General features: G+C 54.1%; 59 protein-coding genes and 1 riboswitch (2 of these 60 only partly in view). Of the genes, 38 read left to right on the top strand and 21 right to left on the bottom strand.

Features of this window, described 5'->3' with window-relative positions; translation table 11 throughout:
- Nucleotides 1-289, bottom strand: the 5' portion of a protein-coding gene (locus tag HMPREF1207_RS07640; RefSeq protein WP_009673178.1) for a response regulator transcription factor. 407 nt of this gene lie to the left of the window's left edge; only the first 289 of its 696 coding nucleotides appear in the window; the start codon lies at nt 287-289; its stop codon lies off the left edge, out of view.
- A gap of 305 nt (nt 290-594) precedes the next feature.
- On the opposite strand from HMPREF1207_RS07640, the gene cyoE reads away from it, so the two are divergent.
- Both cyoE and HMPREF1207_RS07630 read left to right on the top strand, forming a co-directional pair.
- Nucleotides 595-1,584, top strand: a complete 990-nt coding sequence (gene cyoE / locus HMPREF1207_RS07635) for a heme o synthase (RefSeq protein ID WP_009673163.1) — start codon at nt 595-597, stop codon at nt 1,582-1,584.
- Nucleotides 1,585-1,668: 84 nt separating this feature from the next.
- A complete protein-coding gene (locus HMPREF1207_RS07630) occupies nt 1,669-2,301 on the top strand; it encodes an SCO family protein (protein ID WP_009673130.1) in 633 nt (210 codons plus the stop codon).
- Between the two features lie 7 nt (nt 2,302-2,308).
- On the opposite strand, the gene HMPREF1207_RS07625 is transcribed toward HMPREF1207_RS07630, so the two are convergent.
- The 3 genes from HMPREF1207_RS07625 to HMPREF1207_RS07615 all read right to left on the bottom strand — a co-directional run bounded on the left by HMPREF1207_RS07625 (nt 2,309) and on the right by HMPREF1207_RS07615 (nt 4,350).
- Complete coding sequence (locus HMPREF1207_RS07625; RefSeq protein ID WP_009673128.1) at nt 2,309-2,656, bottom strand: toprim domain-containing protein; 348 nt, start codon at nt 2,654-2,656, stop codon at nt 2,309-2,311.
- 206 nt (nt 2,657-2,862) lie between these two features.
- Nucleotides 2,863-2,958: a hypothetical protein gene (locus HMPREF1207_RS07620; RefSeq protein ID WP_016423559.1), complete on the bottom strand. Its 96-nt coding sequence runs from the start codon at nt 2,956-2,958 to the stop codon at nt 2,863-2,865.
- Nucleotides 2,959-3,069: 111 nt separating this feature from the next.
- Nucleotides 3,070-4,350, bottom strand: a complete 1,281-nt coding sequence (locus HMPREF1207_RS07615) for an MFS transporter (RefSeq protein ID WP_009673124.1) — start codon at nt 4,348-4,350, stop codon at nt 3,070-3,072.
- Between the two features lie 141 nt (nt 4,351-4,491).
- On the opposite strand from HMPREF1207_RS07615, the gene HMPREF1207_RS29715 reads away from it, so the two are divergent.
- The 9 genes from HMPREF1207_RS29715 to HMPREF1207_RS07575 all read left to right on the top strand — a co-directional run bounded on the left by HMPREF1207_RS29715 (nt 4,492) and on the right by HMPREF1207_RS07575 (nt 14,769).
- Nucleotides 4,492-4,647: a hypothetical protein gene (locus HMPREF1207_RS29715; protein WP_009673122.1), complete on the top strand. Its 156-nt coding sequence runs from the start codon at nt 4,492-4,494 to the stop codon at nt 4,645-4,647.
- 57 nt (nt 4,648-4,704) lie between these two features.
- Nucleotides 4,705-5,127, top strand: coding sequence for a hypothetical protein (locus tag HMPREF1207_RS07610; protein ID WP_009673150.1), 423 nt, complete (start codon nt 4,705-4,707; stop codon nt 5,125-5,127).
- Between the two features lie 44 nt (nt 5,128-5,171).
- Nucleotides 5,172-6,317, top strand: a complete 1,146-nt coding sequence (locus HMPREF1207_RS07605) for a transglutaminase-like domain-containing protein (protein ID WP_009673069.1) — start codon at nt 5,172-5,174, stop codon at nt 6,315-6,317.
- 148 nt (nt 6,318-6,465) lie between these two features.
- On the top strand, nt 6,466-8,511 hold the full coding sequence (locus HMPREF1207_RS07600) for a peptidoglycan D,D-transpeptidase FtsI family protein (protein ID WP_009673167.1): 2,046 nt from the start codon (nt 6,466-6,468) through the stop codon (nt 8,509-8,511).
- Nucleotides 8,512-8,979: 468 nt separating this feature from the next.
- The gene (gene asnB / locus HMPREF1207_RS07595; protein WP_009673098.1) at nt 8,980-10,854 is read left to right on the top strand and encodes an asparagine synthase (glutamine-hydrolyzing); all 1,875 of its coding nucleotides are present in this window, start codon (nt 8,980-8,982) and stop codon (nt 10,852-10,854) included.
- Nucleotides 10,855-10,953: 99 nt separating this feature from the next.
- Entirely contained in the window at nt 10,954-11,706 is a 753-nt protein-coding gene (locus HMPREF1207_RS07590) for a Cof-type HAD-IIB family hydrolase (protein WP_009673175.1), read from the top strand.
- Nucleotides 11,707-11,747: 41 nt separating this feature from the next.
- Nucleotides 11,748-12,224, top strand: a complete 477-nt coding sequence (locus HMPREF1207_RS07585; RefSeq protein WP_009673119.1) for a DUF456 domain-containing protein — start codon at nt 11,748-11,750, stop codon at nt 12,222-12,224.
- An 85-nt stretch (nt 12,225-12,309) separates the two neighbouring features.
- Nucleotides 12,310-13,032 (top strand): ThuA domain-containing protein, encoded by a 723-nt coding sequence (locus HMPREF1207_RS07580; RefSeq protein WP_009673152.1) that lies wholly within the window; start codon nt 12,310-12,312, stop codon nt 13,030-13,032.
- Nucleotides 13,033-13,107: 75 nt separating this feature from the next.
- Nucleotides 13,108-14,769, top strand: a complete 1,662-nt coding sequence (locus tag HMPREF1207_RS07575; RefSeq protein WP_009673143.1) for a putative polysaccharide biosynthesis protein — start codon at nt 13,108-13,110, stop codon at nt 14,767-14,769.
- 154 nt (nt 14,770-14,923) lie between these two features.
- Here the strand turns inward: HMPREF1207_RS07575 and HMPREF1207_RS07570 are convergent, their stop codons facing one another.
- Nucleotides 14,924-16,231, bottom strand: coding sequence for a DUF2515 family protein (locus HMPREF1207_RS07570; protein WP_009673145.1), 1,308 nt, complete (start codon nt 16,229-16,231; stop codon nt 14,924-14,926).
- Between the two features lie 221 nt (nt 16,232-16,452).
- On the opposite strand from HMPREF1207_RS07570, the gene HMPREF1207_RS07565 reads away from it, so the two are divergent.
- Entirely contained in the window at nt 16,453-18,027 is a 1,575-nt protein-coding gene (locus tag HMPREF1207_RS07565) for a copper amine oxidase N-terminal domain-containing protein (protein ID WP_009673092.1), read from the top strand.
- 140 nt (nt 18,028-18,167) lie between these two features.
- The gene (locus HMPREF1207_RS07560; RefSeq protein WP_009673164.1) at nt 18,168-18,650 is read left to right on the top strand and encodes a GNAT family N-acetyltransferase; all 483 of its coding nucleotides are present in this window, start codon (nt 18,168-18,170) and stop codon (nt 18,648-18,650) included.
- A 115-nt stretch (nt 18,651-18,765) separates the two neighbouring features.
- Here HMPREF1207_RS07560 and HMPREF1207_RS07555 read toward each other — a convergent pair whose 3' ends face one another.
- Nucleotides 18,766-18,963, bottom strand: a complete 198-nt coding sequence (locus tag HMPREF1207_RS07555) for a toxin-antitoxin system HicB family antitoxin (RefSeq protein ID WP_009673157.1) — start codon at nt 18,961-18,963, stop codon at nt 18,766-18,768.
- Nucleotides 18,964-18,971: 8 nt separating this feature from the next.
- Nucleotides 18,972-19,814 (bottom strand): SPFH domain-containing protein, encoded by an 843-nt coding sequence (locus HMPREF1207_RS07550; RefSeq protein ID WP_009673087.1) that lies wholly within the window; start codon nt 19,812-19,814, stop codon nt 18,972-18,974.
- 218 nt (nt 19,815-20,032) lie between these two features.
- On the opposite strand from HMPREF1207_RS07550, the gene HMPREF1207_RS07545 reads away from it, so the two are divergent.
- The 4 genes from HMPREF1207_RS07545 (at nt 20,033) to HMPREF1207_RS07530 (ending at nt 23,641) form a co-directional block, all read left to right on the top strand.
- Nucleotides 20,033-20,377, top strand: a complete 345-nt coding sequence (locus HMPREF1207_RS07545; protein ID WP_170318640.1) for a thioredoxin family protein — start codon at nt 20,033-20,035, stop codon at nt 20,375-20,377.
- Between the two features lie 296 nt (nt 20,378-20,673).
- The gene (locus tag HMPREF1207_RS07540; RefSeq protein ID WP_009673118.1) at nt 20,674-21,705 is read left to right on the top strand and encodes a COX15/CtaA family protein; all 1,032 of its coding nucleotides are present in this window, start codon (nt 20,674-20,676) and stop codon (nt 21,703-21,705) included.
- A 417-nt stretch (nt 21,706-22,122) separates the two neighbouring features.
- Nucleotides 22,123-22,944: a Cthe_2314 family HEPN domain-containing protein gene (locus HMPREF1207_RS07535; protein WP_051167894.1), complete on the top strand. Its 822-nt coding sequence runs from the start codon at nt 22,123-22,125 to the stop codon at nt 22,942-22,944.
- Nucleotides 22,853-23,641 carry an SDR family oxidoreductase gene (locus HMPREF1207_RS07530; protein WP_009673113.1) on the top strand — a complete coding sequence of 263 codons (789 nt, stop codon included), beginning with the start codon at nt 22,853-22,855 and terminating at the stop codon, nt 23,639-23,641. Before HMPREF1207_RS07535 ends, HMPREF1207_RS07530 begins: the two co-directional genes overlap by 92 nt.
- Nucleotides 23,642-23,705: 64 nt before the next feature.
- Here HMPREF1207_RS07530 and HMPREF1207_RS07525 read toward each other — a convergent pair whose 3' ends face one another.
- Complete coding sequence (locus HMPREF1207_RS07525; RefSeq protein WP_009673094.1) at nt 23,706-23,954, bottom strand: NifU family protein; 249 nt, start codon at nt 23,952-23,954, stop codon at nt 23,706-23,708.
- A gap of 207 nt (nt 23,955-24,161) precedes the next feature.
- On the opposite strand from HMPREF1207_RS07525, the gene HMPREF1207_RS07520 reads away from it, so the two are divergent.
- Together HMPREF1207_RS07520 and HMPREF1207_RS07515 are read left to right on the top strand one after the other, a co-directional pair.
- A complete protein-coding gene (locus HMPREF1207_RS07520) occupies nt 24,162-24,404 on the top strand; it encodes a hypothetical protein (RefSeq protein ID WP_009673149.1) in 243 nt (80 codons plus the stop codon).
- Nucleotides 24,405-24,492: 88 nt separating this feature from the next.
- A complete protein-coding gene (locus HMPREF1207_RS07515) occupies nt 24,493-24,747 on the top strand; it encodes a YuzB family protein (RefSeq protein ID WP_009673160.1) in 255 nt (84 codons plus the stop codon).
- A gap of 54 nt (nt 24,748-24,801) precedes the next feature.
- Here HMPREF1207_RS07515 and HMPREF1207_RS07510 read toward each other — a convergent pair whose 3' ends face one another.
- A complete protein-coding gene (locus HMPREF1207_RS07510; protein WP_009673186.1) occupies nt 24,802-25,866 on the bottom strand; it encodes an NAD(P)/FAD-dependent oxidoreductase in 1,065 nt (354 codons plus the stop codon).
- 80 nt (nt 25,867-25,946) lie between these two features.
- On the bottom strand, nt 25,947-27,050 hold the full coding sequence (mqnE, locus tag HMPREF1207_RS07505; RefSeq protein ID WP_009673165.1) for an aminofutalosine synthase MqnE: 1,104 nt from the start codon (nt 27,048-27,050) through the stop codon (nt 25,947-25,949).
- Between the two features lie 372 nt (nt 27,051-27,422).
- Here mqnE and HMPREF1207_RS07500 point away from each other — a divergent pair, with 372 nt between their 5' ends.
- Nucleotides 27,423-27,626, top strand: a complete 204-nt coding sequence (locus HMPREF1207_RS07500) for an aspartyl-phosphate phosphatase Spo0E family protein (protein WP_016423556.1) — start codon at nt 27,423-27,425, stop codon at nt 27,624-27,626.
- Between the two features lie 101 nt (nt 27,627-27,727).
- Nucleotides 27,728-28,087, top strand: a complete 360-nt coding sequence (erpA, locus tag HMPREF1207_RS07495) for an iron-sulfur cluster insertion protein ErpA (protein WP_170318715.1) — start codon at nt 27,728-27,730, stop codon at nt 28,085-28,087.
- Between the two features lie 185 nt (nt 28,088-28,272).
- Here erpA and mscL read toward each other — a convergent pair whose 3' ends face one another.
- Both mscL and HMPREF1207_RS07485 read right to left on the bottom strand, forming a co-directional pair.
- The gene (gene mscL, locus HMPREF1207_RS07490; protein ID WP_085981308.1) at nt 28,273-28,698 is read right to left on the bottom strand and encodes a large-conductance mechanosensitive channel protein MscL; all 426 of its coding nucleotides are present in this window, start codon (nt 28,696-28,698) and stop codon (nt 28,273-28,275) included.
- 93 nt (nt 28,699-28,791) lie between these two features.
- A complete protein-coding gene (locus HMPREF1207_RS07485; protein WP_009676280.1) occupies nt 28,792-28,953 on the bottom strand; it encodes a hypothetical protein in 162 nt (53 codons plus the stop codon).
- Between the two features lie 442 nt (nt 28,954-29,395).
- Between HMPREF1207_RS07485 and sda the strand changes: the two genes are divergently transcribed.
- Nucleotides 29,396-29,551 carry a sporulation histidine kinase inhibitor Sda gene (sda, locus tag HMPREF1207_RS07480; RefSeq protein WP_009676266.1) on the top strand — a complete coding sequence of 52 codons (156 nt, stop codon included), beginning with the start codon at nt 29,396-29,398 and terminating at the stop codon, nt 29,549-29,551.
- A 40-nt stretch (nt 29,552-29,591) separates the two neighbouring features.
- On the opposite strand, the gene HMPREF1207_RS07475 is transcribed toward sda, so the two are convergent.
- Nucleotides 29,592-29,846, bottom strand: coding sequence for a hypothetical protein (locus HMPREF1207_RS07475; RefSeq protein ID WP_009676284.1), 255 nt, complete (start codon nt 29,844-29,846; stop codon nt 29,592-29,594).
- A 101-nt stretch (nt 29,847-29,947) separates the two neighbouring features.
- Entirely contained in the window at nt 29,948-30,952 is a 1,005-nt protein-coding gene (locus HMPREF1207_RS07470; protein WP_009676261.1) for an NAD(P)/FAD-dependent oxidoreductase, read from the bottom strand.
- Between the two features lie 397 nt (nt 30,953-31,349).
- Between HMPREF1207_RS07470 and HMPREF1207_RS07465 the strand changes: the two genes are divergently transcribed.
- Nucleotides 31,350-32,543, top strand: a complete 1,194-nt coding sequence (locus tag HMPREF1207_RS07465; RefSeq protein ID WP_009676269.1) for an NAD(P)/FAD-dependent oxidoreductase — start codon at nt 31,350-31,352, stop codon at nt 32,541-32,543.
- A gap of 120 nt (nt 32,544-32,663) precedes the next feature.
- A complete protein-coding gene (locus tag HMPREF1207_RS07460; protein ID WP_009676256.1) occupies nt 32,664-32,942 on the top strand; it encodes a hypothetical protein in 279 nt (92 codons plus the stop codon).
- 380 nt (nt 32,943-33,322) lie between these two features.
- On the opposite strand, the gene hemQ is transcribed toward HMPREF1207_RS07460, so the two are convergent.
- Complete coding sequence (gene hemQ / locus HMPREF1207_RS07455) at nt 33,323-34,069, bottom strand: hydrogen peroxide-dependent heme synthase (RefSeq protein WP_009676262.1); 747 nt, start codon at nt 34,067-34,069, stop codon at nt 33,323-33,325.
- Nucleotides 34,070-34,262: 193 nt separating this feature from the next.
- Between hemQ and HMPREF1207_RS07450 the strand changes: the two genes are divergently transcribed.
- Complete coding sequence (locus HMPREF1207_RS07450; protein ID WP_009676274.1) at nt 34,263-34,526, top strand: YuiB family protein; 264 nt, start codon at nt 34,263-34,265, stop codon at nt 34,524-34,526.
- Between the two features lie 93 nt (nt 34,527-34,619).
- On the opposite strand, the gene HMPREF1207_RS07445 is transcribed toward HMPREF1207_RS07450, so the two are convergent.
- Nucleotides 34,620-34,844, bottom strand: coding sequence for a PspC domain-containing protein (locus HMPREF1207_RS07445; protein WP_009676275.1), 225 nt, complete (start codon nt 34,842-34,844; stop codon nt 34,620-34,622).
- Nucleotides 34,845-35,109: 265 nt separating this feature from the next.
- Between HMPREF1207_RS07445 and HMPREF1207_RS07440 the strand changes: the two genes are divergently transcribed.
- Nucleotides 35,110-36,618 carry a DnaD domain protein gene (locus HMPREF1207_RS07440; protein WP_009676249.1) on the top strand — a complete coding sequence of 503 codons (1,509 nt, stop codon included), beginning with the start codon at nt 35,110-35,112 and terminating at the stop codon, nt 36,616-36,618.
- Between the two features lie 33 nt (nt 36,619-36,651).
- Nucleotides 36,652-37,602, top strand: coding sequence for a primosomal protein DnaI (gene dnaI / locus HMPREF1207_RS07435; protein WP_009676271.1), 951 nt, complete (start codon nt 36,652-36,654; stop codon nt 37,600-37,602).
- A 141-nt stretch (nt 37,603-37,743) separates the two neighbouring features.
- Here the strand turns inward: dnaI and HMPREF1207_RS07430 are convergent, their stop codons facing one another.
- Together HMPREF1207_RS07430 and HMPREF1207_RS28640 are read right to left on the bottom strand one after the other, a co-directional pair.
- Nucleotides 37,744-38,751: a globin-coupled sensor protein gene (locus HMPREF1207_RS07430; protein WP_009676281.1), complete on the bottom strand. Its 1,008-nt coding sequence runs from the start codon at nt 38,749-38,751 to the stop codon at nt 37,744-37,746.
- A 193-nt stretch (nt 38,752-38,944) separates the two neighbouring features.
- Nucleotides 38,945-39,091 carry a YqzM family protein gene (locus HMPREF1207_RS28640; protein ID WP_009676287.1) on the bottom strand — a complete coding sequence of 49 codons (147 nt, stop codon included), beginning with the start codon at nt 39,089-39,091 and terminating at the stop codon, nt 38,945-38,947.
- Between the two features lie 259 nt (nt 39,092-39,350).
- On the opposite strand from HMPREF1207_RS28640, the gene trxA reads away from it, so the two are divergent.
- Complete coding sequence (gene trxA, locus HMPREF1207_RS07425) at nt 39,351-39,665, top strand: thioredoxin (RefSeq protein ID WP_009676258.1); 315 nt, start codon at nt 39,351-39,353, stop codon at nt 39,663-39,665.
- 162 nt (nt 39,666-39,827) lie between these two features.
- Complete coding sequence (gene uvrC, locus HMPREF1207_RS07420; protein WP_170318714.1) at nt 39,828-41,849, top strand: excinuclease ABC subunit UvrC; 2,022 nt, start codon at nt 39,828-39,830, stop codon at nt 41,847-41,849.
- Nucleotides 41,850-42,060: 211 nt separating this feature from the next.
- Here uvrC and HMPREF1207_RS07415 read toward each other — a convergent pair whose 3' ends face one another.
- On the bottom strand, nt 42,061-43,719 hold the full coding sequence (locus HMPREF1207_RS07415) for a CPBP family intramembrane glutamic endopeptidase (RefSeq protein ID WP_009676283.1): 1,659 nt from the start codon (nt 43,717-43,719) through the stop codon (nt 42,061-42,063).
- Between the two features lie 179 nt (nt 43,720-43,898).
- Nucleotides 43,899-44,048: riboswitch (cyclic di-AMP (ydaO/yuaA leader) on the top strand.
- A 57-nt stretch (nt 44,049-44,105) separates the two neighbouring features.
- Here HMPREF1207_RS07415 and HMPREF1207_RS07410 point away from each other — a divergent pair.
- The 3 genes from HMPREF1207_RS07410 to HMPREF1207_RS07400 are packed head-to-tail and all read left to right on the top strand — an operon-like array spanning nt 44,106 to nt 47,428.
- A complete protein-coding gene (locus tag HMPREF1207_RS07410; protein WP_009676240.1) occupies nt 44,106-45,449 on the top strand; it encodes a TrkH family potassium uptake protein in 1,344 nt (447 codons plus the stop codon).
- A gap of 14 nt (nt 45,450-45,463) precedes the next feature.
- Entirely contained in the window at nt 45,464-46,126 is a 663-nt protein-coding gene (locus HMPREF1207_RS07405; RefSeq protein ID WP_009676247.1) for a potassium channel family protein, read from the top strand.
- Between the two features lie 24 nt (nt 46,127-46,150).
- A complete protein-coding gene (locus tag HMPREF1207_RS07400; RefSeq protein ID WP_009676286.1) occupies nt 46,151-47,428 on the top strand; it encodes a cation:proton antiporter in 1,278 nt (425 codons plus the stop codon).
- Between the two features lie 133 nt (nt 47,429-47,561).
- Here the strand turns inward: HMPREF1207_RS07400 and HMPREF1207_RS07395 are convergent, their stop codons facing one another.
- Complete coding sequence (locus HMPREF1207_RS07395) at nt 47,562-47,783, bottom strand: hypothetical protein (RefSeq protein ID WP_009676252.1); 222 nt, start codon at nt 47,781-47,783, stop codon at nt 47,562-47,564.
- Between the two features lie 351 nt (nt 47,784-48,134).
- Nucleotides 48,135-49,034 (bottom strand): LysR family transcriptional regulator, encoded by a 900-nt coding sequence (locus tag HMPREF1207_RS07385; protein WP_009676276.1) that lies wholly within the window; start codon nt 49,032-49,034, stop codon nt 48,135-48,137.
- Nucleotides 49,035-49,326: 292 nt separating this feature from the next.
- On the opposite strand from HMPREF1207_RS07385, the gene HMPREF1207_RS07380 reads away from it, so the two are divergent.
- The 6 genes from HMPREF1207_RS07380 to HMPREF1207_RS07355 all read left to right on the top strand — a co-directional run.
- Entirely contained in the window at nt 49,327-50,004 is a 678-nt protein-coding gene (locus HMPREF1207_RS07380; RefSeq protein WP_009676260.1) for a succinate dehydrogenase cytochrome b558 subunit, read from the top strand.
- The gene (gene sdhA / locus HMPREF1207_RS07375) at nt 49,997-51,769 is read left to right on the top strand and encodes a succinate dehydrogenase flavoprotein subunit (protein WP_009676259.1); all 1,773 of its coding nucleotides are present in this window, start codon (nt 49,997-49,999) and stop codon (nt 51,767-51,769) included. The genes HMPREF1207_RS07380 and sdhA overlap by 8 nt, the downstream gene beginning before the upstream one ends.
- Nucleotides 51,770-51,771: 2 nt before the next feature.
- On the top strand, nt 51,772-52,542 hold the full coding sequence (gene sdhB / locus HMPREF1207_RS07370) for a succinate dehydrogenase iron-sulfur subunit (RefSeq protein ID WP_009676242.1): 771 nt from the start codon (nt 51,772-51,774) through the stop codon (nt 52,540-52,542).
- A 154-nt stretch (nt 52,543-52,696) separates the two neighbouring features.
- Nucleotides 52,697-53,581 carry an EamA family transporter gene (locus HMPREF1207_RS07365; protein WP_009676272.1) on the top strand — a complete coding sequence of 295 codons (885 nt, stop codon included), beginning with the start codon at nt 52,697-52,699 and terminating at the stop codon, nt 53,579-53,581.
- Nucleotides 53,582-53,828: 247 nt separating this feature from the next.
- Entirely contained in the window at nt 53,829-55,124 is a 1,296-nt protein-coding gene (locus HMPREF1207_RS07360) for an ABC transporter substrate-binding protein (protein ID WP_009676278.1), read from the top strand.
- On the top strand, nt 55,108-55,477 hold the 5' portion of the coding sequence (locus tag HMPREF1207_RS07355; RefSeq protein WP_009676244.1) for a carbohydrate ABC transporter permease. The gene runs 548 nt beyond the window's last position; the window shows 370 of its 918 coding nt (coding positions 1-370); the start codon lies at nt 55,108-55,110; its stop codon lies beyond the right edge, outside the window. Before HMPREF1207_RS07360 ends, HMPREF1207_RS07355 begins: the two co-directional genes overlap by 17 nt.

Below are 55,477 nucleotides of genomic sequence, written 5' to 3'. Positions count from 1 at the left end.
CGTCGGCGCCGATCAGCAGGGCCTTCACGCGGTCGGACACATCGTTCTTCGCAGAAACCATGAGGATAGGCAAGGAAGACAGACTGCGGATATCCGCGCACAGCTTCATCCCGTCGGAATCGGGGAGCATGATATCCAGGACGATCAGGTCGGGCTCGAATTCTTTGAAAAGCCGGAGCCCCGATTGACCGTCCGAAGCGCGTTTTACCGTGTAGCCGTCTTCCGCCAGGTAAATCGACATCATATCCCCAATGCTGTTATCGTCCTCAATGATCAGAATGCTCGACATTAAGGGGGACCCTCCTTGCATGAGGTTGATGAAAATTGTTAGGAAAATGTTTAGGAATCTAAATCTTTTCTAACTGCTTTCTTTAATTTTCCTAAAACGATTAATTTAACTATACTAAATCCGTTTTGTGACGTCTAGGAAAGAATTCGTCGGGAACGTGGCGGGACCGTCTGTCCGAATTCGACAATATGATGACAACTCATGCCATTACATTGTCAAACGTGGTCCTGCTTGATATGATGAGTGGGTACGAAAGACAGATGACTCGTTATGGTTTTGATGAATTTCTATGGAGGTTGAGATCCTTGGATAAACAATTAGGATACAAGGCTGCTCCCGATACGGTGCTTCACGCGGATCATCAAGCGGAAGCCGAATCGGCGGCGCAGACTGATGTTCCTTCGGAGCCGGCTACATGGAAAGATTATTTTGCCCTGACCAAGCCGGGGATTATATTTTCTAATCTGATTACCGCTTTCGGCGGATTTTGGATCGCATCGGCGGGAAACTTTACGATAGACTGGTTTTTCCTGATGATTTTCACCCTGGTCGGCACGGCGCTTGTCATGGCTTCGGGAACGGTGCTTAACAACTACTTGGACCGCGATATGGACGCCAAAATGGAACGGACGAAGAAGCGGGCTACCGTAAGCGGCAAAATCAAGCCGTCCGTGGTGCTCGGCTACGGAATTATTCTCGGCATCGCAGGTATCGCCCTGTTGTTTGTCGCCGTGAACCCGTTAAGTTCTCTTCTCGGTTTGACCGGTCTTTTCCTGTATGTGTGGGTTTACACGGCTATTTTCAAACGTACTTCCGTATGGAGCACGTTCGCGGGAAGCTTTTCCGGAGCGGTTCCGCCCGTGATCGGTTACTGCGCCGTTTCAGGCAAGCTCGATATGACCGCGCTCATCCTGTTCCTCATCATGTTCCTGTGGCAGCCGCCGCACTTCTGGGCGCTTGGAATCCGCAGGAAGGAAGAATACCGTGCAGCCGGTTATCCGCTGCTGCCTGTCGTGAAAGGCAACTACGTCACCAAAGTAAGCATGATGCGTTACATCGTCCTGCTGGTGCCGGTTTCCCAGCTTCTCTTCTTCTACAGCGGAGACGCTCACGTTGGACCGCTGTATTTCTTCGCGGCGACGATTATGGGGCTGATCTGGGCCTTTATGGGTTACAAAGGATTTAAGGCGAAAGATGACGACAAATGGGCCAAAGGCATGTTCATCTATTCCGTGAATTACCTGACACTGCTGTTTTTGATCATGGTGGTCGATTCGACCATTATGAATTTATAAAGTAGATTACCCAAACTTGAATCCAGATGAACAAGACATCCCATGGCGACATGGGATGTTTATTTAGAGGGGAGAAGTGTATTTATGGCGGGTGGATTTTGGGCAAAAAACTGGTTTAAGGTAGGTATTACCGTCGTTCTGCTTGCGATCATCGCATCGTTTGCCTACAAATTATACGGTCAGGAGCAGGCCAGCGCTTATTTGAAGGATAAGCCGGTCGGCACCGCGGCGCCTTTTGAACTGACGGATACGGAAGGCAAGAAGGTTTCTTCTTCCGATTTCGACAACAAGGTTAAACTGGTGTATTTCTTTTTCGCAAGTTGTCCGGACGTATGTCCGATAACGACCAATTTTTTATCTAAAGTCCAGGATGAGATGAAAGCCCAGAAAGTATTTGCGGACAAAGCGGACATCGTATCGATCTCGTTCGATCCGGCCAGAGACACGCCTGCCGCCCTTAAGGAGTATGCGATCCGCAACCGCGCCGATTTCACGGGATGGAAATTTCTGACCGGCACGGACGAACAGGCAATGGCACAGCTGGCCAAGAAGTACTCCATCGGAGTCACGAAGGACAACACGGGAAATTTCACCCATTCCAACGTCATCCTGCTGGTGGACAAAAAAGGCCAGATTCGTACGTATTACAATCCGGGCAGACCCGATCTCGATTACAAAACCATGGTAAAAGATATCAAGACGTTAAGCAAGGAATAGGCGGAACCTACAAGGCAGGAGCCGGGGGATACACAATGTATTCTTCGAGCCCTGCCTTTTCCAATTGCTGAATCAAGTATTCCTCGGGTGTGCCTTCCACGCCTGCGTATCCGCGTCTCGTGTAGATTTGCTCGCCGTCCGGGAACAGGTCCCGGAGGCGGCCGCGGATTTTTTTGCCGGAAGAATCGTTGTCGGTAAACACATATACTTCACTCGTCCCGACTTTTTTCTTCAGCTGTTCCAGAGCTTCGGTGCCAGGGGTCCCGTATGTACAGTATATATCCACTTCACTGCTGAGCAGACGCCTAAGCCTGCTGCGGTCGTTTTTTCCCTCTACAATAATGGCGATAGACATATTCCCGGTTCCTCCGTTCAAGCTCATTCCGCTTGTCTGTTCAAGGTGCAGATAAGTGTCGATATTTATTATAATGGACAGAATTCCGGCTCACAAATAGTCCGATCGGCAAAGAACGATGTGCATTTCCTGGGAAATGTCGAAACGACAAAAAGACGGCTTGAACGCTCAAGCCGTCTTTCGCGCCTTTTGCAGGCGCTTTAGGGTTAGATGAAGGTGCGCGAAACGATAACCAGCAAAATGAACAGAACGAGAATCGTTCCCGTCGAAGTCCAACCGCCGTATCCGCCGACTGCTCCCATTCGTCTTCACTCCTTTATTTAGAAGATCACCTGCTCCTGTATCTTATGGCGCCGCGAGAAGGAATTCCTGTGCTTTTGCCCAAATCGGACGTGAAGTGAGACGGACGGCTCTCAGACAGCCGCGGGCTTCTGTCTCAAAACCCGGAACGGAAGCAGTGTCAGGGCGGCCATGAGGATAACGAAGGCAATGAAGTAAGGCGAGATGGAGTCGCGGAGCTTGCCCGCCACCATCGGACCGATAAAAGCGCCGATGGAGTACGCGATGGAGAGGAGCGAGAACACTCTCCCGTAACGGTTGCTGCTCGTTATTCCGGCGAGCAGGGTTGCGAGCGACGGGAAAATAAGGCCTTTGGCCATCCCGATCATAAACAGGGTGACCGTCAAAGGAAGCGGCCAGTCCACTGCGAGACCGAAGAAAAGCACCGCGAGGGCAAGAGCGCCGGAAACGGTCCGGTGGGCGGGCGGTATACGGTTCAGGAACAGCATGCTTAGCGTAACGAGAGCGCCGAGACTGATCAAAGAGAAGAAAAGGCCGGAAGTAAGCAGCGAAGACTGGGCTGTTTTCATCAGGGGAAGCTCGAAGAACAAAATTCCCTGCGAACAAGAAATCGCCAGCGGAACGAAATAAAACATCCACGGGATTTTGTCCGCGCCTCCGGCAAGACCTCCGGAGTTGTCCGCTACCGGCGCATGAAGTTGTGCAGCCTTCCGTCGGGTGCCCTGGGAACCGGGTGACGGCGCGGCGGCTTCCGTGCCGCCGCTTCCCGGCTTGCGGGACATGGCGGCGGATACGCTTATCCCTGCGGAACCGGCCCCCGTGTGAAGCGGGGGAGCCGCGGCTTCCGGGCGCGTTTCTTTCAGCCACGGAATGGAGAGAAGCCCCGTCACGATAAGGAGCCAGCCGAGGAGGGTGAAGGAGGCCGTGAAGCCGAACTGGGCGACGAGATAGGCGCCGGCCGCGGGCGAGACGACGGAAGCGAGCGTGTGGATCAGCCCGTTTCCGGCCATAAGCTTGCTTTGGTGCACGCTGTCTTTGGCGATTTTGGCCAGCATCGACAAGCAGGCGGGAGACAGGAAGGCGAGAACGAAACCGCTGATGGAACGGATCATCAGAAGCTGCCAAGGGTCTTTAACCTGCGATTGAAAGATAAGTACGATACCTGCTACAATCAGGCTGAACACGATGAAGAGCTTGCTTCCGTATTTATCGACCCCGTATCCGGCAAGAAGATTGCCGGGGAGATGGGTAAGGGAATACATGCCCATGATCAGACCGATAAAGGAAGGCGCCGCGCCCAGGGACAGGGCGAAGGGTGTCAGAATGGGGTATTGGGCATGTAAGTCGAAGAATGCGACAAACATGAAGAAATAGAGCCATATTGCCGTTTTCATACGTAGCACACCGCCTCGTTATTTTTGCTGGCGAAACAACTTCTCGGTTCCGTTCGTCTTTTCTAGATGTACGCCCCTTGTCCCGTACTTATGCTACCGTTAGCGTTCAGGCACGTAATAGGAAAGGAAGAAGGTGGCCGTATGGACCGGTTCATCGTCGCTCTGCTGGCTGCGCTCGGCGCTTTGGCCGTTATCCGGTTTCTGAAAACGAGACGGAGCGTGCAGCAGGAAACCGACCGCGAAGAACAGATTCGGCAGGAATTGAAGGAGCTCCGCAAAAAACGGGAAGAGGAATAAAAGCTTTCCGCAGGGCGGAGCCGGTATTTTATTTTACAAAGGGGGATATACAAGGAAATGGATGCCTGGATAGCGTTTTTTCAGGAGCGCTGGCTGCTGATTCTCGTGGCTGTCATCGTTCTGCTCGTTGTCGTCAGTCTCGTCAAAACCGTGGTCAAGTGGCTGCTGGTTATCGCCATTGTGGGGGCGCTGGTGGTTTACGGAGCCAACTATAAGGAAACGCTGCAAAGTATCGGAAACGCCGCGTTAACCGAACTCAGCAGTCAAGCGGTTAAAGCCGTGCAGAACGAGGCGAAGGATGCCACCTACACGGCCAACCCGGACGGTACTTATACAGCCGCGACCAAAAATGTTAAAATTGAAGGAACACCCGGTTCATCCGAAGTGTCCGTCACGTTTATGAACCAGACTTTTAAGGTTAAAGCAGAAGAAGCGGTCCGCGCATTCGTCGAGCAGGCGAAGAAGAACGCCGGCCAATAATACAAAGCGAAGTTATATGTATGTAAAAGGAGGCCCGCCTGCCTATGTTTACCTCGTTGTTTTCCGGGGACACGACGATCAATTTCATCTCGGTTGCACTTATCCTCATCGTGATCGTTTCAGCCATTCAAGGCATCATACGCGGAGCCTCCGGTTCTGCCAAGCATCTGCTGCATATGGTCTGCGGAATTCTGATCACGGTAGTGGCCATCTATCTGGCCTGGCAGACGGCGACCCTGGTTTCGGACCCCGTCCGCATTTGGCTGAGCAGCCTTGCCATTCAAATACCCGCCCAGGAAATGCCCGTCTGGAAGCAGACGTATTACACGGCGGTTACGGCTATCCGCGACTTTGAACTGTTTCGCTTCGGCGTCCTGTTCCTGCTGGCTTATCTGATCATCCGTCAGGCTCTTTACTGGTTCGTCGATCCCGTTCTGCTCAGATGGGCGCAAAGCCGCTGGGACCGGGAGAACAGCCCTTCCGTCATCAGCGCGGCGACAGGCGGACTGATCGGGTCCGTAACGGGCGTTTGGCGGGCCCTGCTTGTCGTAGCCGTGCTGTTTGTTTTTGTGACGCTGTTCCCGCAGGCGAAACCCGCAGGGTATATCCAGGCTTCGTCCCTGTACCAGAAAGGCGCGCAGGAAGTCATCCAGCCGTTTACGGGCGATTTTCTGCAAAACCAGGTGCCGGTCTTCACCAGGGCCGTGGAGCAGGAATTCAGTCAGATTCTGCAGCGTAAATACGAGGTTCTGGACGCGAACATCCCGAACAATATTTCCGCGGCCGCCCAGGAAGTCACGAAGGCCGGCAAGACGGACGAGGAGAAAGCGGAGCTGCTCTATAAATGGGTCGGCAGCCGGGTCGAATACGACTGGAACAAAGTCGAGCTTTACGAGCAGCAGCGTATCTGGAAGGAACAGACGCCGGAGGATACGTTTGCGACGCGCAAAGGAGTATGCATCGACTATTCCCGTCTCTACGCCGTTATGGCCCGTTCCGTCGGTCTCGACGTGAAAGTGGTGACCGGCCTCGGGTACGACGGCCGGGGCGGATACGGTCCGCATGCCTGGAACGAGGTATACTTGGCGGATTCCAAGAAATGGATACCGCTCGATTCCACCTGGTTTTCCAGCGGAGGCGACTGGTTTAACCCGTCCAACTTTAATCAGACGCATATCCGTGAAGCTTAGAGGACCGCTCCCTTACGGGGGCGGTTTTCTTTTGCGGGAATCATAAGAAATTAATTCTCCCATTCTCTTACATTTTTCTAGCGGTACATGTCTATGGTAAACTGGTAGATAGAGCAAGGATAGAAAAGGACACAAGGAAGGAAGCAAGATGCACAACGAAGATTTAGAAAAACCGGATTCCTCTAAACGCACGCGTTTCTCTGTTCGCATTAATTTGTTCTTTTTCACGACGTTTATTTTGTTTTCCGTTCTGATCGTCCGTCTGGCCATCCTCCAGTTTGTCGAAGGAGACAGGCTCGCGGAAGAGGAGAACTCGGCCACCAACCGGGAAACTCCCATCCCGCCGATCCGGGGCAATATTTATGATTCCAACAGCTACCCCATTGCCTATACGATTCCGGTCCAGTCCGTCTTTTTCCGGATTGAATCGGGGCAGAACAATAAGGAAGAGGTCATCGGTCTCGCCCGTAAGCTTGCGGACGTTTTCCAGCAGTACGGGTCCAAGACGGCCAAACCTTTGACGCCCGAGGAAATCGTAGAGCTGATGGACGTAGGCTACGATATCAACCAGCAGCAGACGAAGGCGCCGAGTTATTACTCCATTCCGAGAAGGCTCAAAGCCGATCTGACGAAGGAAGAGGTCTCCTATCTGCTGGAGCACCGGGATGAATTCAAATGGATCGAAGTGATGGAAGAGAGCATCCGGACCTACGACCAGGATAAAATCGCGGTTCAACTGACCGGATACATGCGGCAGTTTTCGACCGCGAGGGAATCCAAATACGGGCTCAGCTTTTATAAAAACAAAGAAAACACGGCCGAATATCTCGATACGGAAGACGTCGGCTATGACGGGCTCGAGCTGATGTATCAGGAAGAACTGCGCGGCAAGAACGGCTATAAGAAATATCCCGTGAACTCCTCGCAGAAAATTATCGGGCCCGTGTCCATCACGAAGCCCGAAAAAGGCAACAACCTGTACTTGACGATTCACAAGGACATCCAGAACCGCACGGAACAGAAAATTATGGATCATCTGGCTTACCTGCGTCAGCCGAAATCGAGCTCCTACGGCTATTCGCCCAATGCCCGTTCGGGTTACGCCGTCGCCATGGAAGTCGATACGGGACGTGTCGTCGCTATGGCCAGCATGCCGGATTACGATCCTAACCTATGGACCGGCGGGATTAAGACGACGGAGTACAAAAAAATCCAGCCGTTCGTCAACAACGGGACGATTACGACGGCCTATCCGGATTATCCGGAGAACGAGCTGAAAAAGCACGCCAATTCCATCGTGTACATGGGCTCGACGATTAAACCTATGACCGTGCTTGTCGGGCTCAAAGAAGGCTTTTTCGGCGTGAACGATTATTATAACGACCGGGGCTCTTATTCGTTCGGTAAAAAGGGATCGCAAAGCACGATCTGGAACTCCGGCCGCAAAGCGTTCGGTCCGATCAATGCCGCCGATGCGCTCAAGCATTCCTCCAATACGTTTATGTCCGCATTGATCGGGGAACGGCTGTATTTCGACCGGGAGGACGGGCTCAAGGTGTGGGACGATTACTTGAAGCGGTTCGGCCTCGTCGTTTCTACGGAAAGCGGCCTTCCGAACGAGTATGCGGGCTCCAACGAGTCGCTTGCCAATGCGAAGCTCGACAGCAAGCAGTCCGCGCTCGTATACGCGTCTTGGGGGCAGAACGAGAAGTCGACCACGCTGCAGCTCGCCCAGCACACCGCCATGCTCGCCAGCCGGGGCAAACGGATGAAGCCGCTGTTCGTGGACCGCATCACGACCTACGAAGGCGAAACCATCAAGAAGTTCGATCCCGTTGTGCTCAGCGAGGAAACTTCGTTCAAGCCCCAGTACTGGGACACGATTTTCAAAGGCATGAAGGAAGTCAGCAAGCAGGGCTTCGACGGCGTCAACTACACCGTAGCCGCCAAAACGGGTACGTCCACGCAGCAAATCGGCTCCAAAGAGGTGGACAACGCCGTATTTATCGCGTTTGCTCCGGCCGATAAGCCGAAGCTTGCCGTTGCGGTCGTCGTCCCGGAAGGGGGCTACGGCTCCTACGGCGCCGCTCCGATCGCGAGGGAAATGTTCGACGCGTACGACGAATATATCGGCCTGAACGGCACCCCGCGCGGACCGGCCAACGGCAAGACGGACGACACAGCCAAGCATTAGGCCGGGACACCGTGTACAGCCTCCTCACCTGGGGCTCCGCGTGACGGTGACCGGCCGCCAGACAATATCGCCAAACCGGGCACCTGCTCATGTTTGTCACTTCTAACGGGAAGGGACATAGACTGAGAGCAGGGAACCTGGTTTTTTTTGCTTCAAAAGTTGCCTGATGCCAACAATTGTGTATAAAGGAAAAGGGGTGGTGGATATGAAAAAACGGAGGCTGGCTTCATCTGTTAAACGCCTTATGTGGGTTATTGCCTTTTTGTAAACGAGGGCTGCCCGCGGTCCCCGGAAAAAGGCGGAGACGCTTCTATTCCAACGAATTTGAAGCGTCTCCGGCGAGCTTAAAAAGCCGCGGTTAAAGGGGGCCGCGAGTTTTCATTTTCAGAAAGGCGACCGGGTGTGCTATACTAGTTTATCGAATAACAACAAGACTAGTTGTAGCTTTAGTGGAGGTGTGAATCACTCGTGTGTGGTATCACCGGTATTATGTATTTTGAAGATAGAGAGCCATCCGTATCCATGCTTCAGCAGATGACGGACGTGATTCATCACCGCGGCCCGAACGACTCGGGCTTCTGGACAGAGAATCGGATCGGGCTCGGGTTCCGCCGACTGTCGATTATCGATATTGCGGAGGGCCATCAGCCGCTTTGCAACGAAGACGAATCCGTTTGGATCATTTTTAACGGGGAAATTTACAATTATAAATCTTTGCGGAGCATGCTGCAGGACCGCGGCCATGTGTTCCGGACGAACAGCGATACCGAAGTCATCGTCCATCTGTACGAAGAATTCGGTGAAGAGTGCGTGAAGCATCTTCGAGGCATGTTCGGCTTTGCCATCTGGGACCGCCGCAAGAAGCAGCTTTTCGCCGCCCGTGATCATTTCGGCATCAAACCTTTTTATTATCAGTACAACGACCGGCAGCTGCTGTTCGGTTCCGAGATCAAAAGCCTTGTCGCATCGGGAAGCGTAAGTCCGTCCATCCGGACCGAGAGCCTGATGAACTACTTGACGTTCCAGTACGTCCCTGAACCGAACACGATGTTCGAGGGGATTCAGAAACTGCCGCCGGCGCACTACATAAAAGCGTCCTTCGACGGCGAAATGTCGATTCACCGCTACTGGGATCCGATGTTTGATCCGGTGGACCGCCCCTTCGGGGAGTATGTGGAGCAAATCCGCGAAACGCTCAAAGATTCCGTCGTCCATCACATGGTCAGCGACGTGGAGCGCGGCTGCTTCCTGTCCAGCGGAATCGACTCGACCGCGATTGCGGCTCATATGCGCCAGATCGAGCCTATCCGGACGTTCTCCGTCGGTTTCGAAGGTCCGAACAACGAGACCCTGATCGCGGCCGAAACGGCCAAAGCGCTCGGTACGGAGCACTATTCCAAGATCATCACGCGCGAAGATTTCTTCAACACGCTGCCGAAAGCCGTCTGGCATCAGGACGAGCCTGTTGCCGACCCTTCGGCCATCGCGCTCTACCACGTGGCTCAGCTTGCCCGTGAGCACGTTACCGTGACGCTGTCGGGCGAAGGCGCGGACGAGCTGTTCGGCGGCTACCGGATCTACCGGGAGCCTCTGTCGCTGGCTCCGCTGGAGAGCCTGCCGCTTTCCGTACGCCGCATGCTTCACCGGCTGGTGAAAATGCTGCCCGCCGGCATGAAGGGCCGCAATTACCTGCTTCGCGGAACGACTCCGCTGGAGGAGCGCTTCCTCGGCAACGCGAAAATTTTCACCGAGGATATGAAGGCGGAAGTGCTGCGCGTGGACAGCGAGATGTTCAAGCGGTATCAGAATCCGTTCCAGATTGCCGCCCAATATTACGACAAGACGAAGCATCAGGATCCCGTGACGCGGATGCAGTACATCGACATGAACCTGTGGATGCCGGGCGACATCCTGATGAAAGCGGACAAAATGACGATGGCCCATTCCCTGGAGCTGCGCGTTCCTCTGCTCGACAAGGAACTGTTCGAGGTTGCCCGCCGCATTCCGACGAAATACCGGATCGCAGAAGGAACCACGAAGCATATCTTCCGCAAAGCGATGGAAGGCATCGTGCCGGATTTCATCCTGAACCGTCCGAAGCTCGGGTTCCCGGTTCCGCTGCGCGACTGGCTCAAAGGGCCGACGGGCTCCACCATGGTGGAGCAGATTAAAGCGAGCGGCATCGAAGACTATGTAAAAATCGACGCGGTCGAAAGAATGGCTAAGCTCCATCAGGACGGACAGGGCGATTATGCACGCCGTCTGTGGACCATTTACATGTTCGCTCTCTGGCACGCGACCTACATGGAAGAAACCACGAAGAAAACCGTAGCCGCGTTCTGACATAAAAGTTTCGTTTAGCTCCAGATTCCCCTCCCGGGAGTCTGGGGCAATACTTACGAAGCGGCTTTCCTAAAGGAAAGCTTTGGAGGAGGAAGCATTTTGAGTCAATATAAGCTGGTAGCATTGGATATGGACGGCACGCTGCTTAACGAAGAAAAGCAGGTTTCCCCGGCGAACCGGGAAGCGATTTACGCGGCTTTGGAAGCGGGAGTCACCGTTATTTTCTCGACCGGACGCGGCGTGCAAAGCGCCCTTCCTTATGCGGAAGAGCTCAAGCTGGAAACCCCGATCGTTTCCGTTAACGGAAGCGAAGTCTGGAAAGCTCCGCACGACCTTCTGAAACGCACGCTGCTTGATTTGGATCTGGTCAAACGGATGTACGACCTGGCGATTGAGCACGATACCTGGTATTGGGCTTATTCGGTCGAGGGCATGTACAACCGGGATAACTGGGCGGAAGATATCACCAAACCCGAGTGGCTCAAATTCGGCTTTTACACGGAAAATAAAGAAAGCCTGGAGATCATCCGCGGAGAGCTGGCCCGCTGGGGAGAGCTTGAGATCACGAATTCTCATCCGGACAACCTCGAGCTGAACCCCAAAGGAATCAGCAAAGCGAGCGGCATCGAAGAAGTCTGCAAGCTTCTCGGCATCGAGATGTCGCAGGTCATCGCCATGGGCGACAGCGAGAACGACATCGCCATGATCCGCGCGGCGGGTCTGGGCGTAGCCATGGGCAATGCTCAGGACGGCGTGAAGCGTATCGCCGACCTTGTTACGGTTACCAACGACGAGGATGGCGTCGCCAAAATCATTCAGGAATACGTGCTGGACCCGTTATCCGCCCGTTAAGATAACCGCGGACGTTTTTCGGGAAGAAAGGATGAGAAGACATGGCTATTTTGGGATGGATCCTCATTATTTTGCTGTTTGCCGTCGGGATGCTGGGTGCGATTTTTCCTATTCTTCCGGGCGCGCTCGCTATCTTCGGAGCCTTTTTCGTCTACGGGTTTTTCTTCAGCTTTGAACCTTTCGGCTTCTGGTTCTGGCTGATCCAATCGGCGGTCGTTATCGCCATCACTATCGCCGACTATCTCGTAAGTGCATTCGGCGTCAAGAAATTCGGCGGTTCCAAGGCGTCCGTCTGGGGAAGCACGATCGGTCTGCTCGCCGGTCCGTTCGTCATACCGGCTTTCGGGCTTATCCTGGGGCCTTTTATAGGCGCTGTGCTGGGCGAACTGATCCATGGCTCGAACCTTAAGCACTCCGCCCAGGTCGGGGTAGGATCGGTTCTCGGTTTCTTCTCCAGCGTTGTCGTCAAAGTCGTTCTTCAACTGCTGATGATCATTCTGTTTATCATTTGGATATAACCCGTTCAGGGATACCCGTCAAAAAAGGCGGACTGCGGAAGCGCGCGGAATACGCCTTATCTCTCCTTTGGAAAGGAAGACCGACATGATTAAAGTAACCGTGTGGAATGAAAACGTGCATGAGAAAACGAATGCCAAAGTAGCCGAAGTATACCCGGAAGGCATCCACGGAGCGATTGCGGCCGGGATTGCGGGAGACTCCTTCCAGATCCGGACCGCAACGCAGGATCAGCCCGAGCACGGGCTTACGCAGGAGGTTCTGGATGACACGGACGTTCTGATCTGGTGGGGACACAAAGCTCACGGCGAAGTCGCCGATGAAATCGTGAACCGCGTACACCAACGCGTATTGGACGGCATGGGACTTGTCGTACTGCACTCCGGTCATTTCTCGAAAATTTTCAAAAAGCTGATGGGCACTTCCTGCGATTTGAAATGGCGCGAAGCCGGCGAGAAAGAACGCCTGTGGGTCGTGGACCCTTCCCACCCGATCGCCGAGGGCATCGGGCAGTACTTCGAGCTGGAGCAGGAAGAAATGTACGGGGAGCATTTTGATATTCCCGCGCCGGACGAGCTGGTCTTCGTCAGCTGGTTCGAAGGCGGAGAAGTATTCCGCAGCGGCTGCACCTATCACCGCGGGCAGGGCCGGATTTTCTATTTCCGTCCCGGTCATGAAACGTATCCGACCTATTACAACGAGAACGTTCTGAAAGTTATTACAAACGGCGTGAAATGGGCGGCTCCGGTACGTACGGCCAAGCCGGTTTACGGGAACGCGCAGCCTTTGGAGAAGCTTCAGGCGAAGTAAAACGGCGTCAGCCGATCACGTCCGGAAAAGGATCTCCTTTTCCGGTCTTATTATGTATGGGGAGAAGGAACGACATTGTCTAAGGATTCGCTAGTCAAAGGCACTCTGATCTTGACGGTCGCGGCTTTGATTGCCCGCTTTCTCGGTGTATTCCAGCGTTTCCCGCTCGTTTATATGCTGGGGAACGAGGGAATGGCGAGTTATGCGATCGCTTTTAATCTCTACAGCAATCTGCTGGTTATCGCAACGGCGGGCATTCCGAGTGCCCTGAGCAAAATGATTTCCGAGCGGACCGCGCTCGGGCGGATGGATGAAGCGAACCGGATCTACAAAGCCGCTTTGATATTCGCGGTGGGAGCCGGCGTTGTCATGTGCGCGATCCTGTTCCTTCTGGCTCCGCATTATGCGGTATCGTCCGGTGATCCTCATGCCACGCTGGCTACGCTGGCCATCGCTCCGGCGCTGCTGTTTTTCCCGCTGATCGCCATCATGCGCGGTTATTTCCAGGGCCGCCAGAGAATGATGCCCAACGGCATCTCGCAGGTGATCGAGCAGATCGTCCGTCTGATTACGGCGGTAGGGCTGGCTTATCTGCTGCTGGGCGTCTCGCTCGATTGGGCCGTGGCGGGGGCGTCCTTCGGCGGTGTAACCGGCGGAATCGCAGCCTTGGCCGTCATGCTGTACTACGCGCTTAAGCTGCGTAAAGAAGACAGGGGGACGCTGCCGGTTTCCGAACCCGGGTATACGGAAACCGGTCAAAGTCGCCCATCGGGAGGAAAACTCCGTTACGGGCAAATTTACGGCCAATTGCTCAGATTGTCCATTCCGATCGTTATTTTTTCGATTACGGTTACGCTGATTTATAACATTGACTCTTCCACCATTATTCCGCTTCTGCGGGATCAGATCGGCGAAGCCAAAGCCAAGGATATCGTCGGTATCCTCGGCGGGCAGGCCCAATCGCTTGCGGGACTGCCGATCGTGCTGGCGATCGCGCTCAGCCAGTCGGTCGTCCCCATTATTTCGGGGGCCTATTCGCGAAGGGATCTGGAGCTGGTCCGCAACCAGTCCTCCCGCGTGATGCAGCTCGCTATCCTGTCCGGGCTGCCCATGGTTCTGGCGATCTGTACGGCGGCACGCCCGCTTTCGGGCATGTTCGACTACGGCGGCACTCCGACAGGCTACGAGTACGGCCCTCCGATGATCGCCATGATGACCGCGGGAGCGATGTTCCAGATCATCATGCAGACGTCGGGCGCCGTTCTGATGGGCATGGGCAAAATGCGCGCGCTCGTGTCCAGTGTCGTCTTCGGCATAGCCGTAAAGCTGCTCGGCAACCTGATTCTATCGCCGTGGCTCGGCATTTACGGCATTCTGGCGTCGACGATGCTCTGCTTCATCGTCATGTCCGCCTTTAACCTGGCCGTGATGCGCAATGTGGTTACCTTCCGCATCATGGCTCCGCGCCGCTGGACCGGCCTGATCGTCACGACGGCTGTCGTCGCGGTGATCGGCGTGCTCGCGGAGCGGCTGCTCTTCGAGCATCTCCACTTGTTCCCGTGGAGAGTCGTGAACGCAACCGTGAACGCCGTCCTGATCGGCGCCTTGGCTTGCGTGCTCTATGTCATCCTTCTGTTTGTCACGAAAGTGGTCACGAAGGATGACATCAAGACCTTCCCCGCGCCGCTGCAGAAGCTTTATGCCAAGGCGGGCCGCGTGCTCGGCCGCCGGGGATAAAGCTTCAGCGCCAAGCGGTCTGCGAGCCCGTGCGATGCGGCCTGTGCCCTCGCGCCCCGCTGCGCCGCCCGGCGGACGCCTCCGCCTCCGCCGGACCAACCGATAAAAACGCCCGATGTGCCTCTGCATAAGCAGAAGGAACGCCGGGCGTTTTTTAGTCCCCTTTCAACTGAGTGGACGCGAGGGCGGCCAGTTGAATTTTATGGAGGCCGAAGCAGCATTCGGCGCTCATCTCGAACAAAGGGGGGACGTCGATGTCCCCAAAGTAGCCCGTCACGCTCCCGGCATACGCGGGGAACCAGTCCCCGGGCTCGGGAGCCGTCAAGGAGACGTCCTTCCACGTGCGTTCGAGCTCCGGACTGTAGATGCCCGCGGCTCCGGCTTTCAGTTCGCAGCCTTCCAGCTTCGGGCCCGCTGCGCCGACTCCGGGGGCGTCCTTGCGGATGCGGGAGAACAAATGCGGCCAGTAGTCCGCCCGTGAGCCGGTGTGCGGCTGTGCGGAAGCGAAAAGCACCACGCCCTGGTGGACCGCCGGAATGCCGAACAAGATGGCGTACAGCGTTTTTCCGAATCCGATCCGTTCCTTGATATCCGTGAAGTCTTCCAATATTTCACCGGCCAAATTCAGGCGGTCTGCGGACTTGTGCATAGGATCTTTGTGCAGGGCGAAAGGAAAGAAAACCTGATTCAGCTGAAGAAGCGCCTGGGCTTGAAATTCCGCCGTTTCCATAACATGCGTAATGAAATACTGCTGTTTGACGACACGGCTTTCTATAAAATGTTGTTCATTTACGATGAGGGAGACCGTTAGCAGCACCGGATCGTGAACCGCCCAGAATTCCTCCCAGACGGGCCTCATAAAAACGGACACCCCGAAGGCCGGGAGCAGATGAAACAGAGGCTCGCCGGTCCGCTTCGACTCCTCGTAGAGCAGCAGCTGCGGGTAAGCGTCCCCGAATATGAGCGCATTCGCTCTCTCCAGAAAAGCGAAAAGAGCTTCGCGTGCCGGACGTTTCAGCAGGGGGGGAAGGAACTCCCCTTCCAGGTCCGTCATGTTCCAGCCGCCGTTGCGGGAGACCATATGGGCGAGAAGGGCCCAATGAAGCTCGGGGTGCTGCTCATACAGGTTCCAGTAAGCCCGGGTACGGGTTACGTTGTTCCGGTTTTTCCGCTGCGTATCGAGGCGGATGCGCTCCACGAGCCGACGCTCCTGCGCAGACAGGGAAAACTCCGGAGCCGGCGGGCTTACGGGCAGAACCGCGAGGTCCTTCCAGGTCCTGCGCAATCTTCTGACACTGTCTTTGCCCGGTACAAGTTTCTGGGCACTCTGGCCCAAGTGAAACGCGGACTGCAAAGAAGCCAGTTTGCCCGATGCAAGCTGGGTAATCGTGTGCGGTACACCCGCCAGCCAGTGTCCGATCGCTTTGAGCGGATTGTTTTCTTTGACCCCGTTGCCGTTCATTGTTGCAGCCTCTTTTCCCCGGAATACTTTGTGAAGCAGCCGTAACGTCAATCATTAGGATGCCCGTTTTTTCCGATTTTCCATCTTCTTGCATGATATGCAAACAAATGGGCAGCGGTCCTGCTTTCCAGGAAAATTTATCGGGAATGTGAGTCTTTTTGCTTACTTGTGCGTATATAAAAGAGTTAGCAATACTTGGGAGCTGGAAAGGAGCCGGAGAAATGAAAGTGAATAACTGGAAGAAGGTTGTGTGCGGGGGTACGGGCGCGCTCATGATCGTCCTTACGGGTTGCGAATCCGTAGGAGGTCTTGATGTGAACAAGGCGCTGGTCAACCAGTACGCCGTCAAATCGGCGGAATCGCAGGAGTCACTCAAGTTTGAACTTCTGACGGGAGATCTGGCCGGACTGCCGCCCGAGGCGCAGAAGCTGGTAGGCCTGTTTAAAGAAGTGACGATCAAGTTTACGGAGGAGAAGATCCAGGATCCCCGGAACGCATCGATGAAAGGCGAATTTACATACGGCAAGGGAAGCATCCCGTTTGAGCTCTCCCTTCAGAACGAAGATATTATTATCCGCATCGAAGGCGTAAGCAAGCCGATTTACATTCGCAACGCGCAGACAGGTCAGCTTAACGGAGGCTTACTTGTACCGGGCCAGAAGAGCATCCAGGAGCTTCAGAAAGTGCTCGAAGACAAACTTCCGACGCTTGCGTCGTTCTTCATCGGTCATGCGCCGAATCCGAAGACGATCGGGGTTACGTCCGTTTCGGAGAAAGTGAACAATGAGACGGTTTCCCTGCAAAAACTTCATGCCGAAATTAAAGGCAGCGAAGCGCTCGGTCTGGTCAAAACCTTCCTGCAGAACATCGCCGCAGATGAGAAAGGCCTGAAGGAATTCCTCGGCACCGTATTCGACGTATTCGGACCGATCGCCAAAGAAGCCGCCGCACAAGCGGGCGAGGAGAACAAGCTGCTGGATGCTTATCTGTCCAACAAAACGCTAGCGGTCGAAACGATGTATACCGCCGTACAAACCGGGCTGAAGGATGTTCTGGCAAGCTATGACGAAACAACCGACAAGCTGGTGAACGGTCCCGGCAATGAGCCGATCCGCGACATTCTGAGCGACCGCTCGTCCGTAAACGTGGACTTGTATGTGGACAGCTCCCAGCAAATCCGCAAAAGCAGCGCGGGAATTACCATTCCGCTGCCTGAAGCGGAATCGGGATTGAAAGGGATCAAGCTGAGCGTGACCGGTGAAAGATGGAATATTAATCAGCCCGTCACGATCAACCCTGTCAAAGCCGAAGGAGACCGTTTCGTCTTCGATGCGGCCGATCCCGAATCGGTTCCTTCTCTCGGAAGCTTCCTGAAATCGGTGGATAAAAATTCCTCGATTTATAAGCTGCTCAAAGAGGATCTCCAGATTACGAAGCGTTCCTTTACGCTGCCGCTGGACGATGAGGACATGAGTTTGTTCGGCTTTGGGGGCTACCGCAAAGGCGACGTTTCCATGGCGCCGGTGACGCACGTAGCGAATATGCTCGACGCGAAAGTGAAATGGGACGGGGAAACGAAGCAAATTACGGTAACGGATGATCTCGGCGGCCATACGATCGTGTTTACGCTGGGCAGCGCCGAAGCGCTTGTCGACGGTAAGCCGGTGACACTGGAGCAGGCTGTCGAGCTTCACGGGGACTACACCAGCGTTCCTTTGAGATTCCTGGCCGAAGCGCTGGGCGGGGAAGCGAAATGGGACAGCAAGCAGGATGCAGTTATCATTACACGTCAATAAATACGGCAGAAATTGAAGGCGGAAGCCGAATAGCATGAGCAGGGAGCGGGCTGTATACAGCCCGCTCTTTTTTTGCCCGCAAGGGGTTAAGCCGGATGCATACGGCGATAATCCTACAAAGATGGCAAAGAGGAGATAAAATGGAAATCAGAAAGTTTCAGGTATCGGATATTCGCCCCATCGTCTCGTTGTTTTATGAAACCGTTCATTCCGTGAATAAGAAAGATTATACCCAAGAGCAGCTTCATGCATGGGCGTCCCAAGAGGAAGAGGAACTCAGATTGGAATCCTGGAAGGATTCGATGAGCCGCAATATCACGTATGTCGCTCTAATTGATGGCAAAATTGTGGGCTTTTCGGATATGACCGTAAACGGATACGTGGACAGACTGTACGTGGATAAAGATTTTCAAGGACAAGGAGTAGCTTCAGCTTTACTGAACGTTCTTGAATACGAGGCAAAAAACCGGGGGCTTGCCGAACTGGAAGCGGACGCGAGTATCACGGCGAAACCGTTTTTCGAACATCACGGGTTCCGGTTGGTTCGGGAGCAAAGCGTGGAACGCAGAGGGATTAAGCTGGTTAACTTTAAGATGAAGAAAGAATTAAGCCGTGACGTTTGAGAGAAAAGAGCAGCAGTGCAGCTCACGCATGGCCTTAAAAATGTAGAGCCGATATCCCCCGAGGGGAGTATCGGCTCTCTTATGGTGGGGCGGGAGGATTGTAACGCCTCTCGCCTCAGTTCTCATTCTCCAATTCCCCGTCCGGAGGCGGCGCCGGTGCGTGGCCCGGCATTCTGCCTGCACGCACCAGCGCCTCCCGGAGCAGGAATTCGATGTGCCCGTTGACGCTGCGGAACTCGTCGGCTGCCCAGCGCTCCAAAGCTTGATGGAGCTTCGGATCGAGCCGCAGCGGAAAGTTCTTCTTAACAACCATGCGTCAGCTTAATAAATGGAGCTGGAGTTGATGACAGGCTGGGCGGACCTGTCGGAGACAACCGCTACGAGCAGGTTGTTGATCATCGCGGCTTTGCGCTCTTCATCCAGCTCGACGACGCCTTCCGCCTGAAGGCGGGCGATTGCCATCTGCACCATGCTGACCGCGCCTTCTACGATCTTCTCGCGTGCGGATATGATGGCGGAGGCCTGCTGGCGCTGGAGCATGGCGCTTGCGATCTCGGTGGAGTAGGCCAAGTGAGTCAGCCTGGACTCCAATACTTCAACGCCGGCTACGCTGAGGCGGCTTTGCAGCTCGAGGGTGAGTTCCTTGGCAACCTCTTCGCTGTTGGCGCGCAGAGAGTAGGCTTCTCCGGCATATGAGTCGTACGGGTATTTGGAGGCGACATGACGGAGGGCGGTCTCGCTTTGAATTTCCACGAATGCCTGGTAATTATCGACTTCGAACTTGGCTTTGGCCGTATCGACTACGCGAAAAACGACGACGGCCGCAATTTCAATGGGATTGCCGTCCACATCGTTGACCTTCAGCCGCGCGCTGTTGAAGTTGCGGACACGCAGCGATATTTTTTTGCGCTCGCTGAAAGGGATCGTTACCCAGAAGCCGCTGTCACGGACTGTGCCGCTGTAGCGGCCGAAGAAATTGACGACCATCCCCTGGTTCGGCTGTACGACGGTAAACGAGCTGAGTACTACGCCTGCCAGCACAAACAGCAGCACGGCGGGGATAATCAGCTCCGCGGTCAGGCAGAAAATACCTGCTCCGATAAATGCGACCATAGCGAGCAGGCCGACAAATCCATTGATTTTCCATACATGACGTTCGGTCATCGCGTTCATCTCCTTTTAGACAATCCAGAAAATTTTAAATATCTTTTTGATATTCATATGATATCACTTTTTACAATGTCTGTAAATGGCCGAATGGATCGCATTTTTGCTGTTATTGACAGGCCCGGAGGAGCATGCTATAAGATAAACAAGTTTATCAGATTCCGATGAAGCCGGTCGGGAATGAAGGCCGGACGATTCTATTCGAGGTGATCCCCATGGAAAAAGTCCACAAGGAACAAGATTTCCGGGCGGCGGTAGAGAAATCCGAAGTGACCGTTGCCGTTTTTAAAGCAACCTGGTGTAAAGACTGCCATTATATCGAGCCTTTTATGCCGGATCTGGAGAAGGCGTATGCCGGGCGCATCTCGTTCATCGAGCTGGACCGGGACGAAGTGCCCGATCTCTGCGAAGAATTGAACATTCTGGGCATTCCGAGCTTTATCGCTTTCAGCGGCGGGCAAGAGCTGATCCGTTTTGTCAGCAAGCTGCGCAAAACGCGTGAAGAGATCGAGCAGTTCCTGGACCGTGCGATCGAAGTGGGCAACGCGCTGGCCAAGTAATACAGGCACTCGGGAGACCCGTTCTCTTTTAAGTAAAACAAAAACAGCCGTTCCTTCGGGAACGGCTGTTTTTTGTATACCGTTTCCAGCCGCGTCTTTCTGCATAATTTGCGGTCATTAGGGACTCCCTAATGATGGGCCGCGTGCCAGCCGCTTCTTTCAAGGCTTTGTAACATTTGCGAATGGAATTGGCCCCGAATAGTAGCTATAATGAATACAAGCGGCATTGCTGCTGTCTGGCGGCCAAATCTCTTGCAAAAATAGCCTTATTGATTATAGAGAAGTAGGTGCATGGTATGTATAAATTAACGAAGCGGTTGTCCTTTCTGACCATGATCGGCATGTTCCTGATCGTGATTATGGGCGCGCTCGTAACCAAAACCGATTCGGGTTTGGGCTGCGGTAACGAATGGCCGCTCTGCAACGGCAAGTTCGTTCCGGCCTATACGATCTCATCCGTTATCGAATACAGTCACCGGGCGGTGACGGGCCTTGTGGGTCTGCTGCTGCTCGCCACATTTATTCTTGTTTTCAAAACGGTCAGCCGTAAGGACGCGAAATATTTCGTAGCGGGTGCGGGCTTCTTCACCGTGCTGCAGGCGATTATGGGCGCCCTGGCCGTTGTCTTTTCGCAGTCTTCCGCGGTTATGGCGCTTCATTTCGGCCTTTCGCTGCTTGCCTTCGCCATGACGCTGCTGCTCTGGCTGACGTTCACGAAATGGGGAAACTACGCGGTTTCCGTCGCCCGCACGGCGGACGGCCGCACACCGGCGCTGCCGAAAGATGCGGCTCCGATCGGCCGCGGCTTCCGCGCTTTCGTCTGGTTTGTCGGCGTCTACTGCTACATCGTCGTTTATGTGGGCGCTTTTGTCCGGCATACGGAGTCTTCGGGAGGCTGCATCGGCTGGCCGCTCTGTAACGGACAGGTCGTCCCGGAACTGACGGGCGCCACCGGAATCGTATTTGTCCACCGCATCGCGGCGGTGATTATGTTCATCTTCGGACTCGCTTTGTTCCTGATCGCACGCAAGAAATACAGCCATCTTGAAAATGTGTACAAAGGCGCGGGCTGGGTGCTGGGCTTCCTGATCGCTCAAATTTTCAGCGGAGCTACCGTTACCTGGTCCTTGGGACACGATACGGCTTTCTTGTTCACCGGTATGATCCACGCGGTTCTGATCTGCGCCTTGTTCGGATGGATCAGCTACCTGTGCGTCGTGATGCTGAATGCGCGCGTACCGCTGGGTGCCGAGCAGCCGCGCAGCAAGCAGGAAAGTCCGAAGCAGGCGAAGGCTCCCGTTAACCGAAAGGAAGCCGTAACGGAATGACTTTTTGCGGGCCTGGCTGTCTTCGGCGTCCCTTCGACCCGAGAACTTGCGGTTGATTCCACGCCGCATTCAATTAGAGGAAGGAAAACGCGCTGCTTTTCACGAATGTGAAGGGCAGCCGTTTTTCTTTTTGCCGCGAATATATTCGGGACTTGCTGCCTGGAGGAACCTGATATTCGGGTGTATGCGCGCCAACCAATGCGGCCGGTGCAGAGCGGCTTAACTGTTCCGGCGGGACTGTCCGGGCCCAACGCTGACGACTCCCGTTTTCGAAAAAGGCTCATTTAGGGTAATCCAAACGTAGACGCCCCGTAAGGAGCGGCCGCTTCATAGGAAGCTCCGGGCCGGCCGGACCCGAATGTATGGATCGCGGAGACGGAGCTCATACTGAAAAAAATAAGGAAATGAGTGAAAGCCATGCTAAGAACGATTTTCAACGAGACGAAACGCGGCGAGCGCTCCGACGAGCGGCTGGAACAAGCTTTCACTTCGATCAAGCGTTATTTGAACGTCCTTCAGCAAAGCCGACATTCTTCGCCCTCCTACAGCCCCAAAAAGCTGCATAGACTCTATGTATGGTCCCAAGGGTTTCTCGATGCTTTGGATGAGCTGGAGGAAAGCAAATACTGCGCCGGTCGTTTTGCCGAACGTGTCAAGAAGTCTTATCTCGATGAAATGCAGCCCGAGGAGCTGGACGATTACAGGCGGTATGTTTATTTTTATAAAAACGCGCTTATCCGTCTTTTTTCGGTGCTGGATAAGCTGGGGTATTTTTTGAACGATTTGTTCGATCTCAAAACGGAGACCCTCAAAACGCACTTTTCCTTTTTTACCGTATTGCGTAAAATGAGAGAGAGCGGGGTTCATCCCGCCCTGCAGCAAAAACTGTACGAACTGAAAACAGAAGCCAAACAGCCGCTTCAGGTTCTTCGCAACCAGCGGAATATGGAAATTCACTACGTGAATGTAGAGATGCTGGATGATCTGATGGTGTCCCACTCCTATTTGGGCGACCGTATCCAAGTGGAGAATATCGCGGATAATCTGGCGCAGATGGACCGCGGATACGAGATGGTTTGCATCACGATGGATCTCGTGTTCCAGTATATATCCAGGGGCAGCATAGGGGAAAACGGGGAGGAGAATCATGGCGGAGGTACGCAGAACGGCTCTCATCACGGGCAGCGCGAAAGGGCTCGGCAAAATGGCGGCGCTAACGCTGGCCAATCAAGGGTATGATATCGTTATCAATTATGTACATAGTGAAGAGGAAGCGCACGATCTGGTCAGGCACATCCAGAATACGGGCGTCCGCGCCGCCGCGATTCAAGGCGACGTCTCCCGCGGCGAGGATATCGAGCGCATCGCGGAGACGGTGGGGGAAACGATGGGCGGCGTCGATGTGCTCGTCAACAACGCCGGCCCTTTCATCCGCGAACGGAGGCTGTTCGCGGATTATACGCGCGATGAGATTGATTATCTCATCAACGGCAACCTGCTCGGCGTGATCCGGCTGGATCACGCGCTGCTGCCCCACATGCGGCGCAAGCGCTGGGGCCGCATCATCCACTTCGGCTTCGGCCATGCCGCCGAAGCGCGTGCTTGGCCCCACAGGGCCGTCTATGCGGCCGCCAAGGTGGGGCTGGTTTCGTTCACGAAGACACTGGCCGAAGAAGAAGCGGCCCACGGGATCACCGTGAACATGATCTGTCCGGGCGATATCCGCGGAGCCAACAAGGAGAAGCGGATCGAGGAAGTGGAGAACTGCACCGACGATGAAACGCCGCGGGGCAGACCCGGCACGGGCGAGGATGTCGCCCGGGTGTTGTCCTTCCTGTGCGACCCGAAGTCGGACTTCCTGACGGGGAACATCATGGAAGTGAACGGCGGCCTCGATCCGATCCAGACGCTGCCGATGCTGAAGCAGGGCAGGTAAGCGGAGCCCGCCTCACGCCCATAAGCCATAAAAAAAGACCGGCCCCAAGGGCCGGTCTTTTTTATTAGAATACTTGAACAACCTCGACAACGCCTTCTACTTCTTCGACAAGCGCACGCTCGATACCGGCTTTCAGCGTAATCGTGGAGCTCGGGCAGCTTCCGCATGCACCCATCAGCTTCAGTTTTACGATACCGTCTTCCACGTCCACCAGTTCCACGTCACCGCCATCACGCTGCAGGAACGGGCGAAGCTTATCTAGAACCTCAAGTACTTCATCATACATGGTTGCACTTTGGGTATTTTCAGTCATTTCAATCGACTCCTTTCTTATTTTATTATAGTACATTTCGGGAAAAAAAAATATCCCCCGCATAGAAAGGGGCGGCCGGACGTTCGGGCCGGCCATTTATTTTTTTTCAAAAAAACACTTCTTATTCTGCGGCATATGTTATATAATACAAATCATATAAAATGAGAACTGTATTATAACATTAAAAACAGAGAGGATTGAGTCACGATGAACGAGAATCACGATTGCTTCCACTGTTATGGGGATGGGGAAACGGAGTGTCAAAGCTGCTCCGGTGAAGGAAGCCGGGGAGACCGGGGAATCTGCACGTCCTGCGGGGGAAGCGGGAAAACGGCCTGCGCGCGCTGCAGCGGAAGCGGTGTAGTGGCCGATGCGTTCGACGTTCAAGACTCGATCACCGACATTATGCGGAGCCTGTACTTCAGACCGGAGTATACCAGGGGAAGATAATGGCGTGCCGTCCGTCCGCGATCCTATGCTCAAATCTCCCCGGATGTGTTACAATACAGATAGTTTGTGAAACAGGTGGAGATCAAACATGAGACCTATCATTGAGTTTTGCGCAAGCAATATGCATCACGGTACGGACGCCGTCATGAAGAAGCTGGAGGACAATCCGGATTATGATGTCATCGAATACGGATGTCTGGGAAACTGCGGGGAATGTTACCTTTTTCCTTTTGCCATGGTGAACGGTGAAACCGTAGCGGCGGAGACAGCCGACAAGCTGTTTGACGAAATTTCCAAAAAAATAAAGGAAGTCGAAGAGATGTACGATCTGTTCGGCGACTGAATAACAAAAAGCCCGGTCTGCACATTGTCTGCAAACCGGGCTTTTTTTGCTTTTCTAGCCCCAGTGGTGTTTGGACATCCACAGGACTCCGTTTTTCAGGACACGCGGAACCATGCCTGTCATAACGGTTTTCTTGCCCATCAGGCCGAAGCCTGTCTTCTTGCCGAGGGAGCCGAGGACCCCTTTGAGCTTGATCTGGCCTAGCTTAGGCGTTTCGTTCTTCCACAGAGCCTGCATAACCTCGACGATCTGTTTGCCCTGCGATTCGGCCGCCTGGGCGCTCGGGGAGAACGGCAGGCTGGCGCAGTCGCCGACGACGAACACGTTCGGGTGGGACGGGATCTGATGGTACTCGTTCAGCAGAACGCGTCCGGAAGGATCTTTGTCCACCGCGAGCTGTTCGACGATCGGACTCGGCTTGATGCCGGCCGTCCAGATCGTGGCGTCCGTACGGATGATCTCTTCTTCGTTGTAGAGATCGCCGCCTTCCAGTCTTTTCAGAGAGACGTGGGAACGCATTTCGATGTCGTGGTCGAGCATCCAGTCGCGTACGAATTCTTTCGCCTTGGTAGGGAAGGAGGACAGAATGCTTGCGCCGCGGTCCAGGATACGGATATTGATATCCTGCCGGCTTTCGCGAAGCTCCGCCGCCATTTCCACCCCGCTCAGGCCGCCGCCGACGATGGTAACCTGACCGTAAGGAACGACGTCATTGACACGCTGATACGTGATGCGGGTTTGCGAGAAGGTCTGAATGCCGTTGGAAAATTCCTGCGCGCCCGGAATGCCGTGGAAATTATCCACACAGCCGAGGCCGATCACGAGGTAATCGTAGTCGAGCGGTTCTTTGTCGGCAAAGATCACCTGCTTTGTTTCCAGGTTCACTTCCGTAACCTCTCCGTATTTAAGCGATAATCTGGGATCGTTCGGATAGGCAACGCGAAGTTCCGTCTCGGCGGCCGTACCGGCAGCCAGCGCGTAGTATTCCGTCTTCAGCCCTTGAAAAGGCGAACGGTCGACCATCGTGACCGTCCAGTTGTCGGGTATTTCTTTTTCCAGAAGCTCCGTGGCTATGGTAATGCCGCCATAACCGCCTCCCAGAATAACAAACTTGTTCATGTTACATGAATCCCTTCTGCCATGGCTTTTGTTCGTTGCATCATCTTGTGTCAAAGGCTTCTAAAAGGTTCTTACCCCAATTAGTTGTAGGTTTGAACCACATTGTAGAAGGTATCCCGTTCAACCGGAACTCGTCCCGCTCCTTTAATCAGCCAGACCAGATCTTCTTTCGTGACTCCGTCCGGCGATTGAGCGCCCGCGGCGTGGGAAATGCGTTCCTTCACAATGGTTCCGTGAGCGTCAGATGCGCCGAATTGGAACGCAAGCTGAGTCACTTTGATGCCCATGTTAATAAAATAGGCTTTAATATGCGGGAAATTGTCAAGCATCAAACGGCTGATCGCAATCGTTTTGAGCTCGTCGACCGCAGGCACGCGGCGGCGGATACCCGCGCTCGCACTGGCCGGCTGGATCGAATTCGGGATGAACACGAGGAATCCGTCGGTTTCATCCTGCAGATCGCGCAGCAGGGCCATGTGCTCGATACGCTCTTCAAGCGTTTCGATCGAGCCGTAAAGCATCGTCGCATGCGTCTTCATGCCGAGCTCGTGAGCCGAGCGATGGACATCCAGCCATTGGTTCGTGTCGGCTTTCTCGACTCTCATCTTCTTACGGTAGCGCTCGGTCAAAATCTCGGCTCCGCCGCCGGGCAGCGTATCGAGACCTACATCCATCAGGGTGCGAAGCACCTCTTTGTAGCTGAGTCCGCTGATTCGCGCGAAGAAGTCGATTTCGGCCGCCGTATGGGCTTTGATCGATACTTGCGGATAATGCTGTTTCAAGGTGCGCAGGGCGTCCACATAATATTGGAACGGCACATGCGGATTGTGACCCTGGCTGATGTGGAACTCGCGAATATCCGGGTGGAAATTTTCGGAGATATACGTCAGCATCTCAGAAGGCGTCAGCGTGTAGGAGCCTGCCTCGCCTTCATCTCTGCGGAAATGGCAAAACGCGCAGTGTTCTTCGCATACGTTTGTAAAATACAAACTCATGTTTTGTACAAAATACACGTTTTTGCCGTTCTTGCGCAGGTTGACCTTATTGGCTAATTGACCAATGGTCAACAAATCGTCCGATTGGTACAAAAACAGGCCGTCCTCCCGCGAAAGACGTTCTCCGTTCTCAACCTTTTCTGCAATTTCCGCCATGCGGCGGTCAGGACTGTCTATAATGACATTCACTAGTATACCCTCCCCGTCGGATCTTTTGAATCCATCCTGTGTAAATTTTTCACCGTACGTTCAAAATCAAGTGAACCTCTACAAAGAAGCATATCCCGTCAACCGTATAACGTCGGCTGCAGGATTCCATACTAAAAAAAGCGATAAAAGTCCGGTTTCATCCCTCCTATTATAAACCTGTCATCCCAAAGGGGCAATAAGGATAAAGCTTGCAGCTCTTCCAGGGTGGCCTGAACCGCCGCCTCTGTATGGGTTTGCCGGTAAATATATTCGCAGACCCGGACAAAAACTGGTAAAAAGGTCTTTATTATCCTTCGGGGTTTGATGTACACTGAAATGGTGATCTTTTTTTGGATAGGATGGTAGGTACATATGCAGCAATCGGAGGAGTGGGAATGCAGACAGAAGCTTGACGTCAGAATCGAGCAGCTGCGGTCCCAGATGGTAGAGAACGGGATGAAATACGGATTCCTGCACCCGAGTGTACAGCACGACAGCAGAAGACTCGACAAACTTATACTGCGGTACTACCAGCTGGAGCGGGGAGAGTCACCTCTTGAGACGAAGCTTGAATAGGAGTATACTATAGGAAGATAAGTGGATTACTAAAAGACTGCTTTCAGGAGTCGGGCGCTGGACTAAGGCCGCTCCGTACAAGGAGGTTTATTTATATGAGTCTGATCAAGATCAGTGAAGAGGCAACGGACAAAATCAAGGAAATGCTCGCGGCCGAGGAAACACCAGATCTTTTTCTGCGCGTCGGTGTCAAAGAAGGCGGATGCAGCGGTTTTTCGTACGGTATGGGTTTCGACAACGACCAGAAGGAAGAAGATAAGGTTCTGGATTTCAGCGGCTTGAAAGTGGTTGTGGACCCGGAAAGCGCGAAATACCTGTATGGCGTCGAGATTGACTACAAGGATGCGGGCATGGGCGGAGGATTCACGATCGACAATCCCAATGCGGTAGCATCTTGCGGCTGCGGCGCTTCCTTCAAGGTGAAAGGCGAAGAAGGCAAAGCGGAGAAGTGCGACGACTAAGCCGGTTAAGAGAGAGAACCCCAGGGCGGTTTACGTCCCTGCGGTTCTTTTCTTTTGTTTCAGGGAGCATGAGAACCCGGAAAAAATAAAAACCTGCGAGATGTGCCCGAAGGCTAGCATCTAGCAGGTTTCTTTTGTGGAATTCAATAGGTTAAGATGTGAAATGAAAGCAGAGCGAACCGGCCCTATGATTGGGGCAGAGCTTCCGGTTCAAGCACCGATGTGCAGCGAGGACAGCGGGTTGCCTTCGCGGCGATTTCCGAAATGCAGTAAGGGCACTCCTTCGTCGGCTCGGACTTGACTTCCTCTTGAGGTTCTTCTTTTCTGCGCAGCTTGTTCATCTGGCGGATCATCAGGAAAATGACGGCCGAAACGATGATGAAATCGATGATGTTATTGATAAAGGCTCCGTAATTGATCGTGACGCCGCCTGACAGAGGAAGTTTTAAATTCTTGAAATCCATCTTGCCGAGCAGCAGACCGATCGGGGGCATAAGGATATCGTTGACGAGCGAGGTCACGATTTTATTGAAAGCGGCCCCTATGATAACGCCGACCGCAAGGTCCACAACGTTGCCGCGCATAATAAATTTTTTGAATTCGCCGATGATTTGAATTTTTTTAGGTTGATTTTCCAAGTGCAATACAGCCTCCCTTTTACCCTCCTAGTCTATCAGAGGGGGCACCAGGGAATCAATATGCAATTAATAGAGAATGCGTTTGAGAACGCGCGTGTTTTCCCCGTACTTCATTTTCATCTGCTTGGACTGTTCCAGCATGTACGCATACAGTTCCTTCAAACGGAGCTTCTGCGGCCGGATGGTCTCTTTCACTTCTCCGTTGACTACGATGTCGTAGACGATCATGACTCACTTCTCCTTTCGCTTACTGAACCCAGTATAAACGGCCAGTATTAAATCTACGTTAAATGAGATCGTCCATCCTGTGAAATTTACAGGTCCCAAAAGGGAGTAAGGACGACAACTACGTTCAATATATGCGAAAGGAGTCGGATTATTCCCGTTATATGGGAAATCAGCGCCGAGATTTAAATAAATCCGCAAATGAAGCTTCATGAATTCTGTTGATGGAGGGACAAGTTCCGATTATTTGTTTTTATCACGGTAAAGTAAAAAAAGGTGTGTATAACTTTGTCCACATCATCCCACCTACAAAACTCGCCAATATTAGAGCCTATTCACAAATTACCCACAAGATATGCACATGGGATTGTGGATAACAGAACGATTGTTCTAATTTTTGGCACATGGTAATATAATGACAAGTTAAGCAGGAAAGGTGGTTGGTATGAGACAGATTAGCGACGAGACCCTCGTTGAATCGTATTTCAAAGCCCTTGACCTTGAACTGGAATCGGAATTTGTCGATTTACTACTAGGCGAAATTAACCGGAGACATATTGTGCTGGAAGCTTATCATAGCGACGAAGCTGCGCTTGCGTAGCTTCTTTTTTTGTCCGCCGGTCAATATAGAAGATTGAAGATCAAGCTAAGCTCTCGGAAACGGCCAGCACCGAGCTTGCGCCGCATGCCTCGCAATAAAGCATATGCAGACATTCGCTCCGCGTGACATCCGGGTATCCGTTGGTCATGGAGATATCTTCGATCGGCCGGTAAGGAGAGTAGGGGCCGAAATAATCGTTAACCCGTCCGCAGTCGGACGCGCTGCCGCTTCCGCAGTGCGGACAGACGGCGCTGAGCTCGTCCATTCCGTTGCAAACGGTGCAGAAAGTAGACAAAAGGCATTCCTCCTCAATCGGCTCGCGGATTCGCGGCGTCAAAGTTAGAATGCCCTTCGTGCTTTATTTTCATTTGTAAGAGTCGGCCTGCGGCTCTTGCATCAGAACTTCATGTTGCTGCTGTGTCCCGGTGAAAGTTTGGCGGACGGGTCCAGATAAACTTTCGCGTTGTTGACGGCGGTGGGCGCTTCTCCGAAGCCCACGGCGATGAGCTTCAGCTTGCCCGGGTACGTGGTGATGTCTCCTGCCGCGAAGATGCCGGGTACGTTCGTCTCCATCCGCGAATCGACGACGATGGAGCCGTTCTCGATCTGAAGCCCCCACTCCGCGATCGGACCCAATGAAGAAACGAAACCGAAATTAACGACGACGGCATCGACGTCGAGCACCGTTTCTTCTCCTGTCTTGACATGCTTCAGGGTTACTTTGCGGATCGCATCGTCGCCTTCGAACCCGGTGATTTCGGTCGGCGTGACGACGTTGACGCGGGAATTCATCAGCTTCTCCACGCTGTGCTCATGGGCGCGGAATTTATCCCGGCGGTGAATGAGCGTAACCTGCTCGGCGATCGGCTCCAGCATGAGCGACCAGTCGACGGCGGAATCGCCTCCGCCGCTGATAAGAACCTTCTGACCGGCGAACGAGTTCAGATCGCTGACGAAATAGTGCAGATTCGTTTTCTCGTACCGGGCAGCTTCCGGCAGTTCCAGACGGCGCGGTTCGAAGGCGCCGACGCCTCCGGTAATGATAACCGCCTTGCCCAAATGAGATTCCTTATCCGTGATAACCTCGAACAGGCGCTCCTCTTTCTTGACCACCTGCAGAACTTTCTCTTCCAGACAAACGTGAATCGGAAAGTGATTCATCTGGACGGCCAGGCTGTTCACAAGCTCCTGCGCGGTCACTTTCGGAAATCCCGCTACATCGTATATATGCTTCTCCGGATACAGAGCGGCAAGCTGCCCGCCCAGTTGAGGCATACTTTCGATTAACGTAACGGAAGCCTGACGCATACCCCCGTAAAACGCCGCAAACATCCCGGCCGGTCCGCCCCCGATGATGATCAGATCTTTCACTTGGTCGTGCTGAATTTCGGTTTCACTCACTACTCGGACACCTCCACTGTTCTGCACATTGCTTTCTGCTCCATTATAAACGCCCGAAATGCGGAAATAAACCAAATAGATGTATAAAGCCGAGCAAACCGGTTGACAATCCTTCTGAAAGGCTCTTCCAAAGGCGCTTATTTGGGACTTACTTCCCTTTTAACAGGTGGAAATTACTGGTTGAAAAACCTTCGTTTTTGAGGAAATTGACCCTTGCTATTTAACAGGGCACATTATATGATTGCATGAGATTGGTGCTGCATTTCCGTGAAAAATGGCGATTTGCCTGGCTCGAAGGATAGAGAGAGAAACATTTTCACGGACATATCCGTAAGGAGATATGTGTTAATTTTCACAATGCAAGCCCTTAAAAAAGTATGGAAGTGAGAGAGAACCAATGAGTAGAGTCCCAAGGATAGTCATATTGGGCGCTGGCTACGGTGGTGTTGTAACATCTTTACGTCTTCAGAAACTGTTAAATTATAACGAAGCGGACGTAACGCTGGTGAACAAGCATGATTATCATTATATTACGACCCATCTGCATATGCCCGCAGCCGGAACGGATAAACCTGATAATGCACGCGTCAATATTTCCTCACTGATCGATGAATTCAAGGTGGACTTCGTGAAATCGACCGTAGTTCAAATCCGTCCGGGGGAGAAGAAAGTCATCCTCGAAGACGGCACCCTGTCTTACGATTTTCTGGTTATCGGTCTCGGCGGCGAGCCGGAAACGTTCGGAATCCCGGGTTTAAAAGAATATGCGATGACGATTCGCAGCATTAACAGCGTACGTCATATCCGCGAACACATCGAATACCAGTTCGCGAGGTTCAAACAGGAGCCGGACCGCAAAGAGCTGCTGACTTTCGTCGTAGGCGGCGCGGGTTTCTCCGGCATTGAATTCGTCGGGGAACTGGCGGACCGTATCCCCGAGCTGTGCAAAGAATTCGACGTGGACCCGGCGCTTGTCCACATTTATAATATCGAAGCGGCTCCGACGGCTTTGCCCGGCTTCGATCCGGAGCTGGTGGAGTATGCGATGCGCCTGCTGACCGATAAAGGCGTCACGTTCAAAATCGCCACCGCGATCAAGGAATGCACGCCGGAAGGCGTCCTCATCGCAGGGGACGAATTCATCAAAGCGGGTACCGTCATCTGGACGGGAGGAATCCGCGGCAATCATCTCCTGGAGGATGCGGGCTTCGAAACGATGCGCGGCCGCATCAAGGTCGATGAATTCCTGCGCGCGCCGGGTTACGACAATATTTTCGTAACGGGCGACTGCTCCCTCGTGATGAATCCCGAAGGGAGGCCTTACCCGCCGACGGCTCAAATCGCGACCCAGCAGGGGGAGAACTGCGCGTTAAACCTCGTGGCTTCCATACGCGGCAACGCGTTGAAGGAATTCGCGTTCGTCAACCGCGGCACGGTAGCTTCCCTGGGCAAAGGCGAAGCCATCGGCATTGTCGGTACGAAGAAAATGAAGGGCGGTACGGCGGCTCTAATGAAGAAAGTCATCGATATGCGCTACCTGTATACGATTGGCGGTCTTCCGCTCGTGGTCCGCAAAGGAAAGCTGCGCTAATCGGCTCTCCGGACAGGATGATCAAGACCGAAGCCGCCACCGGCAACCGTCCGCAGAGGGCGCGCCGGGGCGGCTTTTTTGCTGAACGGATAAGGCAGCCGGGGGAGGTGTACATACGAAATGAGACACTGCAGTGTACAGGTACGCGGGCTTTTGACCCGCAGCGAGCTGGACCGCTACAATGCGCTGATCGAAGTCGGCCACTATCTGGAGAACCAGAAGGAATACGGTCACGTGGCCGTCGTTCAGAAGGAGATCGACATTCTTATCCTTCCGGCGATAGAACGGCTCAAGGAGAAGAGCCGCCAGCGTGACCGCGACACGGAGGACTATCTGCGCCGCAAGGCGGAGATGGAAGCCGAAATGAAGCGGATCGCGGAGGAAGACGACGAGGACTGAGGAGCCGCCTCGCGCCGGTCGGGTTCCGTCGGGACGGGGGATATAACGGCCCGCCGGTCTTCGCGAGGTTTGCGGGCATGCAACGAAGCCGAATCGCGTGTCACGGGGCTGAACACGCGGTACGCAGCGCCCAAGGCATGCGTACGGAAGCTAGGCGGCCGTACGGTACGCAGCGGCTGCACTGTACGCGAGGCTCGCCCGCAAGCGGCCGCTGCGGCGCGGTTCGCCGTTCGCGAGTCGCGCTCCGCAGGGAAGCGCCGGCCGCGGCACCTCCCGCCGGCCCCTTGGCGGAGAAGGCGCGCTACGTCCGCCGGCGCAAAAAAAGCCTGAACGTTTTCCCTAAGGGAAACGTTCAGGCTTTTTTGCTTGCCGCGGGCGGGCTATACGTCCAGCAGACGGCCGAGGCGGTCATTGTCGAGCAGGTTGCCGACGTAGAAGTCGCCGAACTCGCCGTAGCGTGCGCTCACTTCATCGAAGCGCATTTCGTACACGAGCTTCTTGAACTGCAGCGCGTCGTCGGCGAACAGCGTGACGCCCCATTCCCACAGATCGAAGCCGACGGAGCCGGTGATGATCTGTTTGACTTTGCCGGCGTAGCTGCGGCCGATCATGCCGTGGCTGCGCATCATGGCTTTGCGCGATTCGAGGTCGAGCATGTACCAGTTATCGCTGCCTTGACGGCGTTTGTTCATCGGATAGAAGCAGATGTGCTTCGCTTTAGGCAGCGTCGGCTTCAAGCGTGCGACCACTTCGGGATTTTCCATCGGATCGGAGCCCGGCTTGGCCATGTAGCTGCTCAGCTCGACGACCGATACATAGGAGTAGACCGGGATTGTGTATTTGGCGAACGCCGATTTGTTGAAGGCGGTCTCCAGATCGTTCAGCTCTTCGAGCGTTTCGCGGAGCTGCATGAACAGAATATCGGCCTTCTGGCCTACGATGCTGTACAGAGCCGTGCTTCCTTCTTTATTATCTTCAATTGTTGCCCACTCGCCGATAAACGAACGAAGCTCGTCCTCCGCGCGCTTGCGCTCTTCCGGAGACGCTTCTTTCCAGGCATTCCAGTCCATGCGGCGGAAATCGTGCAGGGCGTACCAACCTTCTAATGTTTCGATGGCTTCACTCATAAGAAACGGAAACCCTCCTTTAATCTAGAGAAATTCGGGTCTTACCAATCTTTCTCATTGTATCGGCTCCGCTTTCAAAAGGCAAATGAACAAACGGTGTCGTGCGCTCAATGTTCATGATGTGGACACTTTACCTGGCTGTGGAAATTGCTTTACAATAGAGAGAAAAATGCGTAAAAGGAGTGGACCGATTTTGATTCAGTTGGTCATCGTCATCGTCCTGATGTTCGTGCTGTTTTTTGGACTCGGGTTTATTCTAAATATGCTGATGAAAACGACCTGGTTTCCGGTCTATGCGTTTGTGGCGCTGATCATCGGGCTGAGCTTCTACTACAGCGACAAAATGACATCGATTACAGCGGTGGATATCGCGCCGGTCATCGGAGGACTCATAGGGGCCGTCGTGAGCGGCACGACGATCCGCACGCTGAGAATCAAAGGCTTCAAAATGTTCTAGAACACGCTGTAAAGAAGCCAGAAAAAGCCCGGAGCATCAGCTCCGGGCTTTCTTAATTTAGAAGGGATATCCGTTTGCGGCTTCCGCAGCCGATTAGTACGTGTGGTAAGAATCGTGATAGCCGTAGCCTGCATAAGGCTCTTTGGGAACGAGCAGGGAAGCGACGATGTAAATCAGAGTGAAGGTGCCGAAGCTGAACACGGCTCCGATTACAGCGATCAGGCGGACGATGGTAGCGTCTACGCCCAACAGTTGGGCAAGGCCTCCGCAAAGTCCTGTAAGCTTACGGTCTGTTCTGGAACGGAAAAGTTTATTCATGATTAATTCTCTCCTTTGGAATAGTCGATTGTGGTCCGGAACCGGTCCGGCTCGTTTGTCTTGCGCCGTTTTCGTATTTCATGTCTTTATCTTACCGGATCGGGAGGAGAGCCAAAACGGCCCTAAGGCGGTTTTGGAGTTAGACTTTAGTCGGGGCGGCCCCTCGTCATTAAGGCCAGGTAACATTTTTCACTCCCTTCCCTGTCGAGATTTGTGGTAAAATGATGTTCAGACCTTTTAAGGTACGGATGGAGAGTTTGATGCTATGCGATTGACCAATTTGCTGCATTTTACAGAGAATCACCGGTTCTGCGTGTACCGGGATTTCGCGTTAAGCAGTCTTGATTATAAAATGCTGTCTTCGATCTATCAGCCGATGATCGGGGGCTATGCCGTCAGCTTGTACCATACGCTCTACCAGCAGGTCCCGTCGGATAAAACGGGCTATGCCGGGCTGGAGCAGCAGCGCAAGCTTTTTTTATCGCTGGAATTGGACCCGGGCGAGCGCAGCCGCAAGCTGTTCATCGAACAGTCCTCGAAACTGGAGGCCGTCGGGCTGCTCCAGACGTCTCGCATTTACATGCAGGACGAGGATGATTACATCTACGAGTACACGCTGTCTTGCCCGCTTTCGCCGAACGAATTTTTCCGCAATCAGCATCTGACCCTGCTCCTCCGGGACAAAATCGGCAAGTTTCTGCTGCTGTCGCTGCGCGACGAGCTTACGATGCCGGAGCCCGCGGAGCTGGCGGGAGCGGACAGCGAGAATTTGTCGGTGCCTTTCTACGAGCTGTTCCGCCTGAACACCCAAGTGATCGACTACGAGCTGGAGCAGGCTCTGTACGAAGCGTCGGCCGGCAAACAGGCGGCGCAGGCGCTTGACGTGACGACCAAAGGCTACGCCTACGCGGATCTCATCACCCGGTATCCCCGGGAGTCGTTTAACCGCATCTATGTCGAGAATTTGAAGTACAAGCCCGAAACGATGATTTCCATTAACATGGTAGCGAGGAAATACAGCCTGACTCTGCAGGAAACGGTCCGTCTGCTGGATGAGGACGGAATGTTCGACGAGGACGGCGAGCTTCAGATCGATTCCCTGCAGTACAAGGCGAATCTGTATTTCCGCCAGGGAAAGAAGAGAGAGGAAGAGCGCGAGCGTTTCCTTCATCGCGCAGAGCCGGGCGACGCCGGGGACAATACGGCCGATTCCGAAGAAGGAACCCGGTCGGTGGAAATGCAGTACTACCTGGAGGTTCCGGCTTTCCTGCAGGGAGCGCACAACGAGCACCAGTACAATTCGCTGCTTAAAAACGAACCTTACACCCTGGTGCTGCAAAGCTTTTTCACCCAAGGTCCGGTTCCGAACGGCGTTCTGGATATTTTCGAGAAAATCGATCTCAATTATAAGCTTAAAGAAGAAGTCATTAATGTCCTGATTCATTATATCCATATCGACAAACGCTCGTGGGCCAAGTCGTCCATCGAAGCGGTCGCGTCGGACATGCTCGGCAAGCAGATCGCCTCGTTCGAGCAGGCCGTCGAATATGTGCGCCAGCGGCTGCAGTTCCGGCAGCAGGCGGCAGCCAAAGCGGCGGCGGCCAAAGCTTCCGGCGGTTACGCCGGCAAAGGGAAAGCGCGCACGGCAGGCAAGCAGATGAAGCCGCAGATTCCGATCGTCCAGAACAAGGGGCAGACGTCCCGCGTGACGGAAGAAGAGCTGGAAGCGATGCTGCGCAAGGCGAAGAAGCTCGATGAAATGTTTAATTCCTGAGAGTGCTAGACAATGGCGGGAGGAGGAACCCAGATGGAATCCCTGTCCGATATGCTGAAACAAATGCCCAAGAGCAGCTGGATGCAGAGGGCGGAGGAGCAGGCCAAACAGGTGCTGGAGGATCCGCTGATCCTGAAGCTCCGCGGACAGTATCCGCAGCTGGACGATCATACGCTCAAAATCAACATGAACCGTCTGTACCAGTATGCGAGAGAACATAAGAACTGCCTGAACTGCCCGGGACTGGAGCGGTGCCCGAACGATATGCAGGGGCATTATACGATGCTGAACGTGGAAGACAACGGGGGCCGGACTTATATTCATGAAGAAAAAACGGCCTGCCGCAAATTTATAGCGAAGCAGTCCCAGGATGCGATCCGCAGCCGGATCCGCACGTTTCACATCGACGAGCAGGCGCTCAGCCGGGAGCATACGTACACGGATATTTTGCGAACGGATATGGAACGCGCCAAGGCTGTCGATTTCCTGAACGACTATGTGATGCGGACAACGGAAGAAGGGCTGCAGAAGAAAGGGCTTTACCTGCAGGGCTCCTTCGGTACGGGCAAAACGTTTCTGATGTGCTACATGCTTTATCAGCTGGCGAAAAAAGGCTTTACGGGAGCCATCGTATATATGCCGGATTTTGCGGAGGATCTCAAGGGGATGTTCGGGGAGCCGCAAAAGCTGAAGGAGACGATCGAGCTGCTGAAGGAGACGGACCTTCTGGTCTTCGACGATATCGGAGCGGAGAATCTCAATCCGTGGCTGCGCGACCATGTCCTGGGAGCGATTCTCAACTACCGGATGAACCGCAAGCCGACATTCTTTACGTCCAATTACGATCTGGACGCCCTGGAGAAGCATTTCAGCTTCACGAACAAAGACGGTGACGAAGAGTACAAAGGCCAGCGGATTATGGACCGTGTACGGCCTTACGTCGAAGTCGTGACCGTAGACGGATATAACAAACGGGGGGCCTAGCTGCCCCCCCGTTTGTTCGTATAAGCCAAGAGCCGCCGCGGAATGTGTTTCCGCAGGCGGCTCTTGGTTGTTCCTGCTCCGCGATACGCCGCCAGCATGCCGCGGAACAGGAAGGAGAAGCCGGCAGAGATCTTGCCCGGCTTATTTCTTTTTGAGGCGCTCCAGGTCGTGCGCGACCTGCTCGACCATCTGGACGAACGAGCTGAGCTCCTGGGAGCTTGCGGCCTGCGTGCGCGCGTAGATGGACGTCTGCTCGGACTCGCCGTGTACGGTGCCGAGAATCGTACGAATCGCGGTCAGCTTGTCCTCGATCAGCTCCAGCGATTCCCGGGAACGGGAGGCGAGCTTGCGCACTTCGTTGGCGACGACTTCGAAGCCGCGCCCGGCATCGCCGGCGCGGGCCGCTTCGATGGCCGCATTGAGGCCGAGAAGGTGAGTCTGCTCGGACACTTCCTTCATGAGAGCGCCCATCGCGTGGATGTGGCCGACTTCTTCTTCCAGGTCTTTTAAATATTGATGCGACTTGTCTTGGGACTCCGCGGTTTGTACGGCCGTCTCGGCCACGATCTGACTGCTGCTGCTCAGCTCGACCATCATGGAGGCGAGGTCCTGAACGGCTTTGGAAATGCCGGAGAGCATGGTGGCCTGATCATCGGCCAGCTGTTGTATTTTAGCTTTCTCGTCATGCTCGTACGCTTCCAGAACGAGCTGCGAGTCAAGGTTGAACATTTTCGTCAGGGCATGGACAACTTCAAGCCAGGCTCCGTCCGGAAGGACACGCTTGAAATGACGGAGGGACAGATCGAGATACAGCATGTAGGTTCCCAGGTACCATTCCGTTGTCAGACCGATCCGGGAATGCACTCTGCCTACGATCAGCCGGTTCTGGATATACTGTTCGTTCAGTACGCCCGAAGCCATGGACAGAAAGTAATCCGCCTGCGTCTGCTTCAAGCGCTCCAGCGTGCTGTGCCGCGAGATCAGGTCTCTGAGTTCGGGTTCGGCGGCGATCTGCTCGTAGAGCTGCTCCACCACCTCTTCCACGATTTCTTTGAAAGCGGGTTCATTTGCTTTTAGCAGCTGCAGGTCATTCTCGGTTATACCGGTAAAACGGACCTGCTTCATCCGGTCATCAGACAATTGAATCAAAAAGGGCACCCCATTTTCTCTAGTTTCATCTGTTATTAGGAAGGGCGTAAATGGCCCTTTACCAGAATTCTCCGTTATGAGACCAAAGTCCTGCTTGATTGCTGCCAAAAGGTATTTTTCTCCCGATAAAACGCCGGAAAACAAGAAAAAAACCTGTCCGCATATGCAGCAGGTTTCTTTCAGGCGGTCCGGATTATCCGATCACCAGTTTAATAATGACCCCAATGATGAAAATGATCATCAAAACGGCGAAGAATCCGCCAAAACCGAGGGCAACATCCATAAGGTCGTTGCGGGGCTCTTCATTGAGATGAAGTTCCGGATGTTTAGGATCGCTCATGCCTGTTCCTCCTCACTTGTCCGCTCGAAAATAAGCAGACGTAGGCTTATTGCCAGTATACCCATTTTTCGCGAAACTTGTAAAGATGCCCGGAGATTCAAAGCATGACAAAGTTGGCACAACCCGGAGACTGCCAGATTTTAGGGCTTGCCCTGTTCGGTTGAAAAACCGACACATTGTGGTATACTTTACATGTTGACAATATCCGGATCCGCTAAGGATTTCGATGAACTTTTAGATAAATGAGGAGGAAGAAATCATGGCGATCGTAAACGTAACAGACCAATCCTTTAAAGGTGAAGTAGAAGGAGAAGGCACGGTTCTCGTTGATTTCTGGGCACCATGGTGCGGACCTTGCAAGATGATCGCACCGGTTCTGGAAGAATTGGCTAAAGAGGAAGAAAGCTTGAAAATCGCGAAAGTGAACGTGGATGACAATCCGGAATCCGCTTCCCGCTTCGGCGTTATGAGCATCCCGACCCTGATCGTATTCAAAAACGGTCAACCGGTCGATAAAGTTGTCGGTTTCCAATCGAAGGATGCGCTCAAGAACGTTCTTTCCCGTCACCAATAATTGCCTCGCGCAAACAAACGATGAGAAAAAGCTCTTTTTCTGCTATGCTGAAAAGGAGCTTTTTTTGTCATTTATCCGATAAAGACAGGACCATTTTTATACAGGAAGCCTAAGGAGGGAGAGGCAGTGACGGAAGAACGGGGGGGAGAACCTCTCCACAGAATGACCCGCGAGGAGAGCGAGGAGCATATCCGCAACAAGCTGGCCTTGCTGCCGGATAAGTCGGGCTGCTACCTTATGAAGAACGCGGAAGGCACGATTATTTACGTGGGGAAAGCCAAAGTGCTCAAAAACCGCGTGCGTTCTTATTTTACCGGAAGCCATGACGGGAAGACACAGCGGCTTGTGTCGGAAATCCGTGATTTCGAATATATCGTGACCTCAAGCAACATCGAGGCGCTTATCCTGGAATGCAATCTGATTAAACAGCATTATCCGAGATATAATGTGCTGCTTAAAGACGACAAGTCGTTTCCTTATATCAAAATTACCCATGAAGAGCACCCGCGTCTGGAAGTGACGCGCAAGATCGTCAAAGACAAGGGGAAGTACTTCGGGCCTTATCCGAACGCGTTTGCCGCGCAGGAGACGAAAAAGCTGCTCGACCGGCTGTATCCGCTGCGGAAGTGCAAAACGATCCCGGACCGCGTCTGCCTGTATTATCATCTGGGCCAGTGTCTGGCTCCGTGCGAGCATGACATCACGCGGCAGCAGAATGACGAGATGGTGCAGGGGATTGTGCGTTTCCTGAACGGCGGTCACGAACAGGTCAAGCAGGAGCTGACCTCGAAGATGCACGCCGCGGCCGAGGATTTGAACTTCGAGCGGGCGAAGGAGCTTCGCGATCTGATCGTGAACATCGACGCGGTGATGGAGAAGCAGAAGATTACGACGACGGATGTGGTGGACCGCGATATTTTCGGCTACGTGGCCGACAAAGGCTGGATGTGCGTGCAGATTCTGTACATGCGCCAGGGCAAGCTGATCGAACGGCATGTGACCATGTTCCCGTACTATGGAGACGAGTACGAGGACTTCATCACTTACGTGATGCAGGTATACAGCGAGAATCCGGCGCTGCCGAAGGAAATCTTCCTGCCCGGCCGCAGTCAGCAGGAACTGCCGGCAGAAAGCCTGAGCGCCGGTATGGAGGCAGCTGCGGGCGCGGCTGTGCGGCAGGCCGGAGAAGACGGCGGATCGCCGGAGAGCCTGCGGGAAGCCCCGGAAGAGGCGGCCTCGCCGTCGCCGCTCGCGGCGGAAGCCGAGGAACTCGCCGGTTCCGATTCGCGCAGCATGCCGACGACCGCGGAGCAGAAAGACGTGAAGGAAGCGCTGGAGAGCTGGCTGAAGGTGAAAGTGCATTTTCCGCAGCGCGGGCTGAAAAAGCAGATGGTCGACATGGCCAGGGACAACGCGCGCGTCGGCCTGGAGGAGAAGTTCCGCCTCATCGAGCGGGATGCGCAGCGCACGGTGCTGGCTGTCGAGAACCTCGGCAGTTGGCTCGGTACGGGGCCTGTCACGCGGATCGAGGCGTTCGACAACTCGAACATCCAGGGCTCCGACCCTGTGGCCGCGATGGTCGTCTTCACGGACGGAAAGCCGGACCGGAAGGAATACCGCAAGTACAAGATCAAGACGGTGCAGGGACCGGACGATTACGAGTCCATGCGGGAAGTCATCCGCCGCCGTTACGAGCGGGTGCTGAAGGAGAACCTGGCGCTGCCCGATCTGATCATCGTGGACGGCGGCAAAGGGCAGATGTCGGTCGCTATCGACGTGCTGGAGAATGAGCTGGGGCTGTTCGTTCCGGTGTGTGGCCTGTCCAAGGACGTGAAGCACAAAACCGCGATGCTGCTGGCCGGCGACCCCGCCGAAGTCGTTCCTATTCCGCGCGACAGCCAGGAATTTTACCTGCTTCAGCGGATCCAGGACGAAGTCCACCGCTTCGCGATTACGTTCCACCGGGAGCGGCGGGCGAAGTCGATGGTCGTTTCGCAGCTCGATGCCATTCCCGGTATCGGGGAGAAACGCCGGAAGCTGCTGTTGAAGCATTTCGGGTCCGTTAAAAAAATCAAAGAGGCCGCGGTCGAAGACTTTCGGCCTCTGGGGATCGGCGAGAAACTCGCCGCACAAATATTGACCGCTCTGCGGGGAGAACAAGAACAAGAGGAACCGTCCATTTGAGACGGTTCCTCTTTTTTGTGCGTTTTATGCGGCGCAAGTCGGGGGTGATTGCACTTCCGCCGGTTTCCGGGCCTTGCCGCAGCCACACGGCTATGCCGTTTGCGCCGTGCCGCATGACCGTGTCCATCGCACTGCCGTATCCAAGAGTCCGGACGGCTTGCTGCCGGCAGGCGGTCCGCTGCCCTCCGCTTCAGACAAAGCCGCCGACTCTCTATACGGGCCGCCGGTTCCGCCTGCTTCCGATCACAAATCTCAGCTTGTGAAGCCAGGATAGCGCAAGGGCGACGGCGGCGGGCAGCGCCATATAGAGCAGGCCGAGCGCAGGCGTGCCGGCTGCCAGTCCTTCGCCCGTGAGAAGGGACAGGCCCATAAGGATGCTGTCCATGGCCGTATGGGCGAACAGGGCGGTCAGGAAGCCGTACCGCAGGAAGGCGTAGCCGAACACGAGGCCGAGCACCGTTACCTCGATCAGCCTGGTGTACACCGGGTAGATCGGGTAGGCGGTGTGTCCCGCCGCCCAGATGAGGCTGGGCAGAAGCACGGCCAGCCATTTGAACCGGAGCAGCCTGCTGAACAGGGCGATGCCGAGCAGCCGGAAGGTGGCCTCCTCGGAGATGCCCGCCGCCCAAGCCATCAGCGGAAGCAAAGCGGGCTGCAGCATGTTGCGGGGAGACGACATCGGGTCGTTCACCGACCAGACGCCGAAGCCTTTCTCCGCCACAAGGAACAACACCTGCTGGAGGCCGAGCAGGAACAGGCAGAGCAGATAGCCCTGCGCCATGCTGCGGGTTACGCGCGAGCCGAAGTCGGCGTCGCGCCAGCGGGGCATGACGGACTTTCCTTCGCGTCTCCACAAGGCATCGCCCGCCGTGAAAGAGAAGTAGACGGCTGCGGCCATCAGCAGCGTCACGAAGTTGATCAGCACGATCGAAAGCATCGCTTCCTGGCCGCTGCTCGTCAGCGTACCGCCGGCTTTATAAGCCGGATACATGTTGATGTTGTTCATGACGTAGATCACGGCATACACCGCCGTTAGCAGGACGCCCCGGGAAAAATCGACCGTCCTCCATTTAAGGACGGTATAGCCGAGTGCGATCAGGGCCATCAGGCCGTTGCCCCACAAGCTGATGCGGGTCCACATGGAGGCGGTATCCTCCTGGTGTTCCAGCCAAGACGTAAAGGCGTCGGGGAGCCGGAACGATTGGGTGAACGAGGAAACGGAGGTTCCGTCCAGTTTCACGCCGATCGTCAGCTTAGCGTCCCCGACAGGCTCTTTCCGCCGCTCGAACAGCAGCAGGCCGGACTTGGCGGCAGGCGGGCTGATCCGCTCGAACTCCGCCTCTTCGTAGCCCTGCCTCGCTATCGCTTCCCGGGCGAGCTTCTCCGCATCGGCCGCGGACACGGCGGCCTGGGCTTCGCCGCCGATGCCGGACCAGCCGATGACGGCTTTCGTGGTCATATGGATATCGATGATCCACTTCCGGACCGAAGGGGAAGCCTCGGTGACTTCTACCCGATAGTAATCGACGGGCACCCGGCTGGCGTAGCTTTTGTCGTACAACGTTTGAAGCTTCTCTTTGGTGAGATAACCGCTGAGTTCCTTCTCCGATTGGTAGCTGACGAATGTACCGGGAGCCCCGCTGCCCGTAACGACGCCGGAACCGTTTACGGTATCGGCGCCCTGCCTCTGCCGCAGCCATGCGACCGCTGTCTCCGCGGCTTGTTCTTTCGTAATGTAGGCTGCCGTTTCGTAAGGATCGGAACCGGCGGGAGCGGCCCCGGTATTATAGATGAAAACTACGGCCGCATATAGAAGGAATCCGGTCAGGGCGAGCAGCAGCAGCGGTTTATCCAGACCGTATTTTTTCATGGTCAGCTCCTTCTCCGATCGTTTTTTTAACCGTATCACAGTTTGCGTAAGGATGCCAATTCGTGTCTCCCAGTTAGCTGTAGGAAGATTGTCTATGTTTCCCCCCGTAAAATCCGGTTAAAAGAGCTTTGTGCTTGTTTAATAACAGATATATAATGCGGATGATTCATTTCTTCGCGCAACTTCATACGCCGAATTTCCGCAGGAAAACGGGGGAACCATACATTGGGGTGAATTTTACCGCTTGTGCCTGAATAGGGCAGGGTAAATAGGGTGGCCTGTACATCCGAATCCGTCAGCTAACCTCGTAGGCGACAGCAGGAACCATAACCGAAAGGCAGTGGGTTTCCAGTGTCTTTTTTGTGCTTCATATAGGAGGAAATTATGTGTTAAAAAAGTCGAGATTTACGCCGCCGCAGATCCTTGTTCTCGGATTTGCCCTCATTATTCTCATCGGCTCCGGCCTGCTGATGCTGCCGGTCTCGTCAACGGACGGGCTGCCGCTTCCGTTCATCGACGCCCTCTTCACGGCCACCTCGGCTACCTGTGTAACAGGTCTGGTCGTGGTAGACACCGGGTCGCATTTTACGATGTTCGGGCAAATTGTCATCATTTCGCTGATTCAAATCGGCGGCCTCGGATTCATGAGTATGGCGACGCTTTTTGCCTTCATCTTGCGCAAGAAGATATCGCTCCGCGAAAGGCTGCTGCTTCAGGAAGCCTTGAACCAGGGCAGCATGGAAGGCATTGTCCGCCTTTTCCGGAAAGTACTGATCTACTCGCTGAGCATCGAAGGAATCGCGGCCGTCCTGTTTACCGCCCGCTGGTCGATGGATCTCGGTTTTCCGAAGGGGTTGTACTACGGCATCTGGCATGCCGTTTCCTTCTTCAACAATGCCGGGTTTGACCTGTTCGGTCCCATTACCGGGCCATTCTCTTCGCTGACCGCTTACGCCGACGATTTTATTACCAATGTAGTGACGATGGCGCTCATCGTTCTGGGCGGGATCGGTTTTATCGTGATGTCCGATGTGATGGATTACCGGAAAACGAAGAGGCTGACCCTTCACTCCAAGGTGGTGCTGAGCGCCACAAGCATTCTGATCGTGACCGGGGCGCTTGTTATTTTTATCTTCGAGTATTCCAATTCGAAAACGCTGGGTTCATTGGACTTCGGCGGCAAGATTCTCGCTTCGTTCTTTCAATCGGTCACACCGCGTACGGCGGGGGCGAACACGCTTGATCTCGCTTCTCTCCGCCAAGCCACTCAATTTTTCATGATCATCCTGATGTTTATCGGGGCTTCTCCCGGATCTACCGGGGGCGGGATCAAGACGACTACGTTTACGATGCTGGTCGGGGCAATCGTGGCGATGGTGCGGGGAAAAGAAGATATCGTCTTCTTCCGCAATCGTCTCGGCAAGGAACGCATCCTGAAGGCGATCACTCTGACGATGTTTGCACTCTTTCTTGTTATTTTCGTTACTATGCTTCTGTCTACGACGGAAGATCACGAGTTTCTTATGATTTTGTATGAAGTGACTTCGGCATTCGGGACTGTAGGACTCACCCTGGGGCTGACCACGAAGCTTACCGTGTTCGGCAAGGTTATGATCGCCCTGACCATGTTCGCCGGACGTCTCGGGCCTTTGACGTTGGCGTATGCGCTGCAGCCTAAAGCCGAGAAAGAACTGTACCGTTATCCCGAAGGAAAAATCACGATAGGTTAAGGAGAAACAAAACAATGGCTTTCATTCAATATGCAGTTATCGGACTCGGACGCTTCGGTTCCAGCTTGTCCCAAGAATTGACTCAGCTCGGGCACGAGGTGCTGGGCATCGACAGAGACGAAGAGAAAGTGGACGAGATGAGCGACAAGCTCACCCATACCGTAGTTGCGGACGCGACGGACGAAGAGGTTCTCCGCTCGCTCGGCGTCCGCAATTTCGACTGCGCCGTCGTGGCTATCGGAGACAACATCCAGGCGAGTATCATGGCGGCGATTCTGCTTAAGGAGCTTGGCGTTAAAACGGTCGTCGCGAAGGCGTTGACCGATCAGCATGCCAAGGTGCTTGAGAAAATCGGCGTGGACCGGATTATCTTTCCGGAGCGGGATATGGGCGTGCGCGTGGCTCACCAGTTGGTGTCGCCGAACCTTCTCGATTACATCGAATTGTCCAAAAACTACACGATCGCGGAGCTCGTCGTTTCCCGGCGTATTTCCGGCCTTACTCTAAAGGAGCTCGATCCGAGGGCCAAGTACGGCTGCAGTATCGTCGCCATCAATAAAACGGATGACGTGATTATCGCGCCTACCGCCGAAGACGTCCTGCACGAGAAAGACGTGATGGTCGTCATCGGCACGAAAGAGCAGATCGATACGTTTGAGAGCCGCGCGATCCGGTAAGAAGCGGGAAAGGGGCGTATGCGCATGGAGAATGCTTTGACACAGCTCATTGACTATGAGCTGTATTTATTTATCCTGATTGTCGTTCTAGGCATGTTGTTCGGCAAACTGGCGGGATGGCTGCGCCTGCCCGATGTGGCGCTTTTTCTGATCGCGGGGATGATTTTCGGGCAAGCGTTTCACTGGATCGCCGAACCGAGCAGCTCGCTGACCAACCAGTTCATCCTGGTCGTAGGCTCCACGCTCATTCTGTTCGACGGTGGGCGCAATATCCGGCTGAGCGGGCTGAAGCATGTCTGGATTTCCGTCACGCTGCTCAGCATACCGGGCGTCATCCTTACGTGCGCGGCGGTCGCGGCCGCTTCCCACTGGTTTCTCGGCCTGCCCTGGCTGCACGCGCTTCTCCTCGGAGCTATCATCTCTTCCACCGATCCGGCTACGCTAATTCCCGTGTTCAAACAGGTGAGAATCCGGACCAAGGTGCGCGAGACGGTGGAGAGCGAATCGGCATTCAATGACGCTACGGGCTCCATCCTTACCTTCTCGCTGATTGCTATTCTTCTGGGAACGGAGCACGTATCCGTCGCTTCAGGCGCTTGGCAGTTTGTGAAAACCGCGCTGGGCGGGCTGGCGGTCGGCGCCATTATCGGGTATGCGGGAGCCTTCCTGACCGCACACGTGAAAATCGGCTTTCTGCGCGATTACGCGACGATCCTGATGCTGGCGGCGGCTCTCGGCTCTTATCTGGCGGGTGAACATCTGGGGGTCAGCGGTTTTATGGCGACGTTCACAGCCGGACTGATCTGGGGCAATTCCGACGTCTTCAAGCTGCATATGGAGGATAAAAAGCAGGAAATGACGCATTTCTCGGAAAATGTGACCGTTCTGATGCGGATGCTGATTTTTATCCTGCTCGGCAGCCAGGTCAATTTTCCGCTGCTGCTCAAGTATTTGTGGCCGAGTCTCGGCATCATTTTCGTGTTCATGTTCATCGCCCGTCCGCTGGTCGTGCTTATCTGCGCGCTGCCGGACCGCAAAGCGAAGTGGACTTGGAGAGAGATTGTCTTCATGTTCTGGGTGAGGGAAACCGGCGTGATTCCGGCCGCGCTTTCCGGCATGGTGGCGGGGCTGGGCATCGCCCATGCGGATCTGATCGCTTCCGTTACGTTTATGGCGGTTCTGATCACCATCCTGTTCCAGGCGAGCACCACGGCCTTTGTGGCGCGTAAGCTGGGCCTTGAAGAGGACAGCGGCGGCGAAGGCGCGCATGGCTTACCGCATGCGAAGCCGGGGCCGCAATAATGGAAGAAGTTTTTCTGTCGGACGATAAAAAGTGGAAACCGCCTCTTCTCACAGGGGCGGTTTTTTGGCGAAGGCTTTGTTATCCTTGAGTGTTGATTTTTGTCCAAAAGAATGAACCGCCCAATTCGGCGGTTCATTCTTCTTTGGCTTGTGAATTTTTCCCCTCATGATAGTCTTTCCATAATGGGCTGATGTATTTTTCCATGGTTTTTACGACGACATCTCTTCGGCTCTCTTCGACATTTACAGTGTCATTTGAAATCTCATTTCTAATTCGTATGAGCATAAATAAAGGAGGTAATGCAGCCTCACGGAGAGCCTTAATCATGATTTCTTCTTGTGGAGTAATATCCATAACTTATCTTTTTTCCTTTCCAGTAGGTTATACGAATAGTGTAAGTCCTTACACCAGTGTCAGGGTCAAGCGAAAATAATCAATTCCGCTATGCTGCCCGTTGCTTCAACCAAAAATCATCAACACGGTTTAACAGAGCCTTGGCGAAAAAAAAGAACCTCGCCAGGCCGTGCAGGGCTGGAAGGTTCTGTGCAGCCGGCGGCATAGGCCCTGCTGGCGGCTCTTTGGAGCATCGGGCGGAGCATGTCGGCTTAGCCGTTATAGCCTTTATACAGGCATATCCGAGATACGGGTATATCCGCGTAACGGTCCCGAACGCTCGCATGGCAGCGGCCTCTGCCTGGCTCCGCACTACTGGCTTAAGCCCGCGAAATGCGCCTTGGCCTTGCGGATAAAATGCGCGACCGCCTCGTTCTGGTGAGTTTCCTTCACAAAAATGAGCGAGGTGGTCCGCGGCGTTTTCATAAGCTCGGGCAGCTCCCGGACGCAGAGTCCGTCCTGTTCGGACGAATGGTCGTGCAGGTACGATTTCGGCAGCAGCGTAGCCGCCTGGCACGTAACGACGAGACGCATGATCGCCTCGAACGAGTCGATTTCCATTTTGACGTCCGGAAAAATGAAAAAGCGGTGAAACAGCTCGTCGGTAAGCACCCGGTACCAGGTGCCCTTGGAGAAGAGGATCATCGAGAGGCCGTTCAGATCGGCGATGGACAGCTCCTCGCGGTCCAGGTAAGGATGACCCTGCGGCAGCACCAGACAGAGATGATCGTCGAAGAGAGGCTCGCAGGCGAGTCCGGGCTGGTCGATGGAGGAGGCGACGAGGCCGATGTCGACTTTCTTCTCCTTGACCATCATGACGATCTCGTGAGTCTTGCCGGTCAGAGCTTTCATATCCGTGGACGGATATTCCGCCAGGTACATCGTCACAAGCTCGGGGAGCGTGGTCTGCAGCGTGGTCAGACTGGCTCCGATGGTGAGGCTCATATGGCGTCCGGCGGTCTTATATTCGTACAGGGTCTGCAGGAAGCGGCGTTCGCCTTGCCTCTGCTCCAGCGCATACTCGTATGCGATTTCGCCGGCCCGGGTTAAATCAAGGCGCTTCCCCTTGCGGGAAAAGAGCTGGACGCCGAGCTGTTCTTCCAGCTTCATGATCTTGCGCGATAAGGCAGGCTGCGACAAATTTAGCACCTGCGACGCTTTATTCAAGCTGGCCTGTTCGACAACGACAGCAAAAACGTCGAGATGTTCCATAATTTGTGCCTCCCCGGGGTTTAAATTCTTCTTATTATGCAAAAATATTATAATGAATATAAAAAAACAGCAATTCCATTATAAGCGATAAAGAGGTACGATGTATATGTCACCAGTTGTTCACAAAAAATTCGGCCCATTGTCGCTAATCCGAGGCAGGAAAAAGCGATGAGTGTGCCTTTTTTGGCGGTTGACGGTCCCCGGACAGGGGAGTACAATGGAATTTGGTTTTGTCTGGAATTGTCGAGACGTATCGTGTCGAGGCGAAAATTTGAGGGGGGAAGCATCACTAATGGGCAAGAACTCGTATTTTAACCGCAAGCTGCATTCCTTGCTTGGCGTTATTCCGGTTGGTTTCTTCTTGATCGAGCATTTGCTTACCAACTTTGAAGCAACTAAGGGACCTGAAGCGTTTGTGGATCAAATCAACTGGCTGAACAGCCTGCCGCTCGTGCTTGTGCTCGAGATCGTCGGGATCTGGATTCCGCTTCTGTACCATGCCGTTTACGGCCTGTACGTGGCGTTTACGGCCCGCAACAACGTAAGCCGTTACGGCTATTTCCGCAACCAGATGTTTTTATGGCAGCGGATCACGGGGGTTCTTACCTTCCTGTTCGTGGCATGGCATTTCTTTGAAACGCGTTTTCAAGTGGCACTCGGCAACGTAGAGCATGAACGCTTAGGACAGACGATGCATGACATCGTATCTCAGCCGCTTTTGCTGACCATATACGTAATCGGCGTTATCGCCGCGTCTTTCCATTTTACAAACGGCATGTGGTCGTTCCTTGTCAGCTGGGGCATCACGGTGGGTCCACGCGCCCAACGCGTGTCTTCCTATATCTGGATCGGCTTGTTCCTTGTCATGTCTGTAATGTTCATCGCATCTCTCGTGGCATTTAAAGACCCGCAATTTCAGGAGCTTCCTGTCGTTAGCGGAATGATCGGAGGGGTGACCAGCAATGGCTAATTCAAAAGTAATTGTCGTCGGCGGCGGTTTGGCCGGTCTGATGGCAACCATTAAGGCAGCGGAAGCGGGTGTGCCCGTACAGCTTTTCTCCCTGGTTCCTGTAAAACGTTCCCACTCCGTGTGCGCCCAAGGCGGCATCAACGGAGCGGTTAATACGAAAGGCGAAGGCGACTCCACTTGGGAGCACTTTGACGATACGGTATACGGAGGCGACTTCCTCGCCAACCAACCGCCGGTTAAGGCGATGTGCGACGCGGCTCCCGGCATTATCCACTTGATGGACCGGATGGGCGTTATGTTCAACCGGACACCGGAAGGTCTTCTGGATTTCCGCCGTTTCGGCGGTACGAAATACCACCGTACGGCATTCGCCGGCGCTACGACAGGCCAGCAGCTGCTGTACGCGCTCGACGAGCAGGTCCGCCGTTTCGAAACAGCGGGACTGGTAACGAAGTTCGAGCACTGGGAATTCCTCGGCGCGGTCATCGACGACGACGGCGTTTGCCGCGGGATTGCCGCCCAGGATCTGCGCAACATGGAAGTGCAGACCTTCTCTTCCGATGCCGTCATCATGGCGACCGGCGGTCCCGGCATCATTTTCGGTAAAACAACGAACTCCGTTATCAACACCGGTACGGCAGCAAGCGCCGTGTACCAGCAGGGCGTTTACTACGCGAACGGCGAGTTCATCCAGATTCACCCGACCGCGATTCCGGGCGACGATAAGCTTCGCCTGATGTCCGAATCCGCGCGCGGTGAAGGCGGACGCGTATGGACGTATAAAGACGGCAAGCCTTGGTACTTCCTTGAAGAGAAATACCCGGCTTACGGAAACCTGGTTCCGCGTGATATCGCGACCCGTGAAATTTTCCACGTTTGTAACGACCTGAAGCTCGGCATCAACGGCGAGAACATGGTTTACCTGGATCTGTCTCACAAAGACCCGAAAGAACTGGATGTTAAACTGGGCGGTATCATCGAAATTTACGAGAAATTCACAGGCGACGATCCGCGGAAGCTTCCGATGAAAATTTTCCCTGCGGTTCACTATTCGATGGGCGGCATCTGGGTCGATTACAACCAAATGACGAACATTCCGGGCTTGTTCGCCGCAGGCGAGTGCGACTACTCCGTTCACGGCGCGAACCGTCTCGGAGCGAACTCCCTCGTATCCGCTATTTTCGGCGGTATGGTAGCGGGTCCTAAAGCAATCGAATATATCCAAGGTCTCGACAAGCACGTGGAAGATATGTCCACCGCCATGTTCGAACGCGAGAAGCAGAAGCACACCGATCGTTACGAAAGCCTGCTTAAAATGGACGGCAAGGAAAATGCTTATGTCATCCACAAAGAGCTTGGCGAGCTGATGACTTCGAACATGACTGTCGTGCGCTACAACAAAAATCTTGAAGCGACGATCGTCAAGATTAAAGAATATAAAGAACGTTTCCAGAATATCAACATGACGGATACGGCCCGCTGGAACAACCAGGGTGTCGCCTTCACGAGACAGCTCTGGAACATGCTCGAACTTTCCGAAGCGATGACGCTGGGCGCTCTTCTGCGTAACGAGAGCCGCGGCGCTCACTACAAGCCGGAGTTCCCGGAACGCGATGACGATAACTTCCTGAAGACCACCAAAGCCAAGTGGGCCCCTGAAGGTCCGGTTATCGAATACGAGGACGTAGACGTATCGCTTATCGCACCGCGTAAACGCGACTACACTACGGACAAGAAGAAGAAAGAGAAAGAGGGAGGGCATTGATCATGGCCGAAGCGCAAACCGCAGTACCAAGCAAAACGGTCAAGTTTATCGTCACCCGTCAAGACAGCCCGGAATCGGCTCCTTACAAAGAGGAGTTTGAAATCCCGTACCGTCCGAATATGAACGTGATCAGCGCACTGATGGAAGTTCAGCGCAATCCGAAAAAATCGGACGGCGGCGAAACGACTCCGGTTTGCTGGGAGTCCAACTGTCTCGAGGAAGTATGCGGCGCCTGCTCCATGATCATCAACGGCAAAGCGCGCCAAGCCTGCGCTGCCTTGATCGATAAGCTGGAACAGCCGATCCGCGTAGAACCGATGCGTACGTTCCCGGTCGTAAGAGACTTGGTTATCGACCGCACCCGGATGTTCAACGCCCTCAAGAAAGTGAAAGCGTGGATTCCGATCGACGGTACGTACGATCTGGGTCCGGGACCGCGTATGGCGGAATCGAAGCGTCAATGGGCTTACGAGCTTTCCAAGTGCATGACGTGCGGCGTATGTCTGGAAGTTTGCCCGAACGTAAACGAGAAGACAAGCTTCATCGGTCCTGCCGCGGTTTCGCAAGTCCGCCTGTTCAACTCCCACCCTACAGGTGAAATGAACAAGGACGAGCGTCTCGATACGCTGATGGAAGACGGAGGCATCGAGGGCTGCGGTAACTCGCAGAACTGCGTGCGTTCCTGTCCGAAAGGCATTCCGCTCACGACTTCCATCGCAGAAATGAACAAGGACACCACGAAACGTCTGTTCAAAAAATGGTTGGGCATGTAAGCACGCCAACCTGGCATATTATGAAATATACGGCACTTCCGCGCAGCTTTTCCCGCGCGGAAGTGCTTTTGTTATGAAAAGAAAACCTGCGGCATGCTAATGAAATAAAGCGTTCCACGCCGTTTAGTTCGGAAAGAGAGAAGGGGATCCCATCATGTGGAAAGCGATTATTCTTGTATTCCTGGGAGCATGCAGTTACGGGATGCTCTCTACGTTCGTTAAATTTGCGTATGACGCGGGTTTCAAGCCGGGTGAGGTAGTAGGCGCCCAGAACTTGTTCGGCACGCTGATCTCGCTCGTACTCGTTCTGACGCTCTCCCGCCATAAAATGAAGCCGGGGCAATGGGTGCCGCTGCTTATGGTGGGGCTGACGACCGGTTCGACCGGCATTTTATATTACAATTCCCTGCAGACGGTTCCGGCCTCCATCGCCATCGTGCTGCTGTTCCAGTTCACGTGGATCGGCGTCATTCTGGAAGCGGTGCTGGAACGCAAAAGACCAAGCCGCTCGAAGGCGGTCTCCCTGGTGCTGCTATTGATCGGAACGGGGCTGGCATCCGGCGTGGCCAATCTCGGCTCCATCGATTTACCTGTAGTCGGAGTGGTGCTTGGCCTGCTGTCCGCCGTGACCTACACCGGTTTTATTTATTTCAGCGGCAAGGTGAGCACGGGAGTGCCGGCCATCAACCGGACCTTGATGATGAATATGGGAGGGCTTCTTCTCGTATTCGTTTATCATACGCCGAATTTTATATGGAACGGCGCGCTCGGAGAGGGACTCTGGAAATATGCGCTGCTCGTCGGAGTTTTCGGTATCGTGATTCCGACCGTATGCTTTAACTACGGCATGCCGAAGCTGGGGACCGGTCTGGGTTCCATTCTCGGAGCGGCCGAGCTGCCCGTAGCCGTTGTGCTTTCGGCAGCCGTGCTTAAGGAAAGCGTGTCATTGGTGCAGTGGGCGGGTGTCCTGCTCATCCTTTTTGGAATCGCTTATCCTCATCTGCGGAGAGGAAAAGCCGGGGAACTTAAGCCGACTTGATGGGGCTGCAGCCGCTCGATTCTCGTTACAAAAATCTATAAAGAGCCGGAACGCATAAGCGTTTCGGCTCTTTTTTTGTTAAATAATACTTGACGGGTAGGATAAGTCGGAATAAAATGAAACGAAATAATATTTATCTCATATAGTATAATGGTGAAATAAATATTACAAACCGTTTTGTTCAGCCGGCCGACCAGTCCACTGGAAGCTCGCAGCAAAAGCGAACCTACAACTTGGAGGGTTGGTCATGAGAAGGAAAACAGGATGGAAAGCAATAGTGCCCTTGACTGCATTGACGGCGGTGATTGCCGCAGGCTGCTCGCAGGAAGCCGAAAGTAAGGTGCAAAGCGGAAAAGCAGGCGCTTCTTCGCAGGCACCGATTACGTTGAATCTGGCCGTCTGGGATGAGAAGCTGAAAGATACGCTGAATCAGACCATCGAGATCTACAAAAAAACGCACAGCAACGTGAACGTCCAGATTACTATTACGCCTAACAAGGATTACTGGACCAAAATGCAGACAAGCCTCGTCGGAGGGGCAGGGCCGGACATTTTAATGATGAACGGGCCTAACTTTTACAAATTTGCCGCTTTGGGCTTACTGACGGACCTTCAGCCTTACATAGAAAAAGACAAGCTGGATACGGCCGTTTTTCCGGAAGGGATCACCGAGCTTTACAAGTACAACAAGCATTCTTACGGGATTCCTTATTATTTGGGATCGCTCGGTTTGTTTTATAACAAGGAATTGTTCGATCAGGCCAAAATCCCTTACCCCGACGAAACGTGGGACTGGGAGAAGCTTAAAGCGAATGCCGCCAAACTGACGGACAAGGAGAAAAAAACATACGGCTACATTGCGGTAAACGCCGATCAGGTGGGCTATTATCCGCTTATTTACCAGGCGGGCGGTTCCGTCGTCAGCGAAGACCGCACCAAGTCCGGTCTGGATCTCCCGGAAACCCGGAAAGCGCTGGAGTTTATGAAATCGCTGATGGACGAAGGGATTTCTCCGAGCGCCCAACAGCAGTTGGATACGGAGGCGCTGCAGATTTTCGGCTCGGGCAAAGCGGCCATGTATCCGGGCGGGTCTTTCGACGCGTACAACCTGAACCGGATGCTCGGCGGCAAACTCGGGGTTGCCCCTCTGCCGAAGGGCGCGAAGCAGGGCTTTTACGTACACGGATCGAGCTGGGTAATCAACAATAAAACAAAACACCCCCAAGAGACTTGGGACCTCCTCAAAGTGCTTGCCGGTAAGGAAGGGTCCGGGCTGCTGGCGAAGAACGGCATTAACTTTCCCGCCTACACGGAAAACGTCGATCTCTGGGCAAAGTCGATTCCGGCTCTGGATATGAACGCTTTCGTTTCATCGCTTAACCATACGGCTCCTTACCCCGTTTCCAAAAACACGGCCGAATGGCAGAAGGCCCTCACGGAGGAAGTGACCGGCGCGTTCCTCGGCAAGAAGTCCGTACAAGAGGCCCTTCAGGCGGCCGCGCAGAAAATGAACGGGATACTCGCGAATGAACAAAACCAATAGACGCAGCCGCGCCGGGGGCTGGGCGCACTACCGGATCGAAGCAGCATGGGCTTATCTGTTCATCGCTCCGGCGTTCTTATGCCTGGCGATCTTTCACTTGTTTCCGGCAGCCGCCTCCCTGGTCCTGTCCTTTACCAAGTGGAACGGGCTGACCGCACCGGTTTTCAACGGACTTCTGAATTATGCCGCCCTTCTGAAAGACAAGGAATTTATTCAGTCGATCCTTCACACCGCCACGTTCAGCATCGTAACCGTCCCTGTTTCCGTGGTTCTTGCCACGGCATTAGCCGTCCTCCTCAACCGGAAAATGAAGGGAGTTTCTCTGTACCGGGTGATTTACTTCCTGCCCGTTG

This window comes from Paenibacillus sp. HGH0039 (assembly GCF_000411255.1).
Taxonomy (GTDB): Bacteria; Bacillota; Bacilli; order Paenibacillales; family NBRC-103111; genus Paenibacillus_F.
Note: the sequence above shows the minus strand (reverse complement) of the source record. Positions and strands in the feature narration are given on the sequence as shown.

Bases quoted from the DNA above. Each gene is read 5' to 3' on its own strand.
- HMPREF1207_RS07440 (WP_009676249.1), top strand. From the start codon at position 35,110: ATGCGATTGACCAATTTGCTGCATTTTACAGAGAATCACCGGTTCTGC.
- hemQ (WP_009676262.1), bottom strand. From the start codon at position 34,069: ATGAGTGAAGCCATCGAAACATTAGAAGGTTGGTACGCCCTGCACGAT.
- HMPREF1207_RS07610 (WP_009673150.1), top strand. From the start codon at position 4,705: ATGGATGCCTGGATAGCGTTTTTTCAGGAGCGCTGGCTGCTGATTCTC.
- HMPREF1207_RS07500 (WP_016423556.1), top strand. From the start codon at position 27,423: ATGCAGCAATCGGAGGAGTGGGAATGCAGACAGAAGCTTGACGTCAGA.
- HMPREF1207_RS07555 (WP_009673157.1), bottom strand. From the start codon at position 18,963: ATGGTTGTTAAGAAGAACTTTCCGCTGCGGCTCGATCCGAAGCTCCAT.
- HMPREF1207_RS07630 (WP_009673130.1), top strand. From the start codon at position 1,669: ATGGCGGGTGGATTTTGGGCAAAAAACTGGTTTAAGGTAGGTATTACC.
- HMPREF1207_RS07615 (WP_009673124.1), bottom strand. From the start codon at position 4,350: ATGAAAACGGCAATATGGCTCTATTTCTTCATGTTTGTCGCATTCTTC.
- HMPREF1207_RS07465 (WP_009676269.1), top strand. From the start codon at position 31,350: ATGAGTAGAGTCCCAAGGATAGTCATATTGGGCGCTGGCTACGGTGGT.
- HMPREF1207_RS07400 (WP_009676286.1), top strand. From the start codon at position 46,151: ATGGAGAATGCTTTGACACAGCTCATTGACTATGAGCTGTATTTATTT.
- HMPREF1207_RS07405 (WP_009676247.1), top strand. From the start codon at position 45,464: ATGGCTTTCATTCAATATGCAGTTATCGGACTCGGACGCTTCGGTTCC.
- HMPREF1207_RS07510 (WP_009673186.1), bottom strand. From the start codon at position 25,866: ATGAACAAGTTTGTTATTCTGGGAGGCGGTTATGGCGGCATTACCATA.
- HMPREF1207_RS07605 (WP_009673069.1), top strand. From the start codon at position 5,172: ATGTTTACCTCGTTGTTTTCCGGGGACACGACGATCAATTTCATCTCG.
- HMPREF1207_RS07515 (WP_009673160.1), top strand. From the start codon at position 24,493: ATGAGACCTATCATTGAGTTTTGCGCAAGCAATATGCATCACGGTACG.
- sdhA (WP_009676259.1), top strand. From the start codon at position 49,997: ATGGCTAATTCAAAAGTAATTGTCGTCGGCGGCGGTTTGGCCGGTCTG.
- HMPREF1207_RS07625 (WP_009673128.1), bottom strand. From the start codon at position 2,656: ATGTCTATCGCCATTATTGTAGAGGGAAAAAACGACCGCAGCAGGCTT.
- sda (WP_009676266.1), top strand. From the start codon at position 29,396: ATGAGACAGATTAGCGACGAGACCCTCGTTGAATCGTATTTCAAAGCC.
- HMPREF1207_RS07620 (WP_016423559.1), bottom strand. From the start codon at position 2,958: ATGGGAGCAGTCGGCGGATACGGCGGTTGGACTTCGACGGGAACGATT.
- HMPREF1207_RS07485 (WP_009676280.1), bottom strand. From the start codon at position 28,953: ATGATCGTCTACGACATCGTAGTCAACGGAGAAGTGAAAGAGACCATC.
- HMPREF1207_RS07520 (WP_009673149.1), top strand. From the start codon at position 24,162: ATGAACGAGAATCACGATTGCTTCCACTGTTATGGGGATGGGGAAACG.
- HMPREF1207_RS07565 (WP_009673092.1), top strand. From the start codon at position 16,453: ATGAAAGTGAATAACTGGAAGAAGGTTGTGTGCGGGGGTACGGGCGCG.
- HMPREF1207_RS07385 (WP_009676276.1), bottom strand. From the start codon at position 49,034: ATGGAACATCTCGACGTTTTTGCTGTCGTTGTCGAACAGGCCAGCTTG.
- HMPREF1207_RS07380 (WP_009676260.1), top strand. From the start codon at position 49,327: ATGGGCAAGAACTCGTATTTTAACCGCAAGCTGCATTCCTTGCTTGGC.
- HMPREF1207_RS07530 (WP_009673113.1), top strand. From the start codon at position 22,853: ATGGCGGAGGTACGCAGAACGGCTCTCATCACGGGCAGCGCGAAAGGG.
- trxA (WP_009676258.1), top strand. From the start codon at position 39,351: ATGGCGATCGTAAACGTAACAGACCAATCCTTTAAAGGTGAAGTAGAA.
- HMPREF1207_RS07460 (WP_009676256.1), top strand. From the start codon at position 32,664: ATGAGACACTGCAGTGTACAGGTACGCGGGCTTTTGACCCGCAGCGAG.
- HMPREF1207_RS07600 (WP_009673167.1), top strand. From the start codon at position 6,466: ATGCACAACGAAGATTTAGAAAAACCGGATTCCTCTAAACGCACGCGT.
- HMPREF1207_RS07365 (WP_009676272.1), top strand. From the start codon at position 52,697: ATGTGGAAAGCGATTATTCTTGTATTCCTGGGAGCATGCAGTTACGGG.
- HMPREF1207_RS07415 (WP_009676283.1), bottom strand. From the start codon at position 43,719: ATGAAAAAATACGGTCTGGATAAACCGCTGCTGCTGCTCGCCCTGACC.
- dnaI (WP_009676271.1), top strand. From the start codon at position 36,652: ATGGAATCCCTGTCCGATATGCTGAAACAAATGCCCAAGAGCAGCTGG.
- uvrC (WP_170318714.1), top strand. From the start codon at position 39,828: ATGACCCGCGAGGAGAGCGAGGAGCATATCCGCAACAAGCTGGCCTTG.
- HMPREF1207_RS07445 (WP_009676275.1), bottom strand. From the start codon at position 34,844: ATGAATAAACTTTTCCGTTCCAGAACAGACCGTAAGCTTACAGGACTT.
- HMPREF1207_RS07540 (WP_009673118.1), top strand. From the start codon at position 20,674: ATGTATAAATTAACGAAGCGGTTGTCCTTTCTGACCATGATCGGCATG.
- HMPREF1207_RS07570 (WP_009673145.1), bottom strand. From the start codon at position 16,231: ATGAACGGCAACGGGGTCAAAGAAAACAATCCGCTCAAAGCGATCGGA.
- HMPREF1207_RS07395 (WP_009676252.1), bottom strand. From the start codon at position 47,783: ATGGATATTACTCCACAAGAAGAAATCATGATTAAGGCTCTCCGTGAG.
- HMPREF1207_RS07560 (WP_009673164.1), top strand. From the start codon at position 18,168: ATGGAAATCAGAAAGTTTCAGGTATCGGATATTCGCCCCATCGTCTCG.
- HMPREF1207_RS07585 (WP_009673119.1), top strand. From the start codon at position 11,748: ATGGCTATTTTGGGATGGATCCTCATTATTTTGCTGTTTGCCGTCGGG.
- HMPREF1207_RS07580 (WP_009673152.1), top strand. From the start codon at position 12,310: ATGATTAAAGTAACCGTGTGGAATGAAAACGTGCATGAGAAAACGAAT.
- HMPREF1207_RS07550 (WP_009673087.1), bottom strand. From the start codon at position 19,814: ATGACCGAACGTCATGTATGGAAAATCAATGGATTTGTCGGCCTGCTC.
- HMPREF1207_RS07535 (WP_051167894.1), top strand. From the start codon at position 22,123: ATGCTAAGAACGATTTTCAACGAGACGAAACGCGGCGAGCGCTCCGAC.
- HMPREF1207_RS29715 (WP_009673122.1), top strand. From the start codon at position 4,492: ATGGACCGGTTCATCGTCGCTCTGCTGGCTGCGCTCGGCGCTTTGGCC.
- HMPREF1207_RS07360 (WP_009676278.1), top strand. From the start codon at position 53,829: ATGAGAAGGAAAACAGGATGGAAAGCAATAGTGCCCTTGACTGCATTG.
- HMPREF1207_RS07545 (WP_170318640.1), top strand. From the start codon at position 20,033: ATGGAAAAAGTCCACAAGGAACAAGATTTCCGGGCGGCGGTAGAGAAA.
- HMPREF1207_RS07525 (WP_009673094.1), bottom strand. From the start codon at position 23,954: ATGACTGAAAATACCCAAAGTGCAACCATGTATGATGAAGTACTTGAG.
- sdhB (WP_009676242.1), top strand. From the start codon at position 51,772: ATGGCCGAAGCGCAAACCGCAGTACCAAGCAAAACGGTCAAGTTTATC.
- HMPREF1207_RS28640 (WP_009676287.1), bottom strand. From the start codon at position 39,091: ATGAGCGATCCTAAACATCCGGAACTTCATCTCAATGAAGAGCCCCGC.